This is a genomic window from Cryobacterium sp. Sr8 (assembly GCF_004403225.1).
Classification (GTDB): Bacteria; Actinomycetota; Actinomycetes; order Actinomycetales; family Microbacteriaceae; genus Cryobacterium; species Cryobacterium psychrotolerans.
In genome coordinates, this window is sequence record NZ_SOHO01000022.1 from 57,070 (window position 1) to 108,214 (window position 51,145).

Annotated in this window: 78 protein-coding genes and 1 tRNA gene (2 of these 79 running past the window's edge); 72 read left to right on the forward strand and 7 right to left on the reverse strand. The window is 62.6% G+C overall.

Translation table 11 applies throughout. The features are described 5' to 3' along the window. On the reverse strand, nt 1-97 hold the 5' end (the start) of the coding sequence (locus E3T54_RS02670; RefSeq protein WP_134474453.1) for a cation:dicarboxylate symporter family transporter. The gene continues 1,325 nt to the left of window position 1, outside the view; 97 of the gene's 1,422 nt are visible here — the first part of the coding sequence; the start codon lies at nt 95-97; its stop codon lies off the left edge, out of view. A 131-nt stretch (nt 98-228) separates the two neighbouring features. Here E3T54_RS02670 and E3T54_RS02675 point away from each other — a divergent pair, with 131 nt between their 5' ends. The 12 genes from E3T54_RS02675 (at nt 229) to E3T54_RS02730 (ending at nt 10,601) form a co-directional block, all read left to right on the forward strand. Continuing rightward, on the forward strand, nt 229-1,887 hold the full coding sequence (locus tag E3T54_RS02675) for a sensor histidine kinase (protein ID WP_134474454.1): 1,659 nt from the start codon (nt 229-231) through the stop codon (nt 1,885-1,887). After that, nucleotides 1,880-2,602 carry a response regulator gene (locus E3T54_RS02680; protein ID WP_241977022.1) on the forward strand — a complete coding sequence of 241 codons (723 nt, stop codon included), beginning with the start codon at nt 1,880-1,882 and terminating at the stop codon, nt 2,600-2,602. The genes E3T54_RS02675 and E3T54_RS02680 overlap by 8 nt, the downstream gene beginning before the upstream one ends. A gap of 55 nt (nt 2,603-2,657) precedes the next feature. After that, entirely contained in the window at nt 2,658-3,302 is a 645-nt protein-coding gene (locus E3T54_RS02685; protein ID WP_166804802.1) for an A24 family peptidase, read from the forward strand. Between the two features lie 128 nt (nt 3,303-3,430). Then, nucleotides 3,431-3,616: a Flp family type IVb pilin gene (locus E3T54_RS02690; protein WP_134474456.1), complete on the forward strand. Its 186-nt coding sequence runs from the start codon at nt 3,431-3,433 to the stop codon at nt 3,614-3,616. 255 nt (nt 3,617-3,871) lie between these two features. Next, nucleotides 3,872-4,051 (forward strand): Flp family type IVb pilin, encoded by a 180-nt coding sequence (locus E3T54_RS02695; protein WP_134474457.1) that lies wholly within the window; start codon nt 3,872-3,874, stop codon nt 4,049-4,051. Nucleotides 4,052-4,160: 109 nt separating this feature from the next. Next, nucleotides 4,161-4,550 carry a TadE/TadG family type IV pilus assembly protein gene (locus E3T54_RS02700; RefSeq protein ID WP_134474458.1) on the forward strand — a complete coding sequence of 130 codons (390 nt, stop codon included), beginning with the start codon at nt 4,161-4,163 and terminating at the stop codon, nt 4,548-4,550. Continuing rightward, nucleotides 4,538-5,515: a pilus assembly protein TadG-related protein gene (locus E3T54_RS02705; RefSeq protein ID WP_134474459.1), complete on the forward strand. Its 978-nt coding sequence runs from the start codon at nt 4,538-4,540 to the stop codon at nt 5,513-5,515. Before E3T54_RS02700 ends, E3T54_RS02705 begins: the two co-directional genes overlap by 13 nt. Before the next feature lie 8 nt (nt 5,516-5,523). Further along, on the forward strand, nt 5,524-6,261 hold the full coding sequence (locus E3T54_RS02710; RefSeq protein ID WP_166804803.1) for a Flp pilus assembly protein CpaB: 738 nt from the start codon (nt 5,524-5,526) through the stop codon (nt 6,259-6,261). Nucleotides 6,262-6,283: 22 nt separating this feature from the next. Continuing rightward, nucleotides 6,284-7,321 carry an AAA family ATPase gene (locus E3T54_RS02715; RefSeq protein WP_134474461.1) on the forward strand — a complete coding sequence of 346 codons (1,038 nt, stop codon included), beginning with the start codon at nt 6,284-6,286 and terminating at the stop codon, nt 7,319-7,321. Next, entirely contained in the window at nt 7,318-8,790 is a 1,473-nt protein-coding gene (locus tag E3T54_RS02720; protein WP_134474462.1) for a CpaF family protein, read from the forward strand. The genes E3T54_RS02715 and E3T54_RS02720 overlap by 4 nt, the downstream gene beginning before the upstream one ends. Then, the gene (locus E3T54_RS02725; RefSeq protein ID WP_092324282.1) at nt 8,787-9,740 is read left to right on the forward strand and encodes a type II secretion system F family protein; all 954 of its coding nucleotides are present in this window, start codon (nt 8,787-8,789) and stop codon (nt 9,738-9,740) included. The genes E3T54_RS02720 and E3T54_RS02725 overlap by 4 nt, the downstream gene beginning before the upstream one ends. 9 nt (nt 9,741-9,749) lie before the next feature. Then, a complete protein-coding gene (locus tag E3T54_RS02730) occupies nt 9,750-10,601 on the forward strand; it encodes a type II secretion system F family protein (protein WP_134474463.1) in 852 nt (283 codons plus the stop codon). Here the strand turns inward: E3T54_RS02730 and E3T54_RS02735 are convergent. Further along, nucleotides 10,598-11,056, reverse strand: a complete 459-nt coding sequence (locus E3T54_RS02735; RefSeq protein ID WP_134474464.1) for a VCBS repeat-containing protein — start codon at nt 11,054-11,056, stop codon at nt 10,598-10,600. The two genes, E3T54_RS02730 and E3T54_RS02735, sit on opposite strands and share 4 nt — an antisense overlap. A 63-nt stretch (nt 11,057-11,119) precedes the next feature. Beyond that, the gene (locus E3T54_RS02740) at nt 11,120-11,848 is read right to left on the reverse strand and encodes a CAP domain-containing protein (protein WP_134474465.1); all 729 of its coding nucleotides are present in this window, start codon (nt 11,846-11,848) and stop codon (nt 11,120-11,122) included. A gap of 433 nt (nt 11,849-12,281) precedes the next feature. On the opposite strand from E3T54_RS02740, the gene E3T54_RS02745 reads away from it, so the two are divergent. Together E3T54_RS02745 and E3T54_RS02750 are read left to right on the forward strand one after the other, a co-directional pair. Continuing rightward, nucleotides 12,282-12,527: a hypothetical protein gene (locus tag E3T54_RS02745; protein WP_134474466.1), complete on the forward strand. Its 246-nt coding sequence runs from the start codon at nt 12,282-12,284 to the stop codon at nt 12,525-12,527. 250 nt (nt 12,528-12,777) lie between these two features. Continuing rightward, nucleotides 12,778-14,031, forward strand: coding sequence for a tyrosine-type recombinase/integrase (locus tag E3T54_RS02750; RefSeq protein WP_134474467.1), 1,254 nt, complete (start codon nt 12,778-12,780; stop codon nt 14,029-14,031). A gap of 369 nt (nt 14,032-14,400) precedes the next feature. On the opposite strand, the gene E3T54_RS02755 is transcribed toward E3T54_RS02750, so the two are convergent. Further along, the gene (locus tag E3T54_RS02755) at nt 14,401-14,664 is read right to left on the reverse strand and encodes a helix-turn-helix transcriptional regulator (RefSeq protein WP_134474468.1); all 264 of its coding nucleotides are present in this window, start codon (nt 14,662-14,664) and stop codon (nt 14,401-14,403) included. A 112-nt stretch (nt 14,665-14,776) separates the two neighbouring features. Here E3T54_RS02755 and E3T54_RS02760 point away from each other — a divergent pair, with 112 nt between their 5' ends. The 47 genes from E3T54_RS02760 (at nt 14,777) to E3T54_RS02975 (ending at nt 44,802) form a co-directional block, all read left to right on the forward strand. Beyond that, the gene (locus E3T54_RS02760) at nt 14,777-15,004 is read left to right on the forward strand and encodes a helix-turn-helix domain-containing protein (protein ID WP_134474469.1); all 228 of its coding nucleotides are present in this window, start codon (nt 14,777-14,779) and stop codon (nt 15,002-15,004) included. Continuing rightward, on the forward strand, nt 15,001-15,207 hold the full coding sequence (locus E3T54_RS02765) for a helix-turn-helix domain-containing protein (protein ID WP_134474470.1): 207 nt from the start codon (nt 15,001-15,003) through the stop codon (nt 15,205-15,207). The genes E3T54_RS02760 and E3T54_RS02765 overlap by 4 nt, the downstream gene beginning before the upstream one ends. 486 nt (nt 15,208-15,693) lie before the next feature. After that, nucleotides 15,694-16,011, forward strand: coding sequence for a hypothetical protein (locus E3T54_RS02770; RefSeq protein ID WP_134474471.1), 318 nt, complete (start codon nt 15,694-15,696; stop codon nt 16,009-16,011). Continuing rightward, nucleotides 16,008-16,220, forward strand: a complete 213-nt coding sequence (locus E3T54_RS02775) for a hypothetical protein (protein ID WP_134474472.1) — start codon at nt 16,008-16,010, stop codon at nt 16,218-16,220. The genes E3T54_RS02770 and E3T54_RS02775 overlap by 4 nt, the downstream gene beginning before the upstream one ends. Nucleotides 16,221-16,377: 157 nt before the next feature. Then, a complete protein-coding gene (locus tag E3T54_RS16610; protein WP_166804804.1) occupies nt 16,378-16,524 on the forward strand; it encodes a hypothetical protein in 147 nt (48 codons plus the stop codon). After that, complete coding sequence (locus E3T54_RS02780) at nt 16,521-16,991, forward strand: hypothetical protein (protein ID WP_134474473.1); 471 nt, start codon at nt 16,521-16,523, stop codon at nt 16,989-16,991. Before E3T54_RS16610 ends, E3T54_RS02780 begins: the two co-directional genes overlap by 4 nt. Continuing rightward, entirely contained in the window at nt 16,988-17,194 is a 207-nt protein-coding gene (locus E3T54_RS02785) for a hypothetical protein (RefSeq protein WP_134474474.1), read from the forward strand. Before E3T54_RS02780 ends, E3T54_RS02785 begins: the two co-directional genes overlap by 4 nt. Further along, nucleotides 17,191-17,334 (forward strand): hypothetical protein, encoded by a 144-nt coding sequence (locus tag E3T54_RS16615; protein ID WP_166804805.1) that lies wholly within the window; start codon nt 17,191-17,193, stop codon nt 17,332-17,334. Before E3T54_RS02785 ends, E3T54_RS16615 begins: the two co-directional genes overlap by 4 nt. Then, nucleotides 17,331-17,699, forward strand: a complete 369-nt coding sequence (locus E3T54_RS02790; RefSeq protein ID WP_134474475.1) for a hypothetical protein — start codon at nt 17,331-17,333, stop codon at nt 17,697-17,699. Before E3T54_RS16615 ends, E3T54_RS02790 begins: the two co-directional genes overlap by 4 nt. Nucleotides 17,700-17,728: 29 nt before the next feature. Then, nucleotides 17,729-18,013: a hypothetical protein gene (locus E3T54_RS02795; RefSeq protein ID WP_134474476.1), complete on the forward strand. Its 285-nt coding sequence runs from the start codon at nt 17,729-17,731 to the stop codon at nt 18,011-18,013. 148 nt (nt 18,014-18,161) lie between these two features. After that, complete coding sequence (locus E3T54_RS02800; RefSeq protein WP_134474477.1) at nt 18,162-18,815, forward strand: site-specific DNA-methyltransferase; 654 nt, start codon at nt 18,162-18,164, stop codon at nt 18,813-18,815. An 88-nt stretch (nt 18,816-18,903) separates the two neighbouring features. Next, entirely contained in the window at nt 18,904-19,125 is a 222-nt protein-coding gene (locus tag E3T54_RS02805) for a hypothetical protein (RefSeq protein WP_134474478.1), read from the forward strand. Then, entirely contained in the window at nt 19,122-19,544 is a 423-nt protein-coding gene (locus E3T54_RS02810; protein WP_174844380.1) for a hypothetical protein, read from the forward strand. Before E3T54_RS02805 ends, E3T54_RS02810 begins: the two co-directional genes overlap by 4 nt. Further along, nucleotides 19,541-19,768, forward strand: a complete 228-nt coding sequence (locus tag E3T54_RS02815; RefSeq protein WP_134474479.1) for a hypothetical protein — start codon at nt 19,541-19,543, stop codon at nt 19,766-19,768. Before E3T54_RS02810 ends, E3T54_RS02815 begins: the two co-directional genes overlap by 4 nt. Before the next feature lie 175 nt (nt 19,769-19,943). Then, the gene (locus E3T54_RS02820) at nt 19,944-20,618 is read left to right on the forward strand and encodes a lambda exonuclease family protein (RefSeq protein ID WP_134474480.1); all 675 of its coding nucleotides are present in this window, start codon (nt 19,944-19,946) and stop codon (nt 20,616-20,618) included. After that, nucleotides 20,618-21,193 carry a hypothetical protein gene (locus E3T54_RS02825; protein ID WP_134474481.1) on the forward strand — a complete coding sequence of 192 codons (576 nt, stop codon included), beginning with the start codon at nt 20,618-20,620 and terminating at the stop codon, nt 21,191-21,193. Before E3T54_RS02820 ends, E3T54_RS02825 begins: the two co-directional genes overlap by 1 nt. Next, nucleotides 21,194-21,514 carry a hypothetical protein gene (locus tag E3T54_RS02830; protein ID WP_134474482.1) on the forward strand — a complete coding sequence of 107 codons (321 nt, stop codon included), beginning with the start codon at nt 21,194-21,196 and terminating at the stop codon, nt 21,512-21,514. After that, entirely contained in the window at nt 21,511-21,672 is a 162-nt protein-coding gene (locus tag E3T54_RS02835; RefSeq protein WP_166804806.1) for a DUF2283 domain-containing protein, read from the forward strand. Before E3T54_RS02830 ends, E3T54_RS02835 begins: the two co-directional genes overlap by 4 nt. Before the next feature lie 800 nt (nt 21,673-22,472). Continuing rightward, complete coding sequence (locus tag E3T54_RS02840; protein ID WP_134474484.1) at nt 22,473-23,312, forward strand: hypothetical protein; 840 nt, start codon at nt 22,473-22,475, stop codon at nt 23,310-23,312. Beyond that, nucleotides 23,263-23,622 carry a hypothetical protein gene (locus E3T54_RS02845; protein ID WP_134474485.1) on the forward strand — a complete coding sequence of 120 codons (360 nt, stop codon included), beginning with the start codon at nt 23,263-23,265 and terminating at the stop codon, nt 23,620-23,622. The genes E3T54_RS02840 and E3T54_RS02845 overlap by 50 nt, the downstream gene beginning before the upstream one ends. After that, nucleotides 23,609-23,977, forward strand: a complete 369-nt coding sequence (locus E3T54_RS02850; protein WP_134474486.1) for a helix-turn-helix domain-containing protein — start codon at nt 23,609-23,611, stop codon at nt 23,975-23,977. Before E3T54_RS02845 ends, E3T54_RS02850 begins: the two co-directional genes overlap by 14 nt. 122 nt (nt 23,978-24,099) lie before the next feature. Continuing rightward, nucleotides 24,100-24,507 (forward strand): hypothetical protein, encoded by a 408-nt coding sequence (locus E3T54_RS02855; protein WP_134474487.1) that lies wholly within the window; start codon nt 24,100-24,102, stop codon nt 24,505-24,507. 413 nt (nt 24,508-24,920) lie between these two features. Next, nucleotides 24,921-25,235 carry a hypothetical protein gene (locus E3T54_RS02860; protein ID WP_134474488.1) on the forward strand — a complete coding sequence of 105 codons (315 nt, stop codon included), beginning with the start codon at nt 24,921-24,923 and terminating at the stop codon, nt 25,233-25,235. Continuing rightward, on the forward strand, nt 25,228-25,860 hold the full coding sequence (locus E3T54_RS02865) for a hypothetical protein (RefSeq protein ID WP_134474489.1): 633 nt from the start codon (nt 25,228-25,230) through the stop codon (nt 25,858-25,860). Before E3T54_RS02860 ends, E3T54_RS02865 begins: the two co-directional genes overlap by 8 nt. A gap of 341 nt (nt 25,861-26,201) precedes the next feature. After that, nucleotides 26,202-27,464 (forward strand): hypothetical protein, encoded by a 1,263-nt coding sequence (locus E3T54_RS02870; protein WP_134474490.1) that lies wholly within the window; start codon nt 26,202-26,204, stop codon nt 27,462-27,464. 855 nt (nt 27,465-28,319) lie between these two features. Continuing rightward, nucleotides 28,320-28,556 carry a hypothetical protein gene (locus tag E3T54_RS02880; protein WP_134474491.1) on the forward strand — a complete coding sequence of 79 codons (237 nt, stop codon included), beginning with the start codon at nt 28,320-28,322 and terminating at the stop codon, nt 28,554-28,556. Nucleotides 28,557-28,784: 228 nt separating this feature from the next. Next, nucleotides 28,785-29,114 carry a hypothetical protein gene (locus E3T54_RS02885; RefSeq protein ID WP_134474492.1) on the forward strand — a complete coding sequence of 110 codons (330 nt, stop codon included), beginning with the start codon at nt 28,785-28,787 and terminating at the stop codon, nt 29,112-29,114. A 60-nt stretch (nt 29,115-29,174) separates the two neighbouring features. After that, complete coding sequence (locus E3T54_RS02890) at nt 29,175-29,690, forward strand: HNH endonuclease (protein ID WP_134474536.1); 516 nt, start codon at nt 29,175-29,177, stop codon at nt 29,688-29,690. 171 nt (nt 29,691-29,861) lie between these two features. Further along, complete coding sequence (locus E3T54_RS02895; RefSeq protein WP_134474493.1) at nt 29,862-30,170, forward strand: hypothetical protein; 309 nt, start codon at nt 29,862-29,864, stop codon at nt 30,168-30,170. 4 nt (nt 30,171-30,174) lie between these two features. Further along, entirely contained in the window at nt 30,175-31,656 is a 1,482-nt protein-coding gene (locus E3T54_RS02900) for a hypothetical protein (RefSeq protein WP_134474494.1), read from the forward strand. Between the two features lie 9 nt (nt 31,657-31,665). Continuing rightward, on the forward strand, nt 31,666-31,803 hold the full coding sequence (locus E3T54_RS16620) for a hypothetical protein (RefSeq protein WP_166804807.1): 138 nt from the start codon (nt 31,666-31,668) through the stop codon (nt 31,801-31,803). Next, nucleotides 31,800-32,942: a phage portal protein gene (locus E3T54_RS02905; RefSeq protein ID WP_134474495.1), complete on the forward strand. Its 1,143-nt coding sequence runs from the start codon at nt 31,800-31,802 to the stop codon at nt 32,940-32,942. Before E3T54_RS16620 ends, E3T54_RS02905 begins: the two co-directional genes overlap by 4 nt. Nucleotides 32,943-32,963: 21 nt before the next feature. Beyond that, nucleotides 32,964-33,671 carry an HK97 family phage prohead protease gene (locus E3T54_RS02910; RefSeq protein ID WP_134474496.1) on the forward strand — a complete coding sequence of 236 codons (708 nt, stop codon included), beginning with the start codon at nt 32,964-32,966 and terminating at the stop codon, nt 33,669-33,671. A gap of 101 nt (nt 33,672-33,772) precedes the next feature. Further along, on the forward strand, nt 33,773-34,990 hold the full coding sequence (locus tag E3T54_RS02915; protein ID WP_134474497.1) for a phage major capsid protein: 1,218 nt from the start codon (nt 33,773-33,775) through the stop codon (nt 34,988-34,990). A 77-nt stretch (nt 34,991-35,067) separates the two neighbouring features. After that, entirely contained in the window at nt 35,068-35,286 is a 219-nt protein-coding gene (locus E3T54_RS02920; protein WP_134474498.1) for a hypothetical protein, read from the forward strand. Then, nucleotides 35,286-35,843, forward strand: coding sequence for a phage gp6-like head-tail connector protein (locus E3T54_RS02925; protein ID WP_134474499.1), 558 nt, complete (start codon nt 35,286-35,288; stop codon nt 35,841-35,843). Before E3T54_RS02920 ends, E3T54_RS02925 begins: the two co-directional genes overlap by 1 nt. After that, complete coding sequence (locus E3T54_RS02930) at nt 35,843-36,301, forward strand: hypothetical protein (protein ID WP_134474500.1); 459 nt, start codon at nt 35,843-35,845, stop codon at nt 36,299-36,301. Before E3T54_RS02925 ends, E3T54_RS02930 begins: the two co-directional genes overlap by 1 nt. 8 nt (nt 36,302-36,309) lie before the next feature. After that, a complete protein-coding gene (locus E3T54_RS16625) occupies nt 36,310-36,480 on the forward strand; it encodes a hypothetical protein (RefSeq protein WP_166804808.1) in 171 nt (56 codons plus the stop codon). Continuing rightward, entirely contained in the window at nt 36,477-37,499 is a 1,023-nt protein-coding gene (locus E3T54_RS02935) for a phage tail tube protein (RefSeq protein ID WP_134474501.1), read from the forward strand. Before E3T54_RS16625 ends, E3T54_RS02935 begins: the two co-directional genes overlap by 4 nt. Beyond that, nucleotides 37,499-38,008, forward strand: a complete 510-nt coding sequence (locus E3T54_RS02940) for a hypothetical protein (protein WP_134474502.1) — start codon at nt 37,499-37,501, stop codon at nt 38,006-38,008. Before E3T54_RS02935 ends, E3T54_RS02940 begins: the two co-directional genes overlap by 1 nt. Further along, the gene (locus tag E3T54_RS02945) at nt 38,005-38,337 is read left to right on the forward strand and encodes a hypothetical protein (RefSeq protein ID WP_134474503.1); all 333 of its coding nucleotides are present in this window, start codon (nt 38,005-38,007) and stop codon (nt 38,335-38,337) included. The genes E3T54_RS02940 and E3T54_RS02945 overlap by 4 nt, the downstream gene beginning before the upstream one ends. A 198-nt stretch (nt 38,338-38,535) precedes the next feature. Next, complete coding sequence (locus tag E3T54_RS02950) at nt 38,536-40,047, forward strand: hypothetical protein (protein ID WP_134474504.1); 1,512 nt, start codon at nt 38,536-38,538, stop codon at nt 40,045-40,047. After that, the gene (locus E3T54_RS02955; RefSeq protein WP_134474505.1) at nt 40,047-40,895 is read left to right on the forward strand and encodes a hypothetical protein; all 849 of its coding nucleotides are present in this window, start codon (nt 40,047-40,049) and stop codon (nt 40,893-40,895) included. Before E3T54_RS02950 ends, E3T54_RS02955 begins: the two co-directional genes overlap by 1 nt. 9 nt (nt 40,896-40,904) lie before the next feature. Beyond that, nucleotides 40,905-41,915, forward strand: a complete 1,011-nt coding sequence (locus E3T54_RS02960) for a hypothetical protein (protein ID WP_134474506.1) — start codon at nt 40,905-40,907, stop codon at nt 41,913-41,915. 258 nt (nt 41,916-42,173) lie between these two features. Then, nucleotides 42,174-43,043: a peptidoglycan recognition family protein gene (locus E3T54_RS02965; protein ID WP_134474507.1), complete on the forward strand. Its 870-nt coding sequence runs from the start codon at nt 42,174-42,176 to the stop codon at nt 43,041-43,043. Between the two features lie 35 nt (nt 43,044-43,078). Next, the gene (locus E3T54_RS02970) at nt 43,079-44,242 is read left to right on the forward strand and encodes a hypothetical protein (RefSeq protein ID WP_134474508.1); all 1,164 of its coding nucleotides are present in this window, start codon (nt 43,079-43,081) and stop codon (nt 44,240-44,242) included. A gap of 2 nt (nt 44,243-44,244) precedes the next feature. Then, nucleotides 44,245-44,802 (forward strand): hypothetical protein, encoded by a 558-nt coding sequence (locus E3T54_RS02975; protein ID WP_134474509.1) that lies wholly within the window; start codon nt 44,245-44,247, stop codon nt 44,800-44,802. Here the strand turns inward: E3T54_RS02975 and E3T54_RS02980 are convergent, their stop codons facing one another. Together E3T54_RS02980 and E3T54_RS16630 are read right to left on the reverse strand one after the other, a co-directional pair. Continuing rightward, on the reverse strand, nt 44,803-45,291 hold the full coding sequence (locus E3T54_RS02980) for a hypothetical protein (RefSeq protein WP_134474510.1): 489 nt from the start codon (nt 45,289-45,291) through the stop codon (nt 44,803-44,805). A gap of 53 nt (nt 45,292-45,344) precedes the next feature. Next, nucleotides 45,345-45,497, reverse strand: a complete 153-nt coding sequence (locus tag E3T54_RS16630; protein WP_166804809.1) for a hypothetical protein — start codon at nt 45,495-45,497, stop codon at nt 45,345-45,347. Between the two features lie 149 nt (nt 45,498-45,646). Here E3T54_RS16630 and E3T54_RS02985 point away from each other — a divergent pair, with 149 nt between their 5' ends. The 8 genes from E3T54_RS02985 to E3T54_RS03020 all read left to right on the forward strand — a co-directional run bounded on the left by E3T54_RS02985 (nt 45,647) and on the right by E3T54_RS03020 (nt 48,411). Further along, the gene (locus tag E3T54_RS02985) at nt 45,647-46,012 is read left to right on the forward strand and encodes a hypothetical protein (protein WP_134474511.1); all 366 of its coding nucleotides are present in this window, start codon (nt 45,647-45,649) and stop codon (nt 46,010-46,012) included. Nucleotides 46,013-46,031: 19 nt separating this feature from the next. Next, nucleotides 46,032-46,211 (forward strand): hypothetical protein, encoded by a 180-nt coding sequence (locus E3T54_RS02990; protein WP_134474512.1) that lies wholly within the window; start codon nt 46,032-46,034, stop codon nt 46,209-46,211. 373 nt (nt 46,212-46,584) lie between these two features. Then, complete coding sequence (locus E3T54_RS02995) at nt 46,585-46,911, forward strand: hypothetical protein (RefSeq protein ID WP_134474513.1); 327 nt, start codon at nt 46,585-46,587, stop codon at nt 46,909-46,911. Then, nucleotides 46,908-47,231, forward strand: coding sequence for a hypothetical protein (locus tag E3T54_RS03000; RefSeq protein ID WP_134474514.1), 324 nt, complete (start codon nt 46,908-46,910; stop codon nt 47,229-47,231). Before E3T54_RS02995 ends, E3T54_RS03000 begins: the two co-directional genes overlap by 4 nt. A gap of 53 nt (nt 47,232-47,284) precedes the next feature. Then, nucleotides 47,285-47,539 (forward strand): hypothetical protein, encoded by a 255-nt coding sequence (locus E3T54_RS03005; protein ID WP_134474515.1) that lies wholly within the window; start codon nt 47,285-47,287, stop codon nt 47,537-47,539. Continuing rightward, nucleotides 47,536-47,727, forward strand: a complete 192-nt coding sequence (locus tag E3T54_RS03010) for a hypothetical protein (RefSeq protein ID WP_134474516.1) — start codon at nt 47,536-47,538, stop codon at nt 47,725-47,727. The genes E3T54_RS03005 and E3T54_RS03010 overlap by 4 nt, the downstream gene beginning before the upstream one ends. Next, complete coding sequence (locus E3T54_RS03015; RefSeq protein WP_134474517.1) at nt 47,724-48,029, forward strand: hypothetical protein; 306 nt, start codon at nt 47,724-47,726, stop codon at nt 48,027-48,029. Before E3T54_RS03010 ends, E3T54_RS03015 begins: the two co-directional genes overlap by 4 nt. A 142-nt stretch (nt 48,030-48,171) precedes the next feature. Continuing rightward, nucleotides 48,172-48,411: a hypothetical protein gene (locus E3T54_RS03020; RefSeq protein ID WP_134474518.1), complete on the forward strand. Its 240-nt coding sequence runs from the start codon at nt 48,172-48,174 to the stop codon at nt 48,409-48,411. 103 nt (nt 48,412-48,514) lie between these two features. On the opposite strand, the gene E3T54_RS03025 is transcribed toward E3T54_RS03020, so the two are convergent. After that, nucleotides 48,515-48,587 (reverse strand) — tRNA-Lys (locus E3T54_RS03025). 117 nt (nt 48,588-48,704) lie between these two features. Here E3T54_RS03025 and E3T54_RS03030 point away from each other — a divergent pair. From E3T54_RS03030 to E3T54_RS03040, 3 genes are all read left to right on the forward strand, one after another. Next, a complete protein-coding gene (locus tag E3T54_RS03030) occupies nt 48,705-49,535 on the forward strand; it encodes an inositol monophosphatase family protein (protein ID WP_134474519.1) in 831 nt (276 codons plus the stop codon). 47 nt (nt 49,536-49,582) lie between these two features. Then, nucleotides 49,583-50,032 carry an Rrf2 family transcriptional regulator gene (locus E3T54_RS03035; protein WP_134474520.1) on the forward strand — a complete coding sequence of 150 codons (450 nt, stop codon included), beginning with the start codon at nt 49,583-49,585 and terminating at the stop codon, nt 50,030-50,032. 106 nt (nt 50,033-50,138) lie between these two features. Further along, nucleotides 50,139-51,145 carry the 5' portion of a globin domain-containing protein gene (locus tag E3T54_RS03040; RefSeq protein ID WP_092325297.1) on the forward strand. The gene runs 157 nt beyond the window's last position, so 1,007 of the gene's 1,164 nt are visible here — the first part of the coding sequence; it begins with the start codon at nt 50,139-50,141; its stop codon lies beyond the right edge, outside the window.

A 51,145-nucleotide genomic window follows, 5' to 3' on the forward strand; every position in this document is an offset into this window, starting at 1 on the left:
CCAGCACGACGGCGACGATGACCGCCGTGTACAGGTAGTGCGACTTGTCGAAACGCTTCTTGCGCTTCACGACGGGGGCAACTGGCGACGACGCCATGGGAGACTCCTTTGTCTAGGCTTGAGGGGGCCCTCACTGGGCCCACAGAAATCCGTGGTGCGTTCAAGAGTCGTTCACGGCGCCCGCACCGTCACGCTTGCGGTCATATTGTTCACGGAAAGGCGATTGCCATGAGTCACGGATGGAGCATCGCGCGCCGGCTCTTCCTGGCCCATGCCCTCTTCATCCTCGTGCTGGCGGCATTCGTCGGAACTGCATCCTTCGTCGACGCCCGTGATCGCGGATATTCGGAAACCGCGGATCGCATGCTGGCCGTGGCCACGGCCATCGCGGACAATCCCCTCGTGCTCGAGGCCAGCCGCGGAGCGGATCCGAGCGGTTCCCTCCAGCCGTATGCCCTGCGGGTGGCGGCGGACGCCGACCTCGACTTCATCACGATCATGGACACGGACCGCACCCGCTGGACCCACCCGACGACCTCGGAGATAGGCAAGGAGTACATCGGCGCGGTCGGACCGGCGCTCGCCGGAGAACCGCTCACCGAGGTCAGCACCGGCACGCTCGGCCCATCCGTGCGCGCCGTCGTTCCGGTCACCGACGAGCAGGGAGCCGTGCGGGCGCTCGTGGCCGTCGGAGTGACGACGAGCACCGTGAAAATCGCGCTCAACGCCCGCTTGCCGGCGGTGCTCGGCCTGGCCCTGGCGCTCCTGGCCGCAGGGTCCATCGCGACCTGGCTGCTCGGGCGCTACCTGCGCCGGGTCACCCTCGGCTGGGGACCGGAACAACTGGCCCAGCTCTTCGTCTACCTCGACTCCGTGCTGCATTCCGTGCGCGAGGGGCTGGTGCTGGTCGACCCCCGGGGCGAGCTGGTGCTCTACAACGACCAGGCGGCCCGGCTGCTCGGCATCCCCCCGAGGTCGCCCACGGGGGCGGCTGCCGGCGGAGCCCCGCTCCTGTCGGACCTGGACCTGCCGGCAAGCCTGGGCGACCTCCTGCAGAGCGGCCGACCGGCGCGAGACGAGATCCATCCGACCGGGAGCCGGGTGCTGGTCGTCAGCCAGCAACCCGCGCTCGCGTCAGCGGCCGGCCGGGGCAAGCCCGCCGCGATGGGGTCGGTGGCCACCATCCGTGACCACACCGACCTCCAATCGCTGGGCAACGAGCTGCAGGGCATGCGCACCCTCTCGGATGCGCTTCGCGCCCAGACCCACGAACACTCCAACCGCCTGCACGTGCTTTTCTCCCTGATGGAACTGGGCCGGATCCCGGAGGCGCTCGAGTTCGCGACCCGGGACCTCGAGCTCAGCCAGCAGCTGACCGACGAACTGGTCACCTCCGTCGACGAACCGGTGATCGGCGCGCTCTTGATGGGCAAGGCCGCGCAGGCGCACGAGCTCGGGATCGCGCTCACGGTCGAGGCGTCGGGCAGCCTGTCGGATTCCGGGCTCCTGGTGCAGGACCTCGTCACGGTGCTCGGCAACCTGATGGACAACGCCCTCGACGCGGCCGTCTCGGGCGAGGCGCCGCGCACCGTGGACCTCCGCGTCAGTTCGACGGCGGATGCCCTGGTCATCGAGGTGGCCGACAGTGGTCCGGGCGTCGCCGCCGAGGCGGAGGAAGACGTGTTCCGGCCGGGATTCAGCACCAAGGATCCCGGCGCCTACGGCCGCGGCCTGGGCCTGGCCCTCGTACGGCAGACCGTGGCGCGCCTCGGCGGCAGCCTCGTCATCGGCCGGCGCCAGGGGGCGGTTTTCACCGTCACGATCCCTACTCACCGCTCCCCCGAACCCACCCCTGCCGCAGACCAGGCGCAGGCACCTCGTGCCTGACCCGGTCGCGCCTGACCGCCTGATCCGCGTGCTCGTGGTGGAGGACGAGCCCCTCGTCGCCGAGGCCCACACGGCCTACCTCGGCCGGCTCGAGGGCTTCGTGCACGCCGGGACCGCCGGCACCGGCCAGTTGGCCGTCCGACAGCTTGCCGAAGCCGCCGAATCGGGGGCGCCGATCGACCTCGTGCTGATGGACATGAGCCTGCCCGACCTGCACGGCCTCGACGTCTGCCGCCGCATCCGGGCGGCCGGGCTGGCCACCGACATCATCGCGATCACCGCCGGCCGGGAGCTCCGCACCGTGCGCGGCGCCATCGCCGCCGGCGCCGTGCAGTACCTGATCAAGCCGTTCACCTACGCGCGTTTCGCCGAGAAACTCATCCAGTACCGCGACTTCCACCAGCAGCTGGGAGCCCAACCGACGGTGACCACGCAGTCGGAAGTGGATCTCGCCTTCGCCACGCTCCGCGCGCCCAGCGAGCTTCCCCCGCCCAAGGGCCTCTCCGCGGCGACGCTCGCCGCCGTCATCGAGTTCCTCAAGGCCGAACCCGGGCCGGCCTCCGCGAGCGAGGTCATGGAGCGGCTCGGCATGTCCCGGGTGACCGCGCGGCGCTACCTGGAGTACCTGGCCGACGCCGGCGCCGTGCTCCGCACGCCCCGGTACGGCACGCCGGGGCGCCCCGAGAATGCCTACGCCTGGAAGTCGTCCGCCTGAACCGTTCCCGAAAAGGGGCGTGCCTTCGACCGGGGAATGCGCCAGACTCAGCGGGATGAACGCAGATCTGTGGCTGCCGCTGCCGGCCGGGCTGGTCGGGCTGGCGCTCGGCGTGCCGCTCACAGGACTGGCCGCACGGATGCTGCGCGCGCCGCGCGACTTCGGCTGGCGGGTTCGCCTGGCCGCCAGCCTGGCGACCGGGGTGCTGTTTGCGCTCCTCGCCCTCGGGTTCGGCCCAAGCCCGGAACTTCCGGCTTACCTGCTGCTGGCCGCGGCATCCGTCGCGCTCAGCATCGTCGACGTCACTGAGAAGAGACTCCCCAACCCTCTGCTGCTCGCCACCACGGTGATCGTGGCGGTCGCCCTCGTGATCGCGGCCGCCGTCGGCGCCGACTGGGGCGCCGCGTCAGGCGCCCTGCTGGGCGGCGCCGCGCTGTTCGCGCTCTACCTGGTGCTCGCGCTCATCTCGCCGGCCGGCATCGGCATGGGGGACGTGAAGCTCGCAGCGGTGATCGGGCTCGCCCTCGGCTACCTCGGCTGGGACACCTGGCTGATCGGGCTGGTCGCCGCATTCCTCGTCGGCAGCGCCATTTCCCTGGTCGCGCTGGCGCTGCGCCGGGTCAGCCTGCGCGGCTCCCTGCCGTTCGGGCCTTCCATGCTGGCCGGGGCATATATCGCGATTCTCGTCGCCGTGCTCTGACCCGCGTTCGCGAACCTGGTTCGTCACCCCTGTTCGGGTGCCCCGCGACTGGGGGAATGATGCGCAGGGAAGACCGGCAGTATGGTGGCCTCCTTCCCGGCGATACCCGAAATCACAAGGGGTTAGACATGCGCACGATCCTCGACATCCTGGCCGCCCGCCTCCGCCATGCCGACGACCGCGAACGCGGCGCGACGGCGGTGGAATACGCCCTGATGGCGTCCCTGATCGCCCTGGTGATCTTTGGCTCCGTCGCACTCTTCGGAGTCGCCGTCACCGGCCTGTTCGGCGAGTACAACGCGAGCATGCCGTAAGCCCTGAAGCTCTCTGCTCGCCGCCGGGACCGGCGGCGATGCATCGGCGTGCCGGCGGCCCCGCCCTGCGCCGCCACCCCTCCCGCCGTTCTCCCGCCGTCCTCCCGCCATCCCCACGCCGCCGGTCGCGTCGTCGACGCACCCCCCGAACAAGGGCCCCCCGTTCTGGGTGTTGGTGAGAAATCCTCAACCCGCATAGCTTGCCTTCATTCGCTCGGCTAACCAGGCCGGCTCTTCACAGAACGGAAACCCGACATGAAGTTCTTCACCAAAATCCAGGCCGCCGTCAACAGCCTGCGCACCGAAGACGACGGCGCCACCGCAGTCGAGTACGGCCTCATGGTCTCACTCATCGCCGTGGTCATCATCACCGCCGTTGCCCTCATCGGCACGAACCTCGACCTGATGTTCACCGGCGTGGCCAACAACCTCTAACCACGAACCCGAGTAGGGCGGCGGCCTCCCGGAATCCGGGAGCCGCCGCCGCACTCTCCCCCACTCTCTCGATCTCCCCGTTGCCCCGCCCACCCGAAGGGCCATCCAGATGAAGCGTCTTCGCGATCGATTCAACGAACGCGGCGCGGCCGCCGTTGAGTTCGCGCTCATCCTCCCGGTGCTCCTGCTGCTCGTGATGGGGCTCATCGAGTTCAGCCGGGTCTTCAACATTCAAATCTCCCTGAGCAACGCGGCTCGGGAGGGCGCCAGGACCATGGCCATCCACGATGACCCCGCCCGCGCCCGCAGCGCCGCCAGCGCGGCCGCCCCGTCGATCAACCCCGCGATCACTGACGGTCAAATCACGGTCAGTCCCGGCGCCTGCACGCCCGACGCGACCGTGGAAGTGACCATCGACTACAACGTCGCCCTCATGACGGGCTTCTTCGGCGCGACGATCCCCCTGACTGGAACTGGAGTAATGCTATGTGGTGGTTGACCAGCCGGCTTCGGCCCGAACGCGGCGCATCCGCGGTCATCGTTGGCATCATGCTGGTGCCGCTCATCGGATCTCTGGCGATCGCCCTCGACGTCGGCGCGCTGTACGCCGAACGCGCGCAACTGCAGAACGGGGCCGATGCCGCCGCCCTGGCGATCGCAATGGGTTGCGCGGACGACGGGGTATGCGATGCCCCTGGCGCCGCCGCCGCGAACTTCACGAACGACAACGCCAATGACGGTGCCGCGAACGTGCTCGCTCCGGTCATCGACCTCACCAACAAAACCGTGACCGTGACCGACTCGACGCGGGTCGCCGGCACGGATCAGAACGCCATCCAGCACCCGTTCGCTGCCATGCTCGGCATCACCGAGACGACCGTGGGCGCAACGGCGACTGCGGAGTGGGGCGGAATCCGCTCCGGCCCCGCGGTGTTGCCGCTCGCGCTGTCCTTTTGCGAATTCCAGCTGTTCGGCGAGCTGAACAACGAACAGAAGCTCACCATCCGCTACGACGAAAACCACCCGTGCACGAGAAACGGTATGGACATCCCCGGCGGATTCGGCTGGCTCGAGCAGACCGACGGCACCTGCGCGGCAACGGTGGCCGTTGACGGTTCCGTGCCGAGCGAGCCCGGCGTCGACTCCCCGAGCAACTGCGACGCGACCCTTCGCGCGCTGGAGGGCAGCACCGTCCTGATCCCGATCTTCGATGGGTCCACCGGCAACGGTGGTCCCGGCATCTTCCATATCTACGCCTTCGCCGCCTTCAGGGTCACCGGCTGGAAATTCGCCGGCGGTAACCGGTTCCCGCTGGTCAATGTGGATCGCTACCCGGGGTGCGACTGCTCCGGCGGCAACGAGCGATTCATCCAGGGCTTCTTCGAAGAATGGGTCACCATCGACTCGGCCTACGACATCGGCGGTCCCGACACCAACGTCACGACCGTCAACCTCACGAACTAGGAGATGTCATGAAAACCCGACTCATTGGAGCGATCGTCGCCATCGTGCTGGCGCTTGTCGGCACCGTCGTGCTCACCGGATATGTGCGGGGCGCTGATGCCCGCGCCGCGGACGGCGCCGCCTTCGTGCCGGTCTTCGTGGTCTCCGAGGAGATCCCGGAAGGAACCGCGGCGGAGGCGATCAGCGGCTTCATCACGGTGAAGCAGTTGCCCGCGATGTCCGCGGTTCCGGGGCGGGTGACCAAGCTGTCGGCCCTGGCCGGCATGGTCACGGACGCCGCCCTGATGCCGGGCGAACAGCTCATCAAATCGCGCTGGGTCGACCCTGCCGAGCTCGCGGCCCGCGGCCAGGTCGACCTGCCGGACGGCATGCAGGCCCTGACGATCGCACTCCCCGTCGAACGAGTCGTCGGCGGCACCGTCAAGGCGGGAGACACGGTGGGCATCGTCGTGGCGGCCACCGTGAAGATCGGGCAAGCCGCCGAGGACGTGTCGGTGAGTAAGCAGGTCTTCCACAAGGTGCTCGTAACGGCCGTGCACGAAGGAACCCAGACATCGCCCGCGAAAAACGATGAAGCGCAGTCCGAGCCGGTCGGCGAGATCATGGTCACCCTCGCCCGCACCACGCCCGACATCGAGAAGATCGTCTGGGGCCAGGAATTCGGCTCGGTCTGGCTGACGATTGAGCCCAAGGAAGCCACCGAAACCGGCTCCACCGTCGTCGACGCCGGAGACGTGTTCAAATGAGCAACGCACCGGCAGGTCGATAATGCCGGCCTCCATCCGCCGCAGCCGGCCGAAGCCCGGGGTGCAGCGCAACCCTGACGTCGACCCAGACGTCGACATCGACAACGACAACGACAACGACAACGACCCAGAAGGTCACGTCGCGGTCCCAACGGCCCCCAAGCTGGAACTGGTGCCCGAGCTGGCACCAGATCCGGAGCCCGCAGCCGACCTCGAAGCCGAAGACGGGGTCGAGGCCGAGGCCGAGGTCGAGTCACCGGCAGAGGGGACCTCCCCGGCCGCCGTCGGCCGGAACCGCGTCATTGCCGTCGTCTCGGCCAAGGGCGGCGTTGGGAAGACAACCATCGCCACGAACCTTGCCGTGGGGCTTGCCCAGGACTCACCGCTCGGAGTAGTGCTTATCGACGCGGACATGCAGTTCGGCGACGTGGCGACGGCTCTCTCCCTGGCACCGTCCCGCACCTTGCCCGACCTGGTATCCGGCGTCGTCCCCAACGACACCATGGTCCTGAAGACCTACCTCACCCCACACCCCAGCGGCTTCTATGTCGTGTGCGGGGCGGAGACACCGGACGAGGGCGACCGCGTCACCGGAGACCAGCTGGCCAACCTGATCGCGCAGCTGGCGACGGCCTTCCAGTATGTCATCATCGACACGTCGCCAGGCCTCGGGGACCACGCCCTGGCCGCAATAGAACTCGCCACGGACGCCGTCATGGTGTGCGACATGTCGGTGCCGAGCATTCGCGGGCTGCGCAAGGAGTTGTCCATCCTGGCCGACATCGGCATCATGCCGGCGTCCCGTCACGTTGTGCTGAACTTCGGCGATCACTCCAGCGGCATGTCCGTGCGCGACGTCGAGCAAACCATCGGCGTTCCGGTCGACATCGCGATTCGGCGCTCCAACCGAGTCGCCCTGTCAACGAATCGGGGGCTTCCGCTCCTCGCCGAGGGCGCGCGCAGTCCCGCGACCGGGGCATTCAAGGCGCTCGTGCGCCGATTTGATCCGACCGCTTCCCTGAAGGCCGGTCGCCGACACCGAAGGGTGGTTGTGTCATGAGACTGAACGAGCGAGTCGATACGATGCGCCAGGGGCCCCAGCATCTCGCTGAGAAGCGGCCCTCCAAAGCAAGCGCACCCAGGGCCGCCGAGGTCAGCGTGCCGCCGGTCGAGCATCTGCCCCCGGCGGCGGCCGCGCCCCAGCGGGTGCCCGTGTCCGCGCCGGTGACGACGCCCCCGGTCGACCCCCTCGCCGACATCAAGGAGAAGGCGGCGCAGGAGCTGTTCGAGCGGATAGGCTCACGCCTGAACGACGCGAGCCTCACCGAAGAGCAGCTTCTCGCCTACGCACGCACCGAACTCAGCAAGATCGTGTCGGCCGAGCAGGTGCCGTTGAGCTCGCAGGAACGCGCCAGGCTCATCGCGGAGATCGGCTCGGACGTGCTCGGCTTTGGTCCGCTCGAAGCGCTGCTCAACGATGACGACGTGACCGAGATCATGGTCAACGGCCACGAACAGATCTTCGTGGAGCGCCACGGGCACCTGACTCTCAGCGGGTCCCGCTTCACGAGCGAAGCCCAGTTGCGCCGCGTCATCGAGCGGATCGTCTCGAAGGTGGGTCGCCGCATCGATGAATCATCGCCGCTCGTGGATGCCCGGCTTGCCGACGGTTCGCGCGTCAACGCGATCATCCCGCCGCTCGCGGTCGACGGTTCGTCGTTGACGATTCGGAAGTTCGCCCGGGAACCCTTCACTGTTCACGACCTGGTGCGGTTCGGCACGTTGAGCCCCGATATGGCGCAAGTACTCGACGCCTGCGTCAAGGCCAAGCTGAACATCATCGTCTCCGGCGGTACCGGAACCGGCAAGACCACGCTCCTCAACGTGCTCTCCGCATACATTCCCGAGGAAGAGCGCATCATTACCATCGAGGACGCGGTCGAACTCCAGCTGCAGCAGGAACACGTCATCCGGCTCGAATCGCGGCCCTCGAACACCGAGGGAGTGGGTGAGGTCACCATCCGCGACCTGGTGCGCAACTCACTCCGGATGCGCCCGGATCGAATCGTCATCGGCGAATGCCGCGGCGGCGAGACCCTGGACATGCTGCAGGCCATGAATACCGGACATGAGGGGTCCATCTCGACGGTGCACTCCAATTCGCCGCGCGATGCGATCGCCAGGATGGAAACCCTGGTGCTGATGGCCGGCATGGATCTGCCGCTTCGGGCCATCCGTGAGCAGATAGCATCCGCAATCGACGTCATCGTGCAGATCACCCGGATGAAGGACGGCACCCGGCGCGTCACGCACGTGACCGAGGTGCAGGGCATGGAGGGCGACGTCGTCACCCTCCAGGACGCCTTCGTCTTCGATTACAGCGCAGGCGTGGACCAGGACGGTCACTTTGTCGGTCATGCTGCCGCCACCGGGGTGCGCCCGCGGTTCGCCGACACGTTCCACGATCTCGGAATCGACCTGCCCGCGAGCGTCTTCCAGGCCGAACTACTCACCAGGAGCCAGCGATGAATCCCGTCGTGCTCTATGGCGGAATCGCCATCGGACTGGCCGCGCTGCTCGTCTTCATCTTTGCGGTGATCGCGCCGGCCCCGCGCATCCCCCTCGAACGGCGGCGAGCCCCCGGCGCGGAGGAGACGACGACCCTGACCCGGATGACCGATCACACGACGGCAGCGATCGACCGGGCGATGAAACGACGCGGCAAGGCCCCGTTCAGCGCTGCCGAACTCGAGCAGGCCAACATTCGTATGCAGCCATCCGGCTTCGTACTGCTGGTCGTCTCGGCCGCGATCGTGCTTGCGCTGCTGGGCCTGGTGCTCGGCAGCAACGGCCCATTCGGTGTGCCGCTGATGGTCACCTTCGCGGCGCTCTCCCCCGTCGGCGCAAAGATCCTGATCAGCGTCCGCGCCTCCCGACGGCGCGCCAGGTTCGCGGACCAACTCGACGAATCGCTCGGTCTTCTGGCCGGCGGTCTGCGCGCAGGGCACAGCCTGCTGCGCGCGCTCGACGCCGCTTCCCAGGAGACGGAGGCGCCGACCTCCGAGGAATTCGTCCGGGTCGTGAACGAAACCCGAATCGGGCGCGACCTGGGCGAGGCACTGGACAACACCGCCATTCGGATGCGCAGTGACGACTTCCGGTGGGTCGCGCAGGCCATTGCCATCAACCGTGAGGTCGGCGGCAACCTCTCCCAGGTGCTCGACCGGGTTGGCCACACGATCCGGGAGCGGAACGAAATCCGCCGGCAGGTGAAGGCGCTGGCCGCGGAAGGGAAGATGTCGGCGTGGGTGCTCATCATGCTCCCCATCGGAGTGTTCACGTTTCTGCTCCTGACGAAGCCGGACTACTTCGGTGCCTTCTTCGAGAACGTGTGGGGCATTCTGGCGCTGGTCGTCGCGGTCGTGCTGCTCATTGTCGGCTCATTGTGGATGATGGCCGTCGTCAAGGTAAAGTTTTAGGAGAATCCAATGTCCTCATTCATTGCCATCCTCGCGATTGCCGGCGGATTCGGGGCCCTGGTGGGAATCCTCGTCGGCAGTCGCCGCCCGCAACGGGTCACCGATGGTCCTGAAGCCCCCTCCGCTGCGGTTTCCGTGGGCGCCTCCCTCAGCACCAGGATGCGCGACATCGCCCCGACCGGCTATGTCGGCATGCTCGCCCGCCAGGTGGCACTGGCGGGTCGCCCTCCCGCCTGGACCGTCGACAGGATCCTGATGGCCAAGCCCATCCTGGGCATCGTCGCGCTTCTCTTGTCGGGATGGTTCATCAGTGGCGATCCCGGCGTTCCGCGCCTGGCCCTCGGGATATTCGTCACCCTGTTGTCCTTTTTCCTGCCTGATCTGCTCATCCTCAGCAAGGCTCAGAAGCGGCAGGAGGAGATCCAGAACGCGCTCGCCGACACCCTCGACCAGATGACCATTGCCGTGGAAGCCGGCCTCGGCTTCGAGTCGGCCATGGCGAAGGCCGCGACAAACGGCAAAGGCCCCCTGGCCGAGGAGTTCATCCGCACCCTGCAGGACATGAGCATCGGCCAGGCCCGCAAGGCCGCCTATGAGGCGTTTTCCGAGCGCACCTCGTCACCGGACCTCCGGCGCTTCACCCGCTCGATCATCCAGGCGGATGCCTACGGCCTCGCAATTGCCGACGTCCTGCGCATCCAGGCCAGCGAGATGCGCCTGCGCCGCCGCCAGCGGGCCGAGGAGAAGGCAATGAAGGTGCCGGTCAAGGTCTTGTTCCCCCTGGTGTTCTGCATTCTCCCGGTGCTCTTCATCGTTCTTCTCACACCGGCCGCGCTGGGCATCGCCAAGGCCTTCTTCTAGAGGATGGCCGTCATCACAGTCCAGCCAGAGCCGATCTGCACGCGTGCGCCCAGGCCCGTTGCGCTTCCGCGGTACAGCCAGAGGTAGCCGCTCTTGTCGCGGGCGACCACATCGGTCCGGCCGTCGCCGTTCAAGTCGCCGCCCGCGGTGATGGCCGTCATCAGGTTCCAGCCGGAACCAACCTGCACCCGTGCGCCGAGCCCAGACCCGGTGCCGCGGTACTGCCAGAGGTAGCCGCTGGTGTCACGGGCGATGACATCCGCCCGGCCATCGCCGCTGAAGTCGCCGCCGGCGGCAATCGAGGTCATCCCGTTCCAGCCGGAGCCGATCTTGACCCGGGCGCCCAGGCCGGACCCCGTGCCGCCGTACAACCAGAGATCGCCGACCGAGTCCCGGGCGAGGACATCCGCCCGGCCATCGCCGGTGAAGTCACCTCCGGCCGCGAGGGCCGTCATCGCTTTCCAGCCCCAGCCGATCCTGACCCGCGCGCCCAACCCCGAGTCGGTGCCACGGTAGAGCTAGAGATCGCCGGCCGCGTCGCGGGCGATCACATCCGCCCGGCCGTCACCGCTGAAATCCCCGCCGGCCATGATCGTCGTCATCGCGCCCCAGCTGGAGCCGATCCTGACCCGCGAACCCAACCCGGAGCCGTTTCCCCGGTAGAGCCAGAGGTACCCGGCCGAGTCCCTGCCCGCCACATCGGGGCGGCCGTCGCCGGTGAAGTCCTTCCAGGAGGAGGGAGCGGGCGGGGTCAGGGGCGCCACGGTTGTCGCCGAGTAGGAAGCGAAATTCTGGGTGTAGTACGGCCTCCCGTCGGAGCCGTAGTAGTACCCGATGCCGGTGTCGGTCGACTTCGACATGATGTTGGCGTAGTGCCCCGGGGAATTCAGCCAGGCGGGGGTCACTTTCTCGACGGCGTAGCCGAAGGCGACGTTCTCGGCGCCGGACGATGCGCCCGCCGGATACTGCCTGAAGTAGTCGGGGTTGTGGCTCATCACACCGGAGTCGGACATCTTCTTCGTCCAGTTTTGGGCAACGGTGTTGAGCGACGCGTTGAGCCGGAGCGGTGCCAGGCCCTTGCCGGCGCGGGCCGCGTTCGTTTGGCCGAGAATCGTCCGACGGGCGGCGTCGAGTTCACTCGACGACGGCGCGGCGGTGGCGGCCTGCGGATCCAGGCCGACGGCGAGCCCGGACGTGAGGCCCACGATCAGCAGGGTTGCCAGCACGAGGCCGGGAAGTCTTCGCATCGGGGTTCCGTTCACCAGGTTGCAGCGTCAATCAACACTGCGTCTTTCCCGGCCGCGCCACCAGTCGGCGCTTCGGGGGACGGGTCCACTTCCGGTTGAGTTGCGGACAAAGAACCATCAATGTCGAAGCGAAGGTACTTTCTCCGCATCTCAGCCGGGGGGGGTGGCTGGGAGAACAGGGGGAACAAGCAGAAGGCCCGGGCCGCAATGCGGGCCGGGCCTTCTGTCCTCGTGCTGTGGTGCACCCCCCCGGACTTGAACCGGGAACCCACTGATTAAGAGTCAGTGGTATATACTAAAAGTGTGCATATGGACACTGCTACTTCCGCATAAACACGCGGTTCTTGCTCCCCATGTGTTGCCCCTGATGCCCTAGGGGTTGCTGTGAGGGGTTGCTATAGAACAAAACTTGGTACAACGAGAAGGGGGAAAGATGACGAAAGACAATGCGGAACTGATCAAGCGGGCACGGTACTTCCACGCGGATGACCTTGGGGGGCTTGTCTTGCCACTCGCCGACGCCCTCGAGGCCGCCGAAGCCGAACGTGACGCGGCGATTGCCGCAACCGCCAAGGTTCGGTCAGAGGCTCTCCTGTGGAGCAAGGCCCCGGCAGGCATCGGATACGAGGCGCGTCACATCGGCGGCTACGTTCTCGCAATGCTCACGGTGGACGCGTGATTCGGGAGCGCATGATCCGCCGCTACACCTACATCTGTGACGACTGCGGCTGGAAGGGCATGGAGTCGAGGACCGCAGAGTATGCGGCACATTGCGAGCGGCGACACGAGTGCGGCGTCCACCGGGAGCAATATGACAGCACGGGCGGATTCCGAGGCATACTCGGCGGCTACAACCGGGGCTGCATCTGCGGCACCCACTGGGTAACCAATGAGATAACCGAGCCGTTCTTGTGCCCGAAGGCCACCCCATGACCCCCAAGCGCGAGAACGGCCAAGGCTCCGTCTTCTACCGCAAGTCCGACGACCGTTGGTGCGCGTCCCTGTCCCTCCCGTCCCCGTCTGGTAAGCCGCGCCGTGTGACTCGGACGGCTGCGACGGAACGGCAGGCGAAGGTGAAGCTGGTGGAGTTGCGCCGTGAACGTGAGGCGGCCCCGGACGGCGACATTCAGACTGCCGTGCTGAACGTTGAGGACTGGTGCCGAACCTGGCTCAACGACATTGCGGCTAAGGAGGTTCGCCCGAAGACTGCGGCGTCTTACCGGACGACGGTTGAACGGTACATCATCCCGGCTGTTGGTCGGAAGCAGCTTAAGAAGTTGTCGCCGGATGATGTGCGCGGCATGGTGAAGTCGGTGACGGATCTCGGCCTGTCTACCCGTTCGGCGGCGCTGACGTATCAGGTTCTGTCCCTCGCGTTGAAGGCTGCGTACCGTGAGGGGAAAGTCACACGCAACGTTGCCGACCTCGTAAACCGGCCTAGGACGGCGAAGAATGAACTCACTGTACTCACAGCCGCTCACGGGCTGAAAGTGTTGCAGGCGGTCACAGGATGGCCGCCACCTATCGCCCCTGACCGGCTCGCCTCCCGTTGGTGGGCTGCGTTGTTCACTGGGGCGCGTCAAGGCGAACTGCTCGGGCTCACATGGGACCGTGTCGACTTCAACCGCAACACCATCGACCTCAGCTGGCAGTTGCAACGGCTCGCATGGGAGCACGGATGCGACACGCCGTGCGGATTCAAGCGCGGAAATGAATGCCCGAAACGCAAACTCACCGCACCCGCCGACTGGGAACATCGACACCTCACCGGGGGACTGTGGCTGTCGCGCCCGAAATCGTCGGCGGGTGTGCGCATTGTCCCCATCGTGCCACCCCTCCGTGCCATGCTGCTGCACCGACAACGCGCATCCGTGCTCGAGGCCAACCCGCACCAACTCGTGTGGACAACACCGACCGGCAAACCCATCGACCCGTCACGCGACTCGAAAGCCTGGCACGCCGTACTCGCGCTCGCCGGCGTGCCCGATGCGCGACTACACGACGCACGACACACCGCCGTTGACATGCTCTACGCCGCCGAAGTCCCCGAAGCTGACATCCAAGAAATCGTGGGCCACTCCGTAGTATCCGTCACCCGCGGATACAAATCACGCGGCAACAGCCCCCGACTACTCGACGGCATGACCCGCGCGGCAGAAGCATTCATGCTCGAAGCGCCCTAGCAGGAACGGCCCGATTACTGCAATCCCTCCCAATTCTGGGGCCGAACGATCCGCCTATCCCCATTAATGATGACGGAAAAAGGGGCGAAAGGGGGACACGGATATCACAAAATGGGTGCCACCCGCGCCGGGGGTGGCACCCATGTCTGCGGCAGGGTCTACGGTATTGCTAATCCTGCGCAACGTCGCCAGGCGAGATACCTACGGGGGTACCGCTGTGCCGCACCACTATTCCGAAACTGTCATCGCCAGGCTGTTCCACGCGGCAACCCTCGCGGGCGTGCACGACGCCGAGCACGTGTTCAACCAGGAGCCGGCACAGGTGCCACTGGCAGAGGCAATCCGCATGGCCGAACGCTGCGGGTTGAGCTACTCGGAAGCCTTCGCAAGTTTCGCCATTGCTTCCTCAACGACCTCCGCAGGGTCGCACCCGAGCGCCGTGCAGAGCGCCAGGAAGTTTCCCATGTGAATTGACGTGTGGTTGTTGAGTAGCCGCTTCAGCGTCTGCCCGCCAATCCCCGTCTTCGCTTCAAGCGTCGGGAACGTCATACGAATCTCGGCCTTGCGCAGATAAAGCACCTCAGCTATGGCGCTGTTGTACGGGTCTGTCAGGGTTGGCGCTTTCGTATCCATGCCCGAATGATAGGCCAGTTTCTAATACATTCCTAGTCACCCCCTGTAGTGGGGGTGCGAAATAGTATCCATAAATGAACTATCGCGTCTGAATGTGTGCCATAGTTCATTTATGGATACGAACATCACAGCAATCGCCCTCAAGGTCGATGCGGCCAGAAGAGCTAAGGGAGTCGGGAAGCTCCCACTCGCAACCGCAGCCGGCATCCCGATCAGCACGCTCACAAGAATGTTGAGCGGCAACAACGACTTCAAGTTTTCCAACCTTCTCCGAGTGGCAGAAGCCCTCGACGTAGACCCCGCCACCTGGCTCCGTGACGACACCGGAGCTGCAGCATGAGCCGCCCGGACAACATCATTGCCGCCGCCCCCCTCGCCTATTCGGTCAAGGGTGCAGCCGCCGCGTTGAGCCTGTCCACCACAACGATCGGCCGGCTCATTGCCGCTGACGTTCTCATCGCCCGGTACGCCGGCTCGAAACTGCTCATCCCAGCCGACGAGATAAACCGTTACCTCGCCACGCTCCCATACGAGCGCGAGTAACCCACCCCGCTCTCCCTGCCAGGCGCTCACAGATCGCTGGTAGGGGCTACTCGGCATGTCGTGAGACACCGGGAAACGTACGGCTAATTCAACAGCACTCGCAGGAGTAACAGCCCGTCTAGGCCCGTAAGGGAACCGGGGACAGCCCAGAGACACCACCTCCCGGCTATGAGAACTGCGAACGGATCAACCATCCCTGAGATATGCGGGAGCCCGAAAACGTGGGGGCTTGCTCGTGGCGGGATGGGCACAACAGTTTGGTGTTCTCAGGGATCTCGTAAGCGGGGTGATGTCGGCCCCCATTGATGAAGGAATGCAGTCCGTAGCGCCGTTGGGCGTACGCAGCAAAGCAACTACGGACACCCAGGTAGCCGGGCAACTTCCAACACGGAAGGCGATGGGTCGCAACCCGGCTACCCAACCCGTACCACCAAAAAGAACGGCCCCCTGCATGAACAGGGGGCCACGACAACAAAGGGGAATCAAATGTCATCAACGACGACGATACCAAACCTTGAACGCCGCGTGAGAACGAACGACCCTGACACGTCTTGGGAAGCCGCAGCATCCATCACAGTCGATGCGCTCACGGACTTGCAGGCGTGGATTCTTGCCGCCCTCACCGTCAAGTCAATGACGGACGGCGAACTCGTTGACGCGTGCTTGCACAGTGGCCGGCGCGCAACCCCGCAGAGGGTGCGCACGGCACGTAAGGAGCTCGTCATTCAGGGCCGCGTCGAATGGACCGGCGCATACCTACTCACCCAGTACCAGCGGCGCACACAGACCTGGAGAGCAGCATGAACAACAGCGATTATTTCTCGCGCCTTGACCGGTTCGACGGGCTCGACACCCGCGGGCCAGAACCACGCTACCGGGCAATCGTGGAGATCCGCCCCGCACCTTCCGCACCATCATGGTCGCGCAAGTTGACCGCACTCGCCTTCATCCCGCCCCTAGTTCTCATGCTGCTCGCCATTAGCCTGCTCATCACCGATCTGGTGGTGCGCTGATGACCCCGCAAGAAGCACGCGAACGGGCCGCACAAATCCACGCCGACCGTGCGGAGCTGCCGAATGATGACTGCCCGCTCGTAACGATGGGCGGCGGGATCTGGGTTGACCATGCGTGCGGTGAACGTGGGCTCGAATTCGTTTCCCCGATCGCCTAATGGACGCCCTCGCGCAGATCGCCGCAATGGCCGACTCATTCGAGGAAGCCGCATGGGCCGCAGTCAAGGCCGGAAACACCGTGGCAGCAGACGTTTATTGGGCTGCCGCAAACCTCATCAACGAAACGTTCAAGGAGAACAAATGAATGCAGTAGAGGAAATTCAGGCGGCGATTGAGAAGCTGACCGCGCTGCGGGACGCCGGCACCGCTGGCCCGTTCTACAAGTCCGACTGCGAGGGCGAGATCCGGGTCTTCCCCGAGCGGCTCCTGCGCAACGTCAGCCGTGACGAGTCCGGGCAGATCACCAGCTTCCGCTCCCCCGGCAGCTGGGCCACTGAAGAGATGGTCATCGAGTACGAGGTCGAATCGTGGGACGTAGGGCAGGACAAGCAGGACGACCGGATGCGTGCAAACGCTGAGATGTTCGTCACCTTGCACCGCACCATCGACGCGCAACTGGCGATCCTCACCGCCGCATCCGTCGATGAGTGCGAGTGGGCTGACGAATGGGCGCGAATCGGCAAGCCGCACCTGCGCGGCCCCGCCAAAATTGTGCCCATCAACCGGGCGGCGCTTCAGCTTGCCCGCGCGATCAACGGGACCAACTCGTGAGCACATCAGGTGAGGCCGTCCGCAGATACACGGTCAACACGTACTGCACCGCACCATTCACCCCGTTCGGATTCGACGACCTCACCTGCAACTGGGACGGCGACGTTGACGTGTACGCAGACTCCGACGGAACAGCCGTGTTCACCTGCGGCAACGGACACAACAACGAAACCACCATGGGCGATCTGGGGTTCGGCGAATGACCCGCCTAATCATCCTGGCCCTCGTCACCGTCGGCGTTGGCATTTTCACCTCCGACGCACTCACAGTCATCGGCTGCTGGGTACTCGTCGGCGCATACACGACCAAGGCGCTACGGCGCATGGATAGGAGCAACGCATGAACACACCAATCAAACGCGAAGACATCCGCAAAGGCGACCGGGTGCGCGCAATAGCCGAGTACACGGCGACCGTTGACAGCGCACCGATCTATCCCCACCTCGATGTCACCTACGAACTCATCGAGCGCCCCGTGCAGTTGCCGACCGAGCCGGGGTTCTACCTCGATAGGGATGGCGAAGTTTGGAACTTGGAGCCCAGCAAAGGAGCGGGCTACTTGCGCCCTGAGTACGCCCCCTTCACTCTCCTCCGTCCGGTTGCCGAGGTCGCCGCCGAGGTGCTTAGGGACGTTCGCGGCATGTTCGGCACAGGCGCCCTGGTGCACCGCTCAATCGACAAGCTCGAAGCAAAGTGGGCCACCAAGTGACCGCCGTACGGCGTCGCTTCAATATCCGCGTGGTAATCGAGCCGCACGATCCGTGGCCGCCCTACGCGAACGACAACCCGACGGAGAGGGAAGACCGGCTAATCGCCATAGCAACCCAGATCGCCCGCGACTGCGAACGCCATGTGGACGACCTCGACGCGGCCGTCGCTTATGACCGAGTGACCGTCTGTTCATTCTGCGACCACGAGTGGGAAGTCATCACCAAGGCCGGGGCAAGCGACGACGAGCCAGAAGGCCTGCCCGTGTGCTGCGCCGCCGCGCAGAAGGAATGGTTCGCAGGTGCCCGCGCATGACCGCCCACACGCTCATCCGAACTAAGGCGTTCGGCAACCTCGCTGGTTACTGCACTTGCGGCGGCTGGTCTGCCGAATCGGTGGGCGTGGACGAATCATCCCGCAACGGATTCGCCGCGTCATTCCTCCTGCACACACTGGTCGCCTCATGACCGCCCCGTACTACGAAGACGACCTTGTGACGCTGTACAACGGGGACTGTCTTGAAATCACCGACTGGCTTGCGGCTGACGTTCTGGTGACAGACCCGCCATATGGGATCGCATGGAAGAAGGGAACGAACAAGCGGGCTAACTCAACCGCTCACGCTGGCATCCAGAACGACGGTGACACCGCGCACAGGGACGCCGCGCTTGATCTCTTCGGGGATAAGCCGGGGTTCGTGTTCGGCTCTTGGCGTGCACCATTCCCGCAGCGATCGCAAACGCTGATCTGGCGCAAGCCGGTAGACGCGGGCGTGGTTGGTTCTGTCACGGGGTTTCGGCTCGACACAGAGCTGATCTTCATGACGGGCAAATGGCCTAAGCGGAACTCCATGCGCTCATCGGTGATCGAAACCAACGGGGGCAAGAACGCTTACCTCGTCGGCCACCCGCACGGCAAGCCGATCCCGTTGATGCAAGAGCTGGTCACGATGACAACGGGCACGATCGCTGACCCGTTCGCAGGGTCGGGCTCAACACTCGTCGCAGCCTCAACACTGGGCAGGCGTGCGATCGGCGTCGAGATTGACGAAGCCTACTGCGAACTGATCGCTAAGCGGCTGTCTCAGCAAGCCTTCGACTTCGAGGCCATCGCATGACCGCCCCGAAGCCGCAACCCACCCCGTACCACCCGTACCAGTCAAGCCACATCGACTGGCCCACCGCCATAGAAACGGAACTTTTCAAATGACCTCTCCCATCCACACCATCCGCAACATCCTCGGAATGCGCCCCGACCATGCTACCGAAGCCCTCGACCACCTCGAAGTTGCCGAGAACGTGAGCAGCGACGGGGTGAGAAACGAACACCTCACCAAGGCACTCATCCACTCCAACCTTGCACTTGTCGAAGCACTCACACGGAACCGGCGCGTCGAAGGCTGGGCTGGCATGGAGGGGAACGAATGAGCATCGGCACCGCAGTCGGACTCATGCCCGCCACCAGCCGCACGCCCGAACCATTCACGACCACGTTCACATTCGACTGGGTGAAAGCGCCACTGTCACTCAACTACCGAATGCACCGCATGGCAGCAGCCAAGATCACCAAAGAGATCCGCTCACTCATGCACGCATCAGCCAGGCGCATCCCCGACCTCGGCAAATGCAGGGTCGAACTTGTTTGGTGGGTCAACACAAAAACGCGCCGCGACGAAGAAAACATTGTGCCCGTGTTGAAGGCACTCTGCGACGGACTCGTTGACGCCGAAGTAGTTGAGGACGACACGCCCGAATACATGGTCAAGATGATGCCGGAAATTCGGTACGTCAAGAAACGCGAACGGGTCGCCTGCTTCGAATTCACGATTACAGAGGTGGCGGCATGAGCCGGTGCCCCGAAGTGGAGTCAGGCGGCGAGCGATGCGAACTGGCAGCCGGCCACCCGTGGGGCTGCTACATCGACCTCGACAACCACGACGGGGGCCGCGTCGGTTGCAACCACGCAGGCTGCATCTGCTCCGACCTCGACAGCAACGACGAAGAACACGACGTGTGGGGCAACCGCGGGGAACCCAAAGACATCTACGGGCAGGAAGGAGAACGGGAATGACCGTACACAGCATCGTGCATCTCCGGGCGCACCAAGGGGTTACCAAAAGGGCGATGTGCGGCGAGGCACTAACTCTCTCGCCCGCCACTCTCGGCGGCAATCACACGCTGGCCCGCGCCGACACGACGTGCGAGGCGTGCGCACAACAGTCGGACAAGTTTTGGGAGATAGACGAATGACCCTGCACATTTACAACGAGCTCGAACAAGGCTCGCCAGAGTGGTTGGCCGCACGCTGCGGCCTAGTGACGGCCTCGGTGGTCGGCAAGCTGATTACGCCGACACTCAAGGTCGCAGACAACGACACCTCGCGCGGGGTCATCGAGACGCTGGTGGCCCAGCGCATCAGTCACTTTGTCGAAGACGTGTTCCCCAATGCCGACATGCAACGGGGCACAGACGACGAACCCTATGCGCGCGATCTGTACTCACGCGACTACGCACCCGTTGAGCAGGTTGGGTTCGCCACACGTGAATTCGGCGCGCACAAGTTGGGTGCGTCACCCGACGGACTCGTTGGCGATGACGGCGGCATTGAAATCAAAAGCCGCAAAGCCAAGGTGCACCTGAGAACGATCCTGACCGACACGGTACCTGCCGAGAATCATGCACAAATTCAGAGCTGCCTCCTGGTCTTCGGCCGCGAGTGGTGGGACTACGTGTCTTACGCCGGCGGGTGGCCGCTGCACGTGATCCGCGTCTATCCCAATGAGGCATGGCAGACAGCAATCCGTGACGCGCTCGACAAGTTCGAGGAGAACGCGGCACGGATGATCGACGCCTACAACGCGGCCACGAACGGCGCACCCATCGCACCCCGCATTGACCACTTCGCAGAGATGAGTTTCTAATGGACATGACTGAAAGCATCGCCCCGAAATCTGACCAGCTCAACGCCGACGACCTCATGGCCGGCCCTGTGACTGTGACCGTTCGTGAGGTTGCTGCGGGCACACCTGAGCAGCCGGTGTACGTTCACCTGATCGAGTTCCCCGGTCGCGCTTACCGCCCGTCGAAGTCGATGCGCCGCGTCATGGTGCTCGCGTGGGGCGCAGAAGCCGCAACGTACGCAGGCCACCGGATCACTTTGTTTCGCAACCCGGAGATCACGTTTGGGCGGGACAAGGTTGGCGGGATCGAGATCGCGGCACTCAGCCACATCGACAAGGCGCTGACGGTGGCGCTGACTGCAACTCGTGGCAAGCGCAAGAACTTCACCGTGCAGCCCCTCGCCGAAGCCGTACCGAAAGTGGTACGTGACTGGCAATCCGAGATGGACGCCGTAACCGACACGACAACCCTAACCGCGCTTTACAAGGCGATGACCGCAACACCGGGCGCGTTCACGGAAGAACTCAAGCTGGCGTTCGGTGTGCGCGGTGCAGCGATCAAGCACGGCGAAATTGTGGAAGAGGAGCTGATCTAGATGAGCAAGTTCAACATTGGCGACCGGGTGCGAATCCACGGCGAACCGACCGACTGGGACATGGGGACCATTGTGGAAAACAGGTCCAGTTTCGGCGAGGACTACTACAACGTGCAGTGGGACTCGACCGGACTGGCGGGCTGCTACGAGGAGGATCTGTTCCTTGTCTGCGCCGTAACGGATCGCCCCAACTTCACGGCACCGAAACACGCCGCAGCTGTCGCCCTCCACCGTGTCGATGCCCAGTACCTCACCCCGCACCAAGCCGTCACCCTCGCGTCCAAGCTGCTCCAATTCGCCACACAGGAAGGCACCAAGTGACCCCTTCAATGATCACGTTCACTTACGACCCCGAGGTGAAGATGGCCTACGTCAAGGTTTCCGAGCGCGGTGTCAACATGACCGTCCCAGCGGGCTCCGGCGTGAACTTCGACCTTGACGCCGACGGCAACCTCGTAGGCGTGGAGATTTTCGCATGACCACTCACGGAACCCCCACCGGCTACACCAACGGTTGCCACGGTGAAGCGTCTTGCACCAACCATCGCACCGGCCGCATGACATGCACGGAAGCGAACGTCAGATACGCCGGTGATTACGCATACCGGAAAGCTGTTGACAATGGGACGGCCACGGATGAACGGGAAGTGTTCGCAAAGGACAAACGACCGTCACGGCGCGTTGTTGTCGAAACGAAAGCGGAAGCAGCGAAACGACCCAAGCCTGCTGTCAAGGCTCCGAAGAAGATTGCCGCCCCAAAGGTTGCGCGCGTGCAGAAACCACAAACACACGGCAGCCCCTTCAACGCCCGCAACTGCAAAGACAACTGCCCCAACGAAACAGCAGGCGGACCATCCTGCCGCCAAGCACACCGCGCCTACCAAAACGCCTACTACGCACGCGCACGGGCCGGCGAAGGTCCACCCGTCAAACACGGCACACGCTACGGATACCAAGCCGGATGCCAAGACCGCACAACATGCCCAAAACCAGCCGGGGAAACATGCGCTGACATGCAGACCGCTTATGCACGGATGGCTTATGCACGAGCGCGGTACGCCGCATGAAACACCGACGCCCCGACCTGCACACACACGCATTTGCGCACCTCACCTGGTGGCAAAAACTTCGCATGGCCCTGCGACTCCTAATAAGAGGAATGAACATATGACCGACCTTGACATTGAAGACGCTTACAACGCAGGCGCAACCGTCCCCGCACTCGCCATGAAAACCGGGCGAACCATCGGGGACATAAGACAAGTGCTGGCAGGGATCTGATGGCACGCATCAGAACGATCAAACCGGAGTTCTGGCGCTCGCCTGCAACGGCGGGCGCGTCACCCTGGGCGCGCCTGCTGTATATCGCCATGTGGAACTGGGCGGATGACTACGGGGTGGCCGAGTGGACGCCTCGTGAACTGCTCGGTTTTGCCTTCCCAAACGACGAGCACATCACTACCGCGGAATTTCAGAGGCTCTGCAAGGAAGTTGCGCGCAGTTTCCAGACGGACTTCTACATCGTTGGCGGTCGTCGTTATTACCGCATTCCGTCGTGGGATGACCACCAAAAAACGGAGCGGAGGGCGAACGCACGCAACCCCCTGCCCGACGATGACGATTCCACCCCTGACCAGGCAATTACCGGAGTGGAGGAAATGCGCGGAAATTCCTTGTCAACGCAAGGAAAAACACCTGCTGGAAAGGGAAAGGGAACAGGGGAAAGGGAACAGGGGAACAGGGGAACAGGGGAAGGGTCGCGAGCGACCGAGCAGCTATTCGATGAGGCCTATGAGCATTGGCCCAAACGAGTGAAGCGCGACGAAGCCCTCTCCCGATTCCTCGAAGCCTGCAGGACCCAGCCGCCCGAGCAGCTCGCCCTCGCAATCGCCGACTTCGGGGACGCATACGCAGCAACAACCACCAAACAGTACACCCCGGCGCTCGGCGTGTGGCTCAACCAGAAGCGCTGGACCGACGAACTGCCAACCGCACCAACCGCAACAAAAGGGCCGGCAACTAAGGCTGACCAGAACGCAGCCCTGTATCACGAACTTTATGGAGGTGGAAATGAACGAGCCAGAAGCTTTCCGGCTATTGACGCTGGCCTCAGCACGTGACAACCGCTCAGTGTCGCAGTCCGTTGCGATGGTGTGGGCCGCGGATCTCGCAAGGGTGAGCATTACGGATGCTACGGCGGCGCTCACGTTGCATTACCAGGAGCGGCCTGATGTTTGGTTGCAGCCGGGGCATGTGATTACGGGTGCGCGGCGTGTGCAGGCGTTGCGTGAACGTGATGAGCGGGTCAACGGGCCGCGTGCGATTGAGCCGCGTCACATCACGTTGGACCGTGACGATTTCGAGCGGCTGACGTTGCAAGCCATCGAAGCGCACAGAGCAGAGAAGGAGCAGGCCAATGAAAGCAACTGATGCCGAGCAGGTGCTAACCCTGCACGCATGGGGCCTCAGCGCCGCCGAGATCGCCGAACGTGTCGGCTGCGCAACACGCACCGTCATTCGCATTCGGAAGCGTCACGGGCTATCACAGCCGGTTCCGACGCACGCAGGGATACCAGTCACGCAGGAACGCCTCGACGCAGCCCGGGTCATGTTCGATGACGGCGCACCTCAACGTGAGATCCGCCGCACGTTGGGCATGTCGCAAGCGACACTCATGCATCACTTCCCGGGCCGTTCGTGGTCGCGGGAAGAGGCGGCCGACTTTGCCCGTGCGATCCAACGAGCGAAACGATCCGGTCCGAAAGCGGAAAGGTTCAACGGCTAAATGCCTATCCCGAAAACGAAACACGGCACGTACCTGCATCCCGGCACTCCGGCGTACACGGCCGCAATTCTCAAAATCCAGGCCGCAGCACACGGCAATGAAGCAACCAAGGAGAAAAGCTAATGGCAAAGATTGAAATTGAATCCGCATTCGTTGAGGACTGGAACAAGAGCACCAGCCAGCACCCGGCGTGGGGCATGAAGACCGCCGAAGCGCACTCGAAGAAGAACGTCGAAACGAACAAGTACGAAACCCAGGGCCGCACGTTTCGCACCGTCAAGGTGTCGAGAGAGTCCGGCATTGACCTGACCGAGTACACCAAGGGTGACCGTGTGCACGTTTGGGGCACTGAGAGCACGGTGTCGCGCGAGTTCGAGGGGAAAACGTATTACGAGCTGATCGTGTGGGCTGACCGCATCGAGCGCGCCGAGGCAAAGGGTGCACCGCAGCAGGCCGCTCCTGCCGCAGCACCCCCGGCGCCCGACCTGTGGAACGCACCGGGCAACTTCTCAGACGAAACACCCTTCTAGCCCATGTCCTACAGCTACCCCGACAGGGAGAAGCCGACACCGCCTGTTCTTGAGCCGCGCGAACACCGCTGCGGCATCTGCTACGGGCCATATGGGAAATCAGCTATTCGATGCAAGAACGAAACGGAAGGGCGAATCAATGGGAAATCGTGACGTAGCCGAGCTGCTACTGCTCGAAATCGACTACACGCAGTGGGACGTTTCCTGCCGTGATCCACATCTGACCCCTGATGGTCAGCTGGTGGAGTGCCGCCGACAGAAGAAACACGACAACACCCACGCCACTCGGGCCGGATTCAGTGCGATCACATGGGAGAACCCGTGACATACGACGACGCTTACGACCTAACCGACCCGAAGCATAACGACTACCTGACCAACCTTGAAGACGCGGCAGAAATGAGGAAAGACGGATGAGTGACATAGCAGCAAACATGAAGGCGATGTGCAAGTTACTCGAGGGCGACGGGCACATGACGCCGATTGCAACACGGCAGATACTCAGCGTGGTCGAGCGATGGGAAACCACGCCGCGCACGGTCACGACGGTCGAAGAACTGGACGCGCTGCCCGCGCGCACGCTCATCCGAGAGTACGACGGTTTCCGCCGGCTCAAGGAGATCAATGGCATGTGGCTGCTGTGCATCCAGTCGGGGGGTATCGGCGAATCCGACGAGATCGTACTACCCGCAACTATCCTCTACGTCCCGGAGGTGCCGAGTGACTGACCTCCTAGGCGCGCTAAATGCGTTGACGAAACCGACGCGCCGTAAGTTCATCCAGGACAACCCGGACGGCCCGCAACCGACGAAAATGGTTGAAGTTGTGGACGCGCCACTGCTCGAACAGTTGGATGCGGCGATCAGGGGAACGGTCGGTGTTGGCGGCTCAGGTTCGCTGCCCAATGAGCGCAATATGCTCAACGGGGATGCGTTCGAGCGAATGCGGGTAATCAGCGGGCAGGTCAACGGTTGGGCGCGCATGGCTGGCGCTGTAGTCGATAAGGACTCGCTGAGCAACACGCTGAGAACATGGCACGCCAAGTTCATCGGCACGCCACGCGAAGCCCACGTCGTCGCCATGTACACGGGCACAATGAACAAGTGGGCGGCGCAGATCATCGCCACGCTCAACCCGCCCCGACAGCGCGACCTGCCGAATGCTTGCCCCGTGTGCTCAGCGGACACGTGGTGGATGAGCGGCAATGAGTACCCGCGCCCGCTCATTCTCACCTTCCACGACGGCCCCGACATGATCGATAACGGCAAGGGCATGTGCAGGGCGTGCGAGGCAGTGTTTGGGATGCGCGAACTGTCATATGCCATCGATGAAGCGGAGGCAAAAATAGCGTGACACGCCGTGTTTCCGAAATTGGTACACAAAGTGTTACAGACCTGCTACACTGGACCCAATATCGGATAACCATGTAGTTTTTTGGTTCGATTCAGGAAAGGCCCTCGTCAATGCGACGGGGGCCTTTTCTCGTTAACCCCCACAAACTTCCTGCGTCGCCCGCTATCAATCCCCCATCAGGCCACAAACCTCACCAACCTACGCTGCCCTGTCGCGAGCTGGTGAACGTGTTAGGCCAAGTAAGACCGTCCCATGAGGTGCGGCAAATAGATAAACGGGGCGGCGCAGGAACACCTCAAGGCACCAAGGTTCATTCGATCGAATTAACGCAAGGGGCCACATTGTCTTTACTCGATGACGCACGATACCTTGCAGACCTCGCAGACGACACCCTCAGGGCACCGCACATTGCCGCAAAGTGGCTCATCGGCAACTCGACGGTGAAAGACCACCGCAAGAAACTCGGCATCAGCGTGCAAGCCGCCGCGGCTGAGGTTGTCACGCGCGGCGATGTAACCGAGCACTCGTCAGACGGTTCACGTTCAATCACCGCCGTTCGTGACCGGCCTATCACGCTTGCCGACGCACGCGCCTGGATCGCCTCAAGTGGCGACCAGCCCGACGACTACACGCTCAGCATCAAATCCATTGCCTACGGGCTGGAAATGTTCTCAAATAAAATGAGTGCGACGCCGAAGCATAAAGCGCAGGCGGAAACACCCAACGACTTCGACCTCCCGGCGCTTTACGCCGAGGTTGCACGCACCGAGTACGCGCCGCACATCGATTGCAACGCCAGTGGCACGCGAACGACCACCGTTGTTGTCTGGGCTGACATGCAGCTCGGCAAGGTCGGCGGACGCGGAGACACGGCGGGGCTCATCGAGCGACTCGCACAGAAGCGTGCGGCGCTCGAGCGGTACATGTTCGAGAACTACACATCGGACACCGTGTTCATCGACGCCGGCGACCCCATTGAGGGTTTCGAGAATGTTGCCGCGCAAATGTTCACCAACGATCTTTCACTCCCCCAGCAAGTCGACATGGCTGCCGTGGAAATGTGGAAGACATTGGCGCTCATGTCGTCGTTTGGCCCTGTTGATGCTGTAGCTGTCCCCTCGAATCATGGGGCGTGGCGTGCAGGCAAACAGTCACTCGGTAAACCGTCCGATGACTGGGGCCTCACCATCCAGTCGCGGCTCAAGTTCCAGGCCGAACTAGTCGGCCTGCCCATCACCTTCCACAAACCGTCCGACTGGGACGAATCAGTGGCCGTTGATGTTCGCGGCACCAAACTGGGCGTCCACCACGGACACCAAGCCGCCTGCGATCAGATGCCGAAATGGTGGGCCGGACAACAGCACGGGGCACAAGCAACAGCTGACGCTGACGTTTTGGTGACCGGACACTACCACCATTTGCGCGTGCAGCCCACAGGGCGCAGCATCCGCACCGGCAAGTCGAAGTGGTGGCTGCAAGCTCCCACGCTGGATAACGGCAGCGATTGGTACCGGAATCGGGCTGGCGACGATTCAGACCCCGGCCTGCTCGTGTTCCAGATCAACGACGCAGGGTTCGATTTGCAATCGTTGGCTGTCCTCTAGCCCCTATTGCCCAGCGGCACAACCGTATCGCTGGGCAATGTTGCACATATGCAACATGATGTTGCACATAAGCAGCATGTGGGAAATAACCCACAAAGCCGGATGTGGGAAATAACCCACACGCCCGCCCTATAAGCCTTACTGCGAAACAGCCGCAAAGCTTATAGGCCTCACCTGTCCCCCCATGCGTTTGCGTACCAACGCAGCCCAGGGAGGAACGTCAAGCCATTGGCGTAAAGCACACCCTCAGACGTGCGGGAAATGGCAGGCGAGCGGGCTTGACCTGACCGGCCCTAGCAGCCGGAAGCAATCGGCCCGCTCGTCCATTAGCAGACGATCTACCCGACCAATAGCAGCGCCCACCGTCCCACGAGACAAAGAGCGAGACGCACATGGAATCACGCACCCTGCACCGACCGCTGACCCTCACCGTTTACGACGACGAAGGCAGCTGGGATCTCGTGTGCCGCGAGGCCGGCGATGATGACTAAGGCGTGGACGTGCGGCAACTCCCACATGACATGGGAGCCGACACGCTGCTCGTGCGGAAATGTCGCCAAGTGGCACACGGAGCATGACGGCGCTGGCAACCCCGGAGGCTACACGAGCGGGCGTTGCGTCGACTGCGAGGCTGGCGATGATGACTGACTGGACACTCACCGCGGCAGACAGGTGCGACGCGTGCGGTGCACGAGCCTACATACGCGTGACAGTCAAGCTCGAACTGTCAGACGTTCTACTATGCGCTCACCACGGACGCCAGCACGAAGCGAAACTGCGGGCCATCTGCGTTGACTGGGTAGACGAAACCGGCATGCTACACGAAAACAGAACCAAAGCAGAAGGTGCTCACGTATGAGCGACGCCACCAGGGACACACTCGAAACAGCCCTACAAGCGCACATAGACGACGTGCGAGGCGGATACCTCGTCAGCGGCTACACACTCACCTGCCACCTCGCAACACTCGAAGATGACAAGTCGCACTACTACTACATCCAACCAGCGAGGCAGCCATACCACGCCACGCTCGGCCTCATGCAAGTATCCATGGATGACTTCGTGAATGGTAGCGACGATGACGACGAATGACCCGTACTGCTGCCCAGAATGTGGGCAGCGATGGTGCGTGCCGTCACTAGCGCGCGAGTGTACACATGAACCGAAGCGGATGACGAGGTAGTGGGAGATACCCGCTCACCCCCACAGCATGGCGGCCGGGCTCACGGGGAGCGCGCCGGGATAACCGATACGTGAGTGGTTCGACTCCACAGCCGCCAACCAATTAGCGCAAGCAAGCCGAGGCGAGTGAGGTAAGTCATGGCCGGCAAGTCGCTCAACTACAGGCGCGGCAGATCAGGTAGGCCACTCATCAGGGTCAAAGCCCAAGTGTACGCAACCGAGACACACTGCGTCAGATGCGGCCAACCTGTTGACCTTGACCTGCCATACCGCGACCCGGCAACAGGGCGCGTCAACGTGTGGTCCAAGACCATCGAACACCTAGACGAACTCGACAACGAGTCCAACCCCTACGACGTACACCTAGCGCACTTGAAGTGCAACGTCACAGAGGGCGCACGATACGGGGCGGCCAAGCAAGCAGGCAAGCCCAAGCCCGGCAGATCATACCGCAACGACGCATGGTGACACCAAGGGGGCGACGTGGCGCGCCGCAAAGACACCCCCTGCAACATGTGCGGCGAGATGATGTGGAGCGGCACCACAAGCCTCCCAGCCGGCCTAGCAAGGTGCCAGCCATGCAGGCGCGCCGATCCCGTGAGGGGCACCAGGGCCGACCCTGCGCAGCGATACGCGCTTGACTGCGCATGGTGTCACGCAGGGTTCACCGCTGCCAACAGGAAGCGCACGTACTGCACTAGCGCGTGCTCCGGCAAGGCATACAGTGCCACCCACCTGACAAGGGCGATCACTGACCCGCACGTCACGCGAGCACGACGCGATCAGGCAGCGCCCGGACTCAGCATCAAGCGCAGGGCCAAGCTCAACCACGCATGGCAGAAGCAAGGCCGGGCGTGCGCCTACTGCGACCAGCCATCAACCACAGTAGATCACGTCGTGCCGCTAGTAAGAGGCGGCACCAACTACGAAGGCAACCTGACGCCCGCGTGTCGACCCTGCAACTCAAGCAAGTCAGGCTCACTCATCATCGAATGGCGCACGGGCAAGCGGCTCGCGCTCCACGCTGCCATACAGGGAGGGTAGGAGGCTCGCGCTCCCCGGTGAAAAAGCACGCCGAAACGACGAAATCCGTCGAAAAGTGCAGAAATCCTGCCGAATCCGGCAACTTTCTTAGGGATCACACCGCACGGACGACCGCCCCGTGTTCCGTTTTCGTAGCGAGTGACCCCCCACCCCATCACGCGAGAGGCGCTCATGGCTGACTTCGAGGATGGTTCGATCCGTGAGGCGGTCGACAAATCGATTGAAATCAACCGCCATTTACTCCCCGAAGACGCCGGCTTGGTGTCTGCGGCTCGGGCTGTGGCGGATCGGATCGACAACGCGATTGCGACTGAATCTGGCGCGGAGTTGACGAAGGCGTTGTATTTGGTCCCGCATGTTACGAATCTGTTGCGGGAAATGTTGGCGACTCCGGCGTCTCGTCTGAGTGCGAAGGTGGCGAAGGAGGTTGCTGGTGGCAAACTTGGCCAGCTCCGTTCCGCCAAGGGTGGTAAATCCTAAGCTCATGGGCATTGAGGTGCCTCGTGTTTGGACTCCTCCGCTTCGCCCGCTGACTCGGGAGACTTCTCGGGGCTTTGAGTGCATTGATTTCGCTGAGCAGATATTGGGTATTGACCTGGTTCCGTGGCAGCGGTGGATGCTCATTCATGCTTTGGAGATTCACGACGACGGTACGTTTCGTTTCCGTACGGTTGTTCTGCTTGTGGCTCGGCAGAATGGTAAGTCGACGCTGATGCAGGTGTTGAGTCTGTGGCGCATGTATGTCGACGCGGCCCCGCTCATCATTGGCACCGCGCAGAATCTCGACATCGCGGAGGAAGTTTGGCAGGGTGCCGTCGACATGGCGGAAGAGATCCCTGAGCTTGCTGCCGAGTTGGATCAGGTTTTCAAGCAGCCGGGTAAGAAGTATTTTCGTCTTACCAATGGCTCGCGTTACAAGGTGCAGGCTGCGTCTCGGCGCGGTGGTCGTGGGCTGTCGGGCGACTTGGTTATTCTTGACGAGCTCCGTGAGCACCAGAGTTGGGAAGCTTGGTCAGCGGTCGCCAATACGACGATGGCGCGTGAGTTCGCGCAGGTTTGGGCGGCGTCTAATGCTGGCGATGTTACGTCGGTTGTGCTCGCGTACCTGCGCGCACAGGCGCATCTTGCGCTTGGCGACCCGGATGGGATCAACGGCGGCGACCGGGCCGACGATGAGGTTTACGAATCATCGCTGGGGATCTTCGAGTGGTCTGCAACGCCTGGCCTTGACATCTATGACAAGCAGGGGTGGGCGCAGGCTAACCCTTCCCTTGGTCACACGGCGTTGAATGAGCGCGCGATGATTGCTGCGGCTGCTGCACCTGAGCGACACTTCCGCACGGAGAACTTGTGCCAGTGGGTTGATTCGATGGCTGAGGGTGCGTTTCCTGCGGGTGTGTGGGAGTCGAATGTTGTTGGTGCTGAGGTTTCGATTACGTCTAAGCCTGTTGTTGCGGTGGATTTGCGGACGGGTATGCAGCAGTCGGCGGCGATTATGGTTGCTGGCGGTACGGGGCAGGGTTTCGATTTGATCGAGGTTGCCCGGTATGAGTTGGGTGCGGATGTGAAGTGGGCTCAGGATTTCATTTTCACTGAGGCGATGGCGATCCTTGGCGCACACAATCTTGACTCTGTTGTGTTGGATAAGTATGGCGAGAACGCACAGTTGGTGCCGTTGTTTCAGGATGCCGGCGTGACGGTGATTCAGTTGGATACGACGAACATGCGTAATGGCGCTGTGGGCTTGTCTGACGCTCTGATCAATGGGCGGCTGAAGCATAAGAGCGAAGAGCCGTTGAACGTGGCTGTGTTGGGCGCTGCTAAGCGGGTGTCTGGTGAGCAGTTTCTTTGGTCGCAGGCGAAGTCAACTACAGACATAACCCCATTGCGGGCGGCGACTGCTGCCTGGTGGGTGTATACGGCGGGGCTTGTCTCCGATTATGACCCGATGGATTCTGTCTTTTAGGAGGCTCGCGTGAGTGTGGTTACTACTGTTCTGGAGCTTCTGGGGTTGGCGCTCGTTGTGGCTGGTGTTGCCTTGATCTATCCTCCTGCCGCGCTTGTCGTTGCCGGTGTCGGTTTCGTCTGGATAAGTAAGCAGGTTTCCCGTTGAGTATCCTTTTTCGTAAGGCCGCCGAGGTGCGGGCTGTTTCTTTTCAGGACGTGTGGGGTTCGGGCGGTTCGCTTGCTTCGGCGAGTAAGAGTGCTCTGAGTCTGGTGCCTGTGTATGCGGCGACGGGTTTGATTGCTGACCAGTTTGCGGCTGCCCCTGTGGCTGTGTTTGAGAAGGGTTCGTCTGGTGTGCCGTCGAGGGTTGACGTGCAGCCTGATTTGGTGCGTGATCCTGGCGCGAATGGGTTGGATGTGTATTCGTGGAAGCATCAGGCGATCACGTCTTGTTTGCTGCGCGGTAACGCTTATGGGCTCATCACGGCGATTGACAACCAGAGCCGCCCGTCTAAGGTGCTGTGGTTGAACCCTGAGGATGTGTTCGTTGATGAGGCGTCGGGTGTTCCGCAGTATTTCTATAAGGGCCGGCTGGTTCCTCGCGCTGATCTGATTCATATTCCGGCGTATGTTCAGGCTGGTTCTGTTGTGGGTTTGTCTCCGCTTGGCTTGTTCAAGGCTCAGATTGAGACTGGCGATCAGGCGCAGCAGTTCGGTAAGAACTGGTTTAAGCGTGGTGGTATTCCGTCTGGTGTGTTGAAGAACAGCATGACGACGATTAGCGCGGATCAGGCGTCGACCACTAAGGCTAGGTTCAAGGCTTCGGTTGCGGCGTCGGAGCCGTTTGTGACTGGCAAGGATTGGGATTACACGCCGATCACTGTTCCTGGTGGTGAGGCTCAGTTCATTTCTACGTTGAAGTTGACGGCTACACAGTTCGCGGCTATTTACCGGGTTGCACCGGAGGACATTGGCGGCGAGACTTCGGGTTCGTCGTTGACGTATAAGAGTCTTGAGCAGGATCAGATCAGGTTTGCGATGCGTACTTTGCGCCCGTGGACGACCCGGTTTGAGGCTGTGTTCGATCGTTACTTGTTCGGCACGCAGTACATGCGATTCAATCTTGATGCGTCGGCTCGTGCTGACTTGTCGACACGTATGAGCGCTCACGCTGCGGCTATTGGCGCGGGTATTGAAACGATCAGCGAGGCACGTGCGCTTGAAGAGCGCGCGCCGCTTACTGCTGAGCAGTGGGCCGAGTTCATGGCAACCCGCCAGGCCGCCCCGAAGACCCCGGCCCTGTAGTGCGGCACGAAGGAGAATCCCATGCATGATGTTGAGAAGCGCAGCACTGCGCTGCCGGTTGAGTTTCGTGCTGCCGTCGAGGGTGCAGGCAGCGTGTTGAGTGGTTATGCCGCACGGTATAACCGTTACTCGCAGAACCTTGGCGGGTTTGTTGAGCAGGTTGCGCCTGGTGCGTTTGCTAAGTCGCTGGGTGACAAGGTGTCTGTTATTGCCCGGTACAACCATGATGACAACTACCTGCTCGGCACTACGGAGGCGGGCACGCTTGTCCTGGTGTCTGACGATGAGGGCCTGCGTTATGACGTGGATCTGCCGGACACTACGGCTGGCAATGACGTGGGGAAGCTTGCGGCTCGCGGCGACCTGCGTTATTCGTCGTTTGCGTTCCATGTTCTCGAGGATGAATGGTCTGTGACTGAGCAGGGGTTTCCGTTGCGCACGCTGCTGAATGTGCAGCTGGTCGATGTTGCCCCGGTGAACACGCCTGCCTACCTTGATACGTCAACGGGTTTGCGGTCGCTTGCTGAACATTTGCACATGGATGTTGAGCAGGTGCAGGCTGCGCCCCTTGAAGAGATCCGGTCGCTGCTCAATGGCGAAGAGATCGCCCCAAAGATTCCCGACGCAGAAGTGCGCGGAGAAGAGCAGGAAGACAGCAGCGGGCAGGGAGACACCCACCCGCTAGTCAATCTGCGACAGCGAGAGCTTGAGCTTCTAAAGCTCAAGTGAGTTTCACCCCGTGAGCAGGTAGACGACCACTCGCAAATCTTCTAACCATTTCAAGCCCTGGCTAATGCCGGGGCTTTTGTCATTCCTGGGAGGGAATAAGAATGTCCGAATATGCAAAGAACCTGCTTGAACTGCGGGCGAACACGTGGGAGCAGGCCAAGGGACTCCTTGACCACGCCGCGTCTGAGAAGCGCGAACTGACTGCTGAGGAAGAAGTTTCCTACGGCAAGATGACCGCTGACATTGAGTCGCTGCGTTCACGTGCTGACAAGCTCGTTGAGGATGCCGCTTCCGCTAAGGCCGCTGAGGACTCCCTTCGCAGCCTCATGGGCAAGCCGGCCACCCGCGAGACCAACGACGGACTGAGCGACGAGCTGCGTTCGTTCATCAAGGGCGAGAAGCGTTCCGTCATGCTCGCGCCGACCCTCGAGGAAGCCCGCGCGCTTTCCAAGGGCACCGCGACTGCTGGTGGCAACGCTGTCCCGACTTCGTTCTACGGTTCGCTGTGGGAGCACCTCGTTGAGAATGCCACCCTCATGAACGGCGGGGCGACGATCTTCACCACGACCTCGGGCGAGAGCATTGAGATCCCGATCACGACCAGCCATGGTGCGGCCGCTGCTGTTGCTGAGGGTGTTGCCATTGCTGGCACCGACCCGGCATTCGCTAAGCGCACCCTCGGTTCGTTCAAGTACGGCCAGCTGGTCAAGGTGTCGCGCGAACTCGCTGAGGACGCCGGCTTTGACCTTGAGGGCTACCTGGCGCGTACCGTTGGTCGCAACATCGGTAACGCTTTCGGGGCCAAGCTGGTCTCTGGTGCTGGCACCACGGAGCCGACTGGTATCACGGTGTCGTCCACCCTCGGGGTTACGGGCGCTGCTGCTGTTGCTGGCGTTCCGACGCTCGACAACCTGATCGACCTTCTGTACTCGGTCACGTCGCCTTACCGCGACCAGTCGACGGCGAAGTGGCTGATGAAGGACTCGACCGCAGCCGTGATCCGCAAGTTCCGCGAGGGTGCCGGGACCGGCGCGTACCTGTGGCAGCCGTCCGTCATTGAGGGCACGCCTGACCGCCTGCTCAACAAGGCCGTCCTGACTGACCCGAACGTTGCCGGCACTGGCCTTTCGGCCAAGTCGGTTCTGTTCGGCGACCTTTCCGCTTATGCGGTGCGGGTTGTCAACGGCATCAAGTTTGAGCGTTCGGATGAGTTCGCGTTCGACACCGACCAGATCACGTTCCGCGCGACCATTCGCGGCGACGGGCTTCTGATCGACCAGACCGGTGCTGTCAAGCACTTCGTCGGCGCGGCCACCTAATCCCTCGGGATTGATTCGCAGCGCGAGGGGTGGGGAAACCTGCCCCTCGCGTACCCCACAAATTTTAGGAGAGCGCAATGACTCATGTTCAGATGGTCGCTGGTATCAGCGGCACCCGCGACGGCCAGGATTGGCCTGCGATTGGCGGCACCCTTGACGTGCCCGCGGCTGAGGCTGCCGACCTGATCGCTGCCGGGCTCGCTGTTGCTGGGCCGCAGAAGGCCGCAGTGACGCTGCCTCGTGAAGAGCGTGCTGTTGCTCCGCGTGCTGAGACTCGCAAGGGTCAGCGCAAGTAATGGCTGTCGTCGCCGGGCTTATCACGCTCGCAGATGCTAAGGCGTCGCTTGGTATCCCCCTTGCGACGACCACGAATGATGCTGACCTTGAGCGTTACATTGAGGCTGCTACTCCGGTTATTGAGAATATTACGGGACCGATTATTCCTGTCTCTCGTGTGTTCGCTGTTGACGGCGGTTCGTATGCGGTTTTGGTTGGTTGTCGTTTCAATGCGGTTACTTCGGTTGCCGAGTCGGGCACAGTCATTACTGACTTTGTGTCGGATGGTGAGGCGGGGATCATCTATGCCGGGTCGACTGCCGGGTCGCGTGCGTTCACTTCGGGTGTGCGTAACGTCATTGTGACGGTGACGGTTGGTTCCGCTGCGGTTCCGCCGAACGTTGCCTTGGCGACGCGTGAGCTTGTGCGGCATTGGTGGCAGTTGGGCCGGCAGGGGAACCGTCCGGCGTTTGGTAACGAGGGTGTGGGCGAGGTTAGTGTCCCGTCTGGGTTCGCTGTTCCGCGCCGTGTGATTGAGCTGTGTGAGCCGAATAGGCGCATGGCAGGGTTTGCCTGATGCCGTCGGCGAGTGTGGCGGCCGCGTTCAAGGATGCGTTCGTTGCTGCGGCTCAGACGTTGTGGGCGGGCACGGATGTGCAGGTTTCTTTCGGTCATCCGGGGCAGTCGCAGGCTGACGACATTGTGGCGTTCGGTCGTGTGTCGACGGAGCAGGATGTGGCGACTCTTGGCTCGAATCGTTCGCGTGAGGAAACGCTGACGCTCGACGTCGTGTTTTCCATCTTCCGCGGTGGTGGGCCTGACATGGAGAAGGTTGCGTCTGATCGCGGCTACGCCCTGTTGGGTCAGCTCGAGACGTTCGCGCGTGTCACTGACACGACTATCGGCGGCACGGTTCGCCATTGCTTCCTGGTGTCGCATGAGTCGGACGGGTCGACTGACCCGCAGATTCTTGCTGCCGGTCGCCTCATTGAGATCACAGCCCAGTTTCGGGCCCAAGCACGCATTACGTCTTAGGAGCATCAATGCCCAGTTTCAAGAATGTCAGCCCGCAAGGGGATTTGGATTTGCCTCTGGTGGGCCGTGTCATCACGGCTGGCGAGGTGTTTGAAGTTACTGCCGCGCAGGCGGATCTGTTGTCTGCCCAACCTGATGTGTGGCAGATCGTCAACTCTAAGAAGGAGAACGGCAAATGACCACTCAGCTTGATAGCTCTATTGGGCTGAAGAAGGAAACCACCTTCGGCGCAGCCGTTGTTGTAGACAAGTTCTACGAGTTCACCGAGGAAGATTTCGCGTGGGTGCCCACTTTTGCTCAGGGTGCAGGCCAGCGTTTCGGGCAGCGTGTTGCTGCTGCTGACCGGCGTGTGCTGGTGAAGGAAGAGTCCAACGGCTCGCTGACTGTTGAGGCTGTCACCAAGGGCTTGGGTGCGCTGCTTGAGGCCGCGCTTGGCACCGCAACGTCAACGATCATCGGCACTGGCCCCGGCTACCAGCAGGTGTTCACGCCGACGGCCGATGACTACCTGCCGTCGTACACGGTGCAGAAGGGCGTCCCCATTTTGGGCGGCGCGGTTTCTCCGCAGACGTTCGCCGGGTGCGTGTGTTCCGGGTTTGAGCTGTCGGGTGCGAATGGTGCTATTCCCACGTTCCAGTTCAATTTCCTTGGCAAGTCGGTTGATACGGTTGCAGCTTATGCTGCGGCGTCGTACCCGGCGAACAACCAACTGTTGTCGTTCGTCAACGGGTCCATCACTATCGGCGGGACAGTGACGGCTCCGACCGCCTCGGCTCTGGCTTCGGGCGGTACTGCTGCGGGCAACATCCGCGACTTTGCCCTGACGTGGGACAACGGGCTGGACGAGAACGGGTTTGACTACGGCGGAGCGGGCAAGCGTTCGCGCAAGCCTGCTCTGGGCCTGCGGTCGGGTACGGGCACGATTACGGCCGAGTATGACTCGAATGTTCTCCGTGATGCGTACTTGGCTCAGACCAACCTGGCGTTGGTGCTGACGTTCGCTTCGACGGTGGCGATTTCGGCGGGCGTGTTCCCGACGATTCAGATCACGATCCCGAACATCCGCCTTGAGGGTGAACTTCCGAAGGCTGCGGCTGGGGACGTTATCACTCAGGCAATTGGGTTCACTGTTCTTGACAACCGCACGGCTGCGCACCCGATCTACGTTGCGATTGTGACGCCTGAGACTGCGATCTAATGCCGCGCGGGGATCAGGGCTTTCAGGTTGTCATTGATCCCCTTGCTTGGTATCAGCTCAAGAAGGATCTTGACAGCTTCGACCCATCGTTGGCGAAGGCGCTGCGGAAGCGCATTCGTAACGCGGGCATGGTTGCCGCTGATGCAGTGAAGTCGAGCCTGTCGAAGCCGTCACCCGCTGGCGGCAGTTCGCCGATGAGTTCGGAAGTGCGGGCGCAGCTTATTGCTGCGACCCGCATTTCTGTTTCTTTCGGCAAGAAGGCTGCCGGCGCGAAGATCGTGACGGGCTCTAACCGGCTGTCGGCCGAGAACAAGGGCCTGCTCAAGGCGTACAACAAGAAGCACTTTCGGCACCCGCTGTTCGGCGATAAGACGCGGTGGGTTGTGCAGGAGGGTCGCCCCTATTTCGGTTCGGTTATTCAGCAGGCGCTTGATCGGGCCCTGGTCAATGAGATTCAGGCCGCGTTGCGTGATGCGACGGCGACCATCAAGGTGAAGGGCACGTTGTGAACATCGTTATTAGTGGGGTCGCCTACGGGCTTGAGGACTCAATCAGTAAGGCGACACTGGGAGACCTGTATCTGCTCAAGGTGAAACTGGGTGTTTCGGTCAAAACCATTCAGGGCACCTTTCAGAAGTTCGGCGAGCTTGAGGATGCTGTTGACCTGTTGGACGACGCTGATGCGCTGTTGAACTTGCAGGGCATTATCTGGCTGTCGCGTCGCAAGGCGGGCGAGGATACCTCGTTCGAGGATGCTGGTGCCGTGTCGTTCGTGGATCTCGCGTTTGAGGATGACGACGACGAAGCGGGCGCTGATGTTGAGGACCCAAAAGCGTAAGCGGGTTCCGCTCCGGCAGGAAGCAGCAGCCCGCCCCTGACTTGATCGAGGACATCCAGGCGTCCATTTATGAGTGGTTGCCGTTGATCTCGCATCTGTATCCGGGCATTACCCCGTTCAACATTTGGGATTTGACGTTCGATTTTTGGCGGCTGTATGTCGCGCACGCAAACGAGCATGTGAAGGCGAGGGATTCAAGTGGCTAGCAAGTCCCTAATTTTCGATATTTTCGGGCGTGACAAGACCGCATCTAAGGCGCTCAAGGGTGTTGGCTCTACTGCTGAGAGCATGGGCAAGAAGCTCGCGGGTGTGGGCAAGGCTATCGGTGTTGGGCTGGCTCTCGCGGCTGCGGGTGCTGTGGCGTTCGGCGTCGATTCGGTCAAGGCTTTTGCGGAAGCTGAGCAGTCGCAGTTGAAGCTTTCGGATGCGTTTGCCAGGTTCCCGAAGCTGGCCGATACTAACGCGGTGGCGCTGGGAAAGCTGAACTCTGCACTGGCGAAGAAGACCCGCTTTGATGATGATGCCACGGCGTCGGGTCAGGCAGTGCTTGCACAGTTCGACCTGACCGGGAAGCAGCTTGAGCGGATTACGCCGCTGATGCAGGATTATGCGGCGAAGACTGGCAAGGATTTGCCGTCTGCGGCGGGTCTTCTTGGCAAGGCCATGATGGGCAATGCCAAGGCGCTGAAAGAGATCGGCATTGATTTCAAGGCAACCGGCAACAAGGGCAAGGACTTCGACACGATCGTTGGCCTGCTGTCTAAGAAGGTTGGCGGGTTCGCCGCGAAAGAGGGCGCGACCGCAACTGGTCGCCTTGAGATCATGCGCAACAGGTTCGGTGAGATCCAGGAGAAGATCGGCGAGGCGCTGCTTCCCGCCCTTGAAGACTTTGCTGACTTCACCGACGAAACCCTACTGCCCCTGCTCGAGGACTTCTCTGACTGGTTCGTTAATGAGGGGCTGCCCGCGCTCAACGACTTCGCCGCCTACATGAAGAGCGATGTTGTACCGGCGCTTAGGGACATCAAGAAGGCTTACGACGAGGATGTGTACCCCGCGCTCTACGATTTCGGCGTCATGCTTGGCGAAGCCGGAACCGAGGCTGGGCATTTCAGCGATGACACGTCGGGCATGTTCGATGGCATCCGCGCGTCCATGGACAAAATTCGACCTGCCACGGTCAGGATGTCCGAAGGTGTCGGCGTGGGCATGGCGTCGATGATGCTGTGGTTCGCGGGGTTACCGGGCCGCATCAACGGAGCAATGGTCGGCACTGGCACATGGCTGCGCCAGGCCGGCATTAACATCATGGCCGGGCTCGCGGGTGGCATGGGGTCCGCGATGGGCTGGGTGAAGCTGCGCATCAACGACGCGATCCGCGTGATCAACCGCGCCATCGGCAAGGTCAACATTGTTGGCGATGCGCTGAAAGCTGCGACTGGCGGCAAGGTCGGCTTCCACATCAAGAAGATCCCGATGCTAGCCACGGGTGGCACGGCTCTGAGCGCAGGTATGGCGTTGGTTGGTGAGCGTGGCCCGGAGCTGTTGCACATGCCGAAGGGTGCGTCGGTGATTCCGTTGGATCGTGTTGGTGACAACTTGAAGATGGGTTCTCGCGGCGGCGACACGTTCAACATTACGAGCCCGCATGACGGGATGGCTATTGCGCTTTCGGTTCAGCGCAGACAGAACGCATTGGCGGCGGCGTAGTGGCTATTTCGGCAGATCAAATTTATGTGTCGTTGGGTGCGATTACGTTTGGCGATGTTGATGAGTTCGGCGTGGACTGGGCGCTTGAGTCGTTCGATGGGTGGGGTGCTACGGGGTCAACCCTGAGTGTTACGCAGAAGCCGCGGGGCAATGGCGGGTGGGCTGGTGGTGCGTATGCGCAGCCTCGTACGCTCGCCATTGCTGGTAAGTTCTATGCGCCGAATGCTGGGGCTGCACGGGCTGCGTTGGATCGGTTGAACGCGGCGTGTTCGCTCAGTGAAACAACGCTGACGGTGTTTGAGCCGGGGCTTGCACGCACTGTTGCGGTGCGCCGTTCGGATGATGTGATTCATGACTGGATCACGCCGACGTATTGCTCTTGGTCAGTCCAGGTCATCGCCCCTGATCCCCGCAAGCTTTCCGCGACTCTCACTGCGTCTACTGGCCTGCCGTCTACGTCTGGCGGCTTGACTGTTCCGTTCACGGTTCCGTTCAGCATCACGGCGGCGACTGTTTCGGGTCAGGTGAATCTGACGAACACGGGCAACACGTCGGGCCCGGTGCTTCTGCGTATTGATGGGCCGTGTGTGGGTCCGATGGTTACGCATGTTGGTTCGGGCCTGTCTATGGTGTTTGCGTCGTCGTTGGTTCTCAATGCTGGCGAGTGGCTGGATATCGACATGGAGGCCCGGCAGGTTTTGGCGAATGGTCAGTCTTCGCGGAGTGGCTATGTTACGTCGCGCGGCTGGTCTTCATTCACTTCCGGCCCGAACACTTGGGCTTTTACAGCAGCATCTTTCAGCGCGGGCGCTTTGCTCACGGTCATTGCGACCCCAGCCGATCAGTAGGAGACACACATGGTTGACACAATTTATCCCGCGAACGCCGTTTCGGGTGCGCCGTCCTATTCGGGTCGGATGCTTCGGCAGTCTGGTTCGGCGGCGTTTGGTGGCGCTACGTCTGCGCGTCCTCTTGGGGCGCGTACGGGTGTGCGTCCTGGCACGTCGGTTACGACGGTAACGGCCACGGCTACCGTGTGGACGTGTGGCCCGTTTGCTGGTGTTGCGGATGCGGAGCCGGCTGCTGAGGCTGGCGCGTACACGTTCGCGTTTGATGCTGCGGCGACTGGTGCGGTGACGGCCGCGGATGCGACGAACCCGCGCGTGGATATTGTTTATGTTCAGGTCGATGACCCGTCTGAGTCTGACGGTTCGACGGTCCCGGCTGCTACGCGCAAGTATTTGGCGGGTACGGCTGCGGCTTCCCCTGTTGCTCCGGCAACTCCGGCGCGGTCGTTTGTGGTTGCGCGGATCAACGTGCCCGTGTCGGGTGGCGGTTCTCCGACTGTGACGTGGGTTGCCCCGTATGCAGTTGCTGCTGGCGGGATTCTGCCGGTTTGGTCCCTGGCCGAGCGGGACGCGTTGACCGTGCGCGCCGGGCTGAGGGTCTATCGGCTTGACCTGAACTTGACTGAGGTGTACAACGGTTCGGCTTGGACTGGTGCCACAGCTTCTTTCACCCCGGTATGGGTCGCGGGCACGCAGGTCGCGCTCGCCTCTGGGACGGCGGGCCGGTGGACGCAGGTGGGAAAACTGGTCACGTATCAGTTCTATGTCCGGTGCGGCACGGTCAATACCACTGGGACGTGGACACTATCGTTGCCCGTGGCGGCCGCCTTTGTCGGGCAGATCCCGACGCTTGGGACCGTTGGCGTGAACACGGCCGGCGGATACAACTCGGCACAGGCTGCGCTAATTTCTGGCGGGGTCACTATGAGGTTCCTCATGCCCGGTTCGACGAATTACCTGGTAACCGCGCCGGCCGTCAATAACGAAATATTCGGGTCTATCACCTACGAGGCCGTGTAGCCCGCGCGCAAGCCAATCGACCGGACCCTCGCAGCGTTAGTTGGTAGCGGCGTACCGTCCAGCGCACATCTCGTCGCAGAAGTAAAAGATCGCGTTGCCGAATTGTCGACCGTATGCAACCTGCACGGGACTGCGGCAATCGTGGCACTCCACAGTTACCGCGCCATCAGCACGCCGGGAATCTGTGGTCATGCGCTGAGCATACCAGCAATAGGCGGGCACCTTTCGGGGGTGTCCGCCGCAACCCTTTGGAGCGTCATGCCCACCTTCAGTCATCTCACCACGCGCACCGTCTCCACCATGAATTCAAGCACTCGGTTCGGTGCACGCCCGCGGTACATCGTTCTGCATCACATGGCTTCAACCGGATTCGAGGGTGTGTTGTCGCTATGGTCTGCCGCCCGCAAGCAGGGTTCGGCGCACTACGCGATCAGCAACGCGGGCCAGGTTGTCGGCGTTGTCCCCGAGGAACGCCGCGCCTGGTCGCTGTCTTCCGCCGCGTTCGACTCCAAGGCGATCGTGTTTGAGATTGCCAATCAGTCGATGGGCGGGACGTGGCCGGTATCAGCTGCGGCAGAAGAAGCGACCGCGCGTGTTGTCGCTGATATTTGCACCCGTTACGGCATCCCGATCACCCGTGACCGCATCATCGGGCACCGTGAGGTCTTCGCACGGTTTCACGCCGGCTATGCGACCGCCTGCCCTGGTGGGCTGAACCTCGACGGGATCGTTGCCCGCGCCAAGGCGCTCGCGGCTGGAACTGTGCCCCCTGCCGTCAAGCCTGCCGGGATCGTCAAGCGCGCAGTCAAGGCGGTCCGGCCCAAGCCGAAAGCGTGGCGGCTCGTGCTGCCCTCCCGCACGGTCGCCAAACGCATCCAACGGGCGCTTGCCAAACGTGGCAGGTACGCGGGCGCCATCGACGGCGTGTTCGGCGTGCTGTCCTACAAGGGCATCCAGAAGACGCTCGCCGTCGGTGCGGGTTACACAGGCCCCATCGACGGTGCCATTGGCATTGTCGGCGCACGCCTAATCCAAACCTACGCAGCCAAATTCGGCCGCTACAAAGGCACCATCGACGGCGACCTTGGCGCGTTCTCCTGGGCGGGCTTCGCAGCCGGCCTCGAATGACGCCACACATCCACACACCACGAAAGGCGTAACTGATGGCTGAACTTTCGTGGGTGTCCACTGACGCACAAACAGGGGTGATCCTCGCAGACCTGCCATTGCTCGAGGTTGATTCGGTCAAGTCCACCATTGGCCGGTACGAATCTACGATGGCGAACCTGCCATTGCCGGGTGCGCCTGTCGATTGGCAGCGCGCCACCCTTGAGGGTGCGTCGAACCTGATCCTGCTGTCTCAGTCGACGGATAAGAGCGGGCAGCCTGTGGGCGAGTCGGTGCCGATCTGGGGCGGCATGGTCACACGTTGCTCCCCTAACGAGTCGGACCTTGTGCCGTTGTCGCTTGCCACGCTCGAGTCGTATTTTGACCGGCGTTACGTTGGTGACGAAACGTTCGTGGGGGTGGGACAGAACGTCATTGTGGCGACGCTGGTGGACAAGTATGTGAAGGCTGGGGCAAAACCCGGCCTGCCAATTCGGGTGGCTTACACGGGCGCTGGGACGTTGCGTGACCGGACCTACGCCGACCAGGACGACAAGACTATCTATTCGGTTCTGTCCGACCTGATGGGTGTCGAGGGCGGCCCTGAATGGACTGTCGGTTGGGAGTGGCAGCACAACCCCGAACGCATCACCCCCGTGCTGTATGTGGGCGATCGTATCGGGCGCGCTGTCACCCCGGGCTTGGGTGCGGCGGCAACGTTCGAGATGCCCGGCCCCGTCACCGCGTTCTCCCTCGACAGGGACTACAGTGCAGGCCGTGGCGCGAACGACGTAATGGCAGTGTCTACCGCTGACGGCAACACGCGCCCGCAGTCACCTCGGCAAGTAGCGGCGAACACGTCACGGCCCACGTTCGAGTTCCGTTGGACACCCTCAACATCAATCACGAACGTTTCGACACTCACCGGGCACGCCCGCGCAGCACTCACCATTCTCGCCAACGGACCCAAGCCGCTCACCATGTCAGCCGCAATCGACGGTGCGCCAGAACTTGGCACGGACTGGTCGATTGGTGATGACATCGGGTTCGCCATCGGTGGCCTCGAAGACGACCCGGCTAATCCTGGCGGGCGCGAGTCAGTGCCGGCGTTCCCTGGCGGGTTCGCTGGGGTCGCGCGGGCGATCGGTTGGGAACTTAGTTTGACTGGTGTTCCAACGGTCACACCAACGCTCGCATCAACTGAAATTACAGGGGGTTAGCAATGGCACAGCCGGGTTCTATTAGTTCGCTCATGCCGCCGTCTGAGGATACGCAACTGCGGAGGATCGCGGATCTTGAACGGTTCGTGCGGGAGCTCGGCCCATCAATTGCTAAGTCGTTTCAGACGACAACGGATGGCCTCGCCAAGCAGATCGCTCAGATGAACTCCAACTCTTACGCTGCAACCAACGTGCAATTCCTGTCAGGCTCCGACCTCGTCACGGCAAATCAGCCGGTCGCCACGGCCACGTTCGTAAAACCCGCATGGGCGACACGATGCACGGTCATGGCAATTAGCGCGGTAACAACCAACACGACCAGCCAAACAACCGCGCCGCTGTCTGGGTCTGCCCGCACGGTTGTTGCCGGTACTGCGTCTGTGGCGTTTGGCATTGAGACGAAAGCGACTGAGGTTTACACAACGAAGGTGATCCCGTTGGCGCGGTCATTTGCCAGCGCGACCGACATTACAGTGGAAACGCAGGTGACGACTACGGGCGGCGCGGCGGGTAACGCGTTGTCGGCGCAGCTTGCCGTGACCGTGTTTTGGTACGCCTAGTTAGTAGGTGACGCAGCTTGTGGGCACGCCGTCTTCGCCGAGCCAGCCGGGCGCTTGTCCTTCCTCGCATGTGAACGTGGGGTTGAGCATCCACGCCTCGAACGGGGTGAGCGCTGCGGGCGTCGGGGTTGGGGTCGGCGCTGGCTTCGGCGCGGGTTTCGCGGCGGGCTTCGGTGCGACCACGGGGCCGGGCTTCGGCTTCGACACAGGGGCTGCGACGGGGGCCGCGACAGGGGCAGGCGCGTGCGCCACAACGGGCACGTCTGCGGGAGCCGCGACTGGCTTGGGCGCAACCGCAACGGGTGCAACCACGACACTCAGCCGCGCGTGTGGCGTCACATCCTCAGCGACAGGCACAACAGTCGGGCGTACTGGGACCACCTCAACACGGGTCGACGCATACGCCGCCCCCGCTAACCCGCCGACCAGGGCCAACACGGCAACAACGCCGACCAGCGCCTTGCGCTTGGTTCCAACTGTGCCGTTCATGCGTCCACCATTGTTTGTCATGTGACGAAACTAACAGGTGTGCATACACCCGGCTACACCTTCGGCACCCCCACAAAGAGGGTCAACGCTTCCCGCACCACATCGGTCAATGTGCGCCCCTCAGCTTTCGCTTTCTCCTGCGCCGCCACATACAAGGCATCATCAATGCGGAACCCTCGCACAGGGGTCTTCGGCTGATTAGGCATAGCTAATTTTTACACCACAACGCAAGCGCCCCCGGGAAGTGAACCAACACAAACCGGGGGCTGCCCCTAACCAAACCAAACAAGGAAAGGGGTTGGCTCATGATAGCTGCCCACACAAGCCCACCCGCCACGAACAAGGGCAGCAAGTCGTGACCAACATTGAGCCACCCCGCTTCGAGGAAGCGTTGCCCGTGCAGCTCACGCGCATGGAAGGCGTACTCAACATGATCGCTGAACGTGGCAAGAACACTGACCGCAGGGTTGACGGGCACGCGGGCGAGATCGTCGTCATGAAGGGCGAGATCACCGGCTTGCAGTCGCTCACGCAAACGCTCAAGGAGGGCGCGGAGGCTGACAAGAAAACGGCTGTTGCTCTTGCGCTTGCGTTGAAAGAGGCCGAGGAAACCAGGCGCACGAAAACGGAAACCGCGTGGTCGCCGTTCACGAAAATGTTCGCCGTCATCGCTACTGCTGCTGTTCTCTGGTCAGTCCTTAGCCCGCTCATCCCCCAGTAACCATTCATAAGGAGATCCCATGAACATGTTTAGCCCTTACGCGAAGGCCATTGTTGGCGGCATTGTGTCCGGCCTTGGTACGGCTGCGGTCGCTCTCGAGGATGGGGCGGTGTCTCCCATCGAAACCATCTTCATTGTCTTGGCGTTCATCGCTGGCACCGGGTTTGTGTACGCGACCCCGAACAAGCCCGCCGCGTAACCCCTGCATCACCCCTTGCCCCCTGCGGCTCATCCTTTTCGGATGGGTTGCAGGGGGTTTTTTTGTGTGCCCTGTTCTGGGGGTACCACCAATAAGCTACACAATGACTACATCTGTGATACGTTCTCAATAACAACAAAGGCCCCGCAGATTCCCTAGACCTACGAGGCCAACCAACCAACCAACCAACCAAGGAAGGAACACCATGAATTCCACCCCCGCACATGTCTTCGCAGCCAGGAGAAGAAGGACACCAGCAACCGGCATACGCGACAGAAGAACCACGGGGGCTCGGGTGTCCCCGCACACAAACTGAAACACGGGCGACGTGTCGAGCGTCGCCCCCGCAACGGAAAAGTAAAAGAGGGAAGCAATGAACAATGCGGAACTGATTGCAGAGGCGCGGCGGCAGGCGCGGTCGAGCACCTACCCTGAATCGCCCACGTACATCAACACGCTCATTCACGCTCTGGCAGAAGCCCTCGAATCCGTCGAGGTCGAGCGTGACGCGCTCGCCGTGGAGTGGGGCAACGTAACGGTTGACGCCCCCGACGCCGTGCAGGTCACGTCTGAGGCCAAAGCGTTCAAGGATGTCCACACATGGAACATGATGCGCTCGGTTCGAGAAGGGCGCACGCCTCGGGCCGCTGTCGTCACTCGCATGATTTCCAACTGGGCCATCACCGAGGACGGCGAGTGACCCGCAACCGTCGCGTCAAGGGCACCGGTTCTCTCTACCAGCGCGCGGACGGCTACTGGGTCGGCGCTCACTGGGTCACAGACGACACAGGGGGACGGAAACGTGCGCTCGTTGGCGACTGGGATCACGACGCCGCAGAAGGCAAACTAGACGCGCTCGTTGGTGGGGAGAAACTGCCGGCGAACCAGGCCGAACTGCGGGCACGGGATGCTGTCAAGTTTGCGGAAGGAGCCGTGTGGGCTGCGGTCGAATGTGGGGCGATAGAACGGGCGGATGTGAGCTGGCTGGCGGATGGGGATAATCCGTATAAAGATTCTTAAGATTCTTTGTGTTTCGCGTTGACATTCGTAATGACAACCCCCATACTTGAAACATGACCGAGACGCAGAACATCCAGAACCTCATCACCGCCACCATCGAAGCCAAGGCCACCGCCGAACTGCTCGACATGCTCGACCTCCTCGAAGGCGACAAGACGGCCCGCGAAATCCAGGCCACCATCGTTGACACCATCGCCACCCGACACAACCTCAACGACGCACTCGACACCATCGCATTCGCCGACGTTGAATTCATCGGCACCAGTCGCGAAGAAATCGCCCTCGCCATGACGATGGTCGCAGCATGAGGGGCACTCGGGAGGCCGTGCAAGACCTCATGGCCGACAAGGGCATAACGGAGGCCGCCGCCCGCGCCGAGTACGAGGCAGGTGTGCCGGCGCGGTGGCGGACCGGGCATGAAGTCGAACGCAAGTCGGGCGACCCGCTACCAACCAACCGCGCCAACCGGCGCAAGGCAGAAAAGGGCACACGATGAGCGACTGGAAAGATGCACACGCGAACGCGGCAAGTGAGTCCATCGAGCACCCGATGGTCGAAGGGGTGATCGAGGAATTCATGGGCAACGTCGGGCTGGCAGATGTCGGCCTCCCCGCCTATGGCATCCGCAAGGTTGCACTCTACGCCGCGCAGGTCGCGCGGGCGCACGCTCTCGGGTTCGATCCCGAACTGCTGCGGCTGACGGCCGCCGAATGCGGCGCGGAACAGCTCGCGCTAGCGGAACGCGCCGCCACACTTGGCATCCCCGTGCGAGTGATCCCATTGGAGCCAAGCGAGTGACCCGCCCGCCGATGCGTACCCGAACCCTGCGCGTGGATGACAAGACGTGGGCCGCCGCGCAGGAGGCCGCAGACGCGCGCGGGGAGGTTCTAAGTGAGGAAATCAGGAAGATGCTAATTCGATACGCGAAGAAGGGCACGAAATGAGCAATGCGGAACTCATCACGCGGGCAAGGGGTTACGGCACCAACGACAGCTTCACTAACGACCTGATCGACGAACTCGCCGACGCGCTTGATGCGGCCGAGGCGATGCTCGCTAAAGAGCGCGCGTATGGCGGGTACGTGGCGGGCCAGCGCGACTCGGCGATTAGCGCGATCATCTATGGGCCGATTGTGGCCCCGCCGTGGCTGCTGCGATATGCGGAGAAGGGGGCGAAGTAATGACCCGTTGCTATAGCAATGTGCACGGTTGCTGTGAGGGTTGCTATATTGGCCCTTTTTTACCCATCTTCCGAGGGGCTTGGATGCCAGTGTTTATATGAAGTGCACCCCCCCGGACTTGAACCGGGAACCCACTGATTAAGAGTCAGTTGCTCTGCCAATTGAGCTAGAGGTGCATGCTTTCGGTTCGGGGTCTAACCCGAACCGAAGACCAACGATAACACCACGAACCCACAGTTCGCCAATCGAGGGCGCGTTCGGGAGAGTCGCCCCGGATTACTATCCTTGGGAGCGTGACCGAACCCCTGAACCCCTCGCTCGACGACGACCTGGCCCTGGCCCTCGAGCTCGCCGATCGGGCCGACGCCATCTCCCGTGAGCGCTTCCACGCCCTCGACCTGGTGATCACGACGAAGCCGGATCGCACCCCCGTGACGGATGCCGACCAGGCCGTGGAGCGCGCCATTCGCGCCGGTCTCGCCCAGCGGCGGCCGGGCGACGCCATCCTCGGCGAGGAATACGGCGCCGAGGGGTCCGGCTCGCGCCAGTGGATCATCGACCCGATCGACGGCACCGCCGGGTTCCTGCGCGGAATCCCGATCTGGGCGACGCTCATCGCCCTGGCCGTCGACGGCGTCCCGGTCGTCGGGGTGGTCAGCGCCCCCGCGCTCGGCAAGCGGTGGTGGGCGCGCACGGACGGCGGCGCCTGGATGCTCGACGAGCGCGCTCCCGATGCGGCGCCAGAGCGCCTGCGGGTTTCCGGGGTGGCGACGCTCGACGATGCGTCACTCAGTTACAACAGCATCCAGCAGTGGGACTCGGCCGGACGGCTCGACTCGCTCATCGCCCTCTCCCGCCAGGTCTGGCGCACCCGCGCGTACGGCGACATGTGGTCGTACATGCTTCTCGCCGAAGGGCACCTCGACATCGCCGGAGAGTTCGACCTGCAGCCCTACGACATGGCCGCGCTCGTGCCGATCGTGCAGGAAGCCGGCGGGCGGTTCACGTCGGTCGACGGGCAGGCGGGCCCCTGGCACGGCAGCGCCCTGGCCACCAACGGCCTGCTGCACGACGCCGCGCTCGAGGTGCTGAAGGCCTCCGATTCGGCCCCGCCCCGCGGCTAGCAGGCACAGCGGTTAGCAGGCACAGCAGCGCCCTCTACTCTGTATCCATGAGGATCAATGCTTTCTCCGATGTGTGCCTGCGCATCGTCATGCTCCTCTCCGCCGCCCCGGAATCCGAGCTGGAGACCACCAGACACATCGCGACGCAGGTCGGCACACCGTACAACCACGTCAGCAAGGCCATCATCAAGCTTCGCGAGCTGGGGCTGGTCGAGGCCGTGCGCGGACGCGCCGGCGGAGTGCGGATCAGCGACGCGGGACGCCGGGCCACGGTCGGCTGGGTCCTGCGGCAGCTCGACACCCGCGCCGACCTCGCCGACTGCGAAACGCCCGACGGCGTCTGCCCGCTCATCGACGGCTGCGGCCTGCGGACGGCGCTGCGACGCGCCCGGGAAGCCTTCTACGCCGCACTCGACGACATTGTGATTTCCTCGCTCCCCCGGAACCGGTCGAACCAGCCGGTTTCCCTGACCCTGGGCCTCCGCCCACCGGGCTGAGCGCCTCACTTCCCCCCCGTCCAATGCAGCGGGAAACGGGCTCTCGTCCGAATATAAGTATTTGAAATGCTACTTTGGGGAGACACCCAGAAATAAAGGAGACCGCATGCTCTCGACCCAGTCCCTCCCCCTCATCGAAGCCACTCTCCCCCTCGTGGGCGAGCGTATTCAGGCGATTGCGAAGAACTTCTACGCCCGGATGTTCGCCGCCCACCCGGAACTCTTCGACGGGCTCTTCAGCCGCTCGAACCAGAAGAACGGGTCGCAGCAGCAGGCTCTGGCCGGCAGCATCGCCGTCTTCGCGACTTACCTGGTGAACAACCCGGACACCACCCCGGAGGCCATGCTCTCCCGCATCGCCCACAAGCACGTCTCCCTGGACATCCAGCCCGAGCAGTACGACGTCGTCTATAAGTACCTCTTCGAGGCCATCGCCGACGAACTGAGCGACGTGATCACCGCCGAAATCGCCGGCGCCTGGACCGAGGTCTACTGGCTCATGGCCCACGCCCTGATCAAGTTGGAGAAGGGCCTGTACGCCGGCGCCGCCAACGACAAGCCGCTGGCTCCGTGGACCGTCATCGGCAAGGATGCCGCGGGCACCGACGCGTTGACCTTCACCCTCGAGCCGGCCGACGACACGCCCGTTTCGCCCGCCCTGCCCGGCCAGTACGTGAGCGTCACCGTGGGGATGCCGGACGGCATCCGCCAGGTGCGCCAGTACTCACTCTCGGCCGGAACGGCCACGACCCGCGTTTTCACCACCAAGCTCGACGCCGACGGCGAGGTCTCCCCCGCCCTGCACCGCGACGTGCAGATCGGCGACACCCTGATCCTGTCCAACCCGTGCGGAGACATCACCCTCACGGAGGGTGACACCCCGCTGATCCTGGCCTCGGCCGGCATCGGCTGCACCCCCAGCGCGTCGATCCTGCGGTCGCTCGTCGAGAGCGATTCCAAGCGCGAGGTGATCGTGCTGCACGCCGAGAGCACCCTCGAGCGCTGGGCCCTGCGGGACCAAATGAACGAGGATGTCGCACTCCTGGAGGCTGCCGAGCTGGAACTGTGGCTCGAGATCCCGAGCGACGGCGCCCACGAGGGCTTCATGTCCCT

What these genes read in the sequence shown, in the direction of transcription:
- E3T54_RS02675 (WP_134474454.1), top strand. Translation starts at nt 229, where the DNA reads ATGAGTCACGGATGGAGCATCGCGCGCCGGCTCTTCCTGGCCCATGCC.
- E3T54_RS02685 (WP_166804802.1), top strand. Translation starts at nt 2,658, where the DNA reads ATGAACGCAGATCTGTGGCTGCCGCTGCCGGCCGGGCTGGTCGGGCTG.
- E3T54_RS02690 (WP_134474456.1), top strand. Translation starts at nt 3,431, where the DNA reads ATGCGCACGATCCTCGACATCCTGGCCGCCCGCCTCCGCCATGCCGAC.
- E3T54_RS02695 (WP_134474457.1), top strand. Translation starts at nt 3,872, where the DNA reads ATGAAGTTCTTCACCAAAATCCAGGCCGCCGTCAACAGCCTGCGCACC.
- E3T54_RS02700 (WP_134474458.1), top strand. Translation starts at nt 4,161, where the DNA reads ATGAAGCGTCTTCGCGATCGATTCAACGAACGCGGCGCGGCCGCCGTT.
- E3T54_RS02705 (WP_134474459.1), top strand. Translation starts at nt 4,538, where the DNA reads ATGTGGTGGTTGACCAGCCGGCTTCGGCCCGAACGCGGCGCATCCGCG.
- E3T54_RS02710 (WP_166804803.1), top strand. Translation starts at nt 5,524, where the DNA reads ATGAAAACCCGACTCATTGGAGCGATCGTCGCCATCGTGCTGGCGCTT.
- E3T54_RS02715 (WP_134474461.1), top strand. Translation starts at nt 6,284, where the DNA reads ATGCCGGCCTCCATCCGCCGCAGCCGGCCGAAGCCCGGGGTGCAGCGC.
- E3T54_RS02720 (WP_134474462.1), top strand. Translation starts at nt 7,318, where the DNA reads ATGAGACTGAACGAGCGAGTCGATACGATGCGCCAGGGGCCCCAGCAT.
- E3T54_RS02725 (WP_092324282.1), top strand. Translation starts at nt 8,787, where the DNA reads ATGAATCCCGTCGTGCTCTATGGCGGAATCGCCATCGGACTGGCCGCG.
- E3T54_RS02730 (WP_134474463.1), top strand. Translation starts at nt 9,750, where the DNA reads ATGTCCTCATTCATTGCCATCCTCGCGATTGCCGGCGGATTCGGGGCC.
- E3T54_RS02735 (WP_134474464.1), bottom strand. Translation starts at nt 11,056, where the DNA reads ATGACGGCCCTCGCGGCCGGAGGTGACTTCACCGGCGATGGCCGGGCG.
- E3T54_RS02740 (WP_134474465.1), bottom strand. Translation starts at nt 11,848, where the DNA reads ATGCGAAGACTTCCCGGCCTCGTGCTGGCAACCCTGCTGATCGTGGGC.
- E3T54_RS02745 (WP_134474466.1), top strand. Translation starts at nt 12,282, where the DNA reads ATGACGAAAGACAATGCGGAACTGATCAAGCGGGCACGGTACTTCCAC.
- E3T54_RS02750 (WP_134474467.1), top strand. Translation starts at nt 12,778, where the DNA reads ATGACCCCCAAGCGCGAGAACGGCCAAGGCTCCGTCTTCTACCGCAAG.
- E3T54_RS02755 (WP_134474468.1), bottom strand. Translation starts at nt 14,664, where the DNA reads ATGGATACGAAAGCGCCAACCCTGACAGACCCGTACAACAGCGCCATA.
- E3T54_RS02760 (WP_134474469.1), top strand. Translation starts at nt 14,777, where the DNA reads ATGGATACGAACATCACAGCAATCGCCCTCAAGGTCGATGCGGCCAGA.
- E3T54_RS02765 (WP_134474470.1), top strand. Translation starts at nt 15,001, where the DNA reads ATGAGCCGCCCGGACAACATCATTGCCGCCGCCCCCCTCGCCTATTCG.
- E3T54_RS02770 (WP_134474471.1), top strand. Translation starts at nt 15,694, where the DNA reads ATGTCATCAACGACGACGATACCAAACCTTGAACGCCGCGTGAGAACG.
- E3T54_RS02775 (WP_134474472.1), top strand. Translation starts at nt 16,008, where the DNA reads ATGAACAACAGCGATTATTTCTCGCGCCTTGACCGGTTCGACGGGCTC.
- E3T54_RS16610 (WP_166804804.1), top strand. Translation starts at nt 16,378, where the DNA reads ATGGACGCCCTCGCGCAGATCGCCGCAATGGCCGACTCATTCGAGGAA.
- E3T54_RS02780 (WP_134474473.1), top strand. Translation starts at nt 16,521, where the DNA reads ATGAATGCAGTAGAGGAAATTCAGGCGGCGATTGAGAAGCTGACCGCG.
- E3T54_RS16615 (WP_166804805.1), top strand. Translation starts at nt 17,191, where the DNA reads ATGACCCGCCTAATCATCCTGGCCCTCGTCACCGTCGGCGTTGGCATT.
- E3T54_RS02790 (WP_134474475.1), top strand. Translation starts at nt 17,331, where the DNA reads ATGAACACACCAATCAAACGCGAAGACATCCGCAAAGGCGACCGGGTG.
- E3T54_RS02800 (WP_134474477.1), top strand. Translation starts at nt 18,162, where the DNA reads ATGACCGCCCCGTACTACGAAGACGACCTTGTGACGCTGTACAACGGG.
- E3T54_RS02805 (WP_134474478.1), top strand. Translation starts at nt 18,904, where the DNA reads ATGACCTCTCCCATCCACACCATCCGCAACATCCTCGGAATGCGCCCC.
- E3T54_RS02810 (WP_174844380.1), top strand. Translation starts at nt 19,122, where the DNA reads ATGAGCATCGGCACCGCAGTCGGACTCATGCCCGCCACCAGCCGCACG.
- E3T54_RS02815 (WP_134474479.1), top strand. Translation starts at nt 19,541, where the DNA reads ATGAGCCGGTGCCCCGAAGTGGAGTCAGGCGGCGAGCGATGCGAACTG.
- E3T54_RS02820 (WP_134474480.1), top strand. Translation starts at nt 19,944, where the DNA reads ATGACCCTGCACATTTACAACGAGCTCGAACAAGGCTCGCCAGAGTGG.
- E3T54_RS02825 (WP_134474481.1), top strand. Translation starts at nt 20,618, where the DNA reads ATGGACATGACTGAAAGCATCGCCCCGAAATCTGACCAGCTCAACGCC.
- E3T54_RS02830 (WP_134474482.1), top strand. Translation starts at nt 21,194, where the DNA reads ATGAGCAAGTTCAACATTGGCGACCGGGTGCGAATCCACGGCGAACCG.
- E3T54_RS02840 (WP_134474484.1), top strand. Translation starts at nt 22,473, where the DNA reads ATGGCACGCATCAGAACGATCAAACCGGAGTTCTGGCGCTCGCCTGCA.
- E3T54_RS02845 (WP_134474485.1), top strand. Translation starts at nt 23,263, where the DNA reads ATGAACGAGCCAGAAGCTTTCCGGCTATTGACGCTGGCCTCAGCACGT.
- E3T54_RS02850 (WP_134474486.1), top strand. Translation starts at nt 23,609, where the DNA reads ATGAAAGCAACTGATGCCGAGCAGGTGCTAACCCTGCACGCATGGGGC.
- E3T54_RS02855 (WP_134474487.1), top strand. Translation starts at nt 24,100, where the DNA reads ATGGCAAAGATTGAAATTGAATCCGCATTCGTTGAGGACTGGAACAAG.
- E3T54_RS02860 (WP_134474488.1), top strand. Translation starts at nt 24,921, where the DNA reads ATGAGTGACATAGCAGCAAACATGAAGGCGATGTGCAAGTTACTCGAG.
- E3T54_RS02880 (WP_134474491.1), top strand. Translation starts at nt 28,320, where the DNA reads ATGAGCGACGCCACCAGGGACACACTCGAAACAGCCCTACAAGCGCAC.
- E3T54_RS02885 (WP_134474492.1), top strand. Translation starts at nt 28,785, where the DNA reads ATGGCCGGCAAGTCGCTCAACTACAGGCGCGGCAGATCAGGTAGGCCA.
- E3T54_RS02890 (WP_134474536.1), top strand. Translation starts at nt 29,175, where the DNA reads ATGTGGAGCGGCACCACAAGCCTCCCAGCCGGCCTAGCAAGGTGCCAG.
- E3T54_RS02895 (WP_134474493.1), top strand. Translation starts at nt 29,862, where the DNA reads ATGGCTGACTTCGAGGATGGTTCGATCCGTGAGGCGGTCGACAAATCG.
- E3T54_RS02900 (WP_134474494.1), top strand. Translation starts at nt 30,175, where the DNA reads ATGGGCATTGAGGTGCCTCGTGTTTGGACTCCTCCGCTTCGCCCGCTG.
- E3T54_RS02910 (WP_134474496.1), top strand. Translation starts at nt 32,964, where the DNA reads ATGCATGATGTTGAGAAGCGCAGCACTGCGCTGCCGGTTGAGTTTCGT.
- E3T54_RS02915 (WP_134474497.1), top strand. Translation starts at nt 33,773, where the DNA reads ATGTCCGAATATGCAAAGAACCTGCTTGAACTGCGGGCGAACACGTGG.
- E3T54_RS02920 (WP_134474498.1), top strand. Translation starts at nt 35,068, where the DNA reads ATGACTCATGTTCAGATGGTCGCTGGTATCAGCGGCACCCGCGACGGC.
- E3T54_RS02925 (WP_134474499.1), top strand. Translation starts at nt 35,286, where the DNA reads ATGGCTGTCGTCGCCGGGCTTATCACGCTCGCAGATGCTAAGGCGTCG.
- E3T54_RS02930 (WP_134474500.1), top strand. Translation starts at nt 35,843, where the DNA reads ATGCCGTCGGCGAGTGTGGCGGCCGCGTTCAAGGATGCGTTCGTTGCT.
- E3T54_RS16625 (WP_166804808.1), top strand. Translation starts at nt 36,310, where the DNA reads ATGCCCAGTTTCAAGAATGTCAGCCCGCAAGGGGATTTGGATTTGCCT.
- E3T54_RS02935 (WP_134474501.1), top strand. Translation starts at nt 36,477, where the DNA reads ATGACCACTCAGCTTGATAGCTCTATTGGGCTGAAGAAGGAAACCACC.
- E3T54_RS02940 (WP_134474502.1), top strand. Translation starts at nt 37,499, where the DNA reads ATGCCGCGCGGGGATCAGGGCTTTCAGGTTGTCATTGATCCCCTTGCT.
- E3T54_RS02960 (WP_134474506.1), top strand. Translation starts at nt 40,905, where the DNA reads ATGGTTGACACAATTTATCCCGCGAACGCCGTTTCGGGTGCGCCGTCC.
- E3T54_RS02965 (WP_134474507.1), top strand. Translation starts at nt 42,174, where the DNA reads ATGCCCACCTTCAGTCATCTCACCACGCGCACCGTCTCCACCATGAAT.
- E3T54_RS02970 (WP_134474508.1), top strand. Translation starts at nt 43,079, where the DNA reads ATGGCTGAACTTTCGTGGGTGTCCACTGACGCACAAACAGGGGTGATC.
- E3T54_RS02975 (WP_134474509.1), top strand. Translation starts at nt 44,245, where the DNA reads ATGGCACAGCCGGGTTCTATTAGTTCGCTCATGCCGCCGTCTGAGGAT.
- E3T54_RS02980 (WP_134474510.1), bottom strand. Translation starts at nt 45,291, where the DNA reads ATGAACGGCACAGTTGGAACCAAGCGCAAGGCGCTGGTCGGCGTTGTT.
- E3T54_RS16630 (WP_166804809.1), bottom strand. Translation starts at nt 45,497, where the DNA reads ATGCCTAATCAGCCGAAGACCCCTGTGCGAGGGTTCCGCATTGATGAT.
- E3T54_RS02990 (WP_134474512.1), top strand. Translation starts at nt 46,032, where the DNA reads ATGAACATGTTTAGCCCTTACGCGAAGGCCATTGTTGGCGGCATTGTG.
- E3T54_RS02995 (WP_134474513.1), top strand. Translation starts at nt 46,585, where the DNA reads ATGAACAATGCGGAACTGATTGCAGAGGCGCGGCGGCAGGCGCGGTCG.
- E3T54_RS03005 (WP_134474515.1), top strand. Translation starts at nt 47,285, where the DNA reads ATGACCGAGACGCAGAACATCCAGAACCTCATCACCGCCACCATCGAA.
- E3T54_RS03010 (WP_134474516.1), top strand. Translation starts at nt 47,536, where the DNA reads ATGAGGGGCACTCGGGAGGCCGTGCAAGACCTCATGGCCGACAAGGGC.
- E3T54_RS03015 (WP_134474517.1), top strand. Translation starts at nt 47,724, where the DNA reads ATGAGCGACTGGAAAGATGCACACGCGAACGCGGCAAGTGAGTCCATC.
- E3T54_RS03020 (WP_134474518.1), top strand. Translation starts at nt 48,172, where the DNA reads ATGAGCAATGCGGAACTCATCACGCGGGCAAGGGGTTACGGCACCAAC.
- E3T54_RS03035 (WP_134474520.1), top strand. Translation starts at nt 49,583, where the DNA reads ATGAGGATCAATGCTTTCTCCGATGTGTGCCTGCGCATCGTCATGCTC.